The organism is Klebsiella sp. CN_Kp106, assembly GCF_040064575.1.
Classification (GTDB): Bacteria; Pseudomonadota; Gammaproteobacteria; order Enterobacterales; family Enterobacteriaceae; genus Klebsiella; species Klebsiella michiganensis.
The window spans coordinates 173,015-225,407 of the sequence record NZ_JBEAIG010000002.1; the positions used below are offsets into that span (position 1 = coordinate 173,015).

Sequence of the window (52,393 nt, forward strand, 5' to 3'; positions counted from 1 at the left end):
CGCCGTAGCCCCGCAGGCGAACGCCGGCAAGCTGGATATGGCCATCTTTACCCTGTACGGCTATATCGGTATGGCGACTTTTTATCTGGTCAGCCAGTGGTTAGCGCAGTACGGCGAGTTCGTTGCCGGCATCCCGCACGAGTCGGCCATTAAACTCCTGAGCGTCTATACTGCCGGTTCCCTGACGTGCGTGTTCGTCACCGCGGCCTTTGTCAAAGAGGTATTTAGCTCGGCCGTCGCCATGATCGTTTACACTTTCCTGTCGATGATGTCACTGCTGATCGTTTGCCTGTTCCCTACGCCAATGATAGTGACCGGCTTCGCCTTTATCATCGGCTTTGCCGCCGCCGGCGGCGTGCTGCAGATAGGCGCGACCATTATGGCCATGAGCTTCCCGAACGGAAAAGGCAAAGCCACCGGGATCTTTTATACCGCAGGAAGTCTGGCCAGCTTTACGATCCCGCTGATCACGGCAAAACTGTCGAAGATGGGTATCGCCAGCATTATGTGGTTCGATCTTCTGATCGCGATCGTCGGCTTTGTGATCGCCCTGTACATCGGTTATCGTCAGCTTCAGGTTCGCGCCGCTGCAAAAACATCCCGGGTTGCAGCAACCGCCTGATGGTCAATGACAAAAAGAATAATGGATACCAACATGACTCAAGCAGTAACAGTAAAAAACATCACCTTCCAGGAAGGGGAAACCTTAATCTGCGTACCGCTGATCGGCAAAACGCTCGCCGAGCTGCAGACTAACGCGCGCGCGCTGGCTACCGCCGGAGCCGATATTATCGAGTGGCGCGTCGATCACTTCACCCAGGTCAGAGAAACGGAGCAGGTACTACTGGCGCTGGGCGAGATTCGCCAGCTGCTGAAAGAGATCCCGCTGCTGTTCACCTTCCGCAGTAAAAAAGAGGGTGGCGAAACGGAAATCAGCGACGAAGCCTATTTTGAGCTGAATCGCCAGGCGGCCGTTAGCGGTCTGACCGACGTGATTGATATCGAGCTGTTCAACGACGAAGCGCAAATTCGCTCGCTGGTGAGCGATGCCCACGCTGCGGGCGTCAAAGTTATCATGAGCAATCATGATTTCCATAAAACGCCGGCTCAGGAAGATATCATCTACCGCCTGCGCCGCATGCAGGATCTTGGCGCTGACCTGCCGAAGATCGCGGTTATGCCGCAGTCGCCGCAGGATGTCCTGACCCTGCTCTCGGCAACCCTGACGATGAAAGAGAAGTACGCGACTCGGCCGTTAATCACCATGTCGATGGGTAAATCCGGCGGCGTGAGCCGGGTAACCGGCCGTTTGTTCGGTTCAGCAATGACCTTCGGTACCGTCGGCCAGGCTTCTGCGCCAGGGCAAATCGCCATTACCCAACTGCGTGAACTGATGGATATTCTTTCCTGATAAAACTTCGCCCGGGGGTCACCCTCCGGGCGATGTTGCTAGCGGATTTTTTGGCTGTCATTAATAATGACATCTTTAAATGACTGAATCGCGGGAGAAAGTACCCGCTCTTTCATCGTTGCCAGATAGATATAACGCGGAGGAATCGCATTTTTAATCGTCAGGATATGCACGTTGTAATACGAGAGCGCGGAAATTCGCGGCATAATCGCAATACCGTAATCAATACTGACCAGCCCCGCCATCGCCGTATCCTCATCAACGTAGCAGGCAATATCCGGCACCAGCTTTTGCTGCATAAACACGTTATCAATAAAGGGGCGTAACCCGCTATTTTCTGAAAAATAGATATAGGGATAGTGGATAGTCTCCACCAGGTCGACTTCATTTTCATAGAGCCTGGCCAGAGGGTGATCTTTTGCCGTTACCACGACCAGCTCCTGCTGAATAATAGGAATAAAGTCGATATCAGGCTCATCCGCAATATAGGAACAAATCGCCAGATCGCTTTTCCCGGCCTTCAGTTCCTGCAGAAGCGTTAACGACGTTCCCTGAGTAAAAGAAAATGTCACATTGTGACGAGATGGTGAAAGGGAATATTTATTAATTAACTGCGGAACAACATATTCGCCCATGGTGTAAATAAACGCAATGCGAATATTCTCCTTGTTCTCGTCGCTATTTTTTTGCAACGTCATGCGGCCATTCTCTAATGAGGCCAGGGCATCTTCGACGTAGGGCAGAAAGCGCTTACCATTCTGCGTAATTTTGACATTACGCCCTTTCCTGGCAAATAGCGCCACGCCAAGCTCTTTCTCCAGTTCAGATATGGCGTGGCTTAGCGAGGGTTGAGTGATAAAAAGACTGGAGGCGGCTTCAGTGTAGTGCTCGGTTTCTGCCAGCCGCTTAAAATAATAAAGTTGCTTTAGGTTCATTATTTTTGCTCGTATAATATAAGAATAAAACTCATGCCCCTAATATACCATACAGGCTATCGATGATGAGCCGAAAAGGAGAAATATCGGGGTCATATCAAATATTATTATGCCATGTCACAGAAGCCGTAACAAAGCGTGACTTATCATCGATAGTGTCAACGTCAAATAGAATATTTTTGCCTGCATAAATTCATGCAAAAATATTTTAAACTTTAAAGGAAATCACTATGAGGACGATCGATGCTCAGGAACGGCCGATTTTGCCGTCGGCCACGCAAAAGCGAACTAAAACGCGAATTGTAATTTTAATGTTACTATCGATAGGGACGATGATAAATTATCTCGATCGGACTATTTTAGGTGTTGTTGCGCCCAAGTTAACGAGCGAAATAGATATTGACCCGGCCATGATGGGGATCGTTTTTTCCGCTTTCGCCTGGACCTACGCTCTGGCGCAAATTCCCGGCGGGATGTTTCTCGATCGCTTCGGCAATAAGCTGACCTACGCGCTTTCTATTTTTTTCTGGTCAACCTTTACCTTACTGCAAAGCTTTTCTGTCGGCCTAAAATCGCTGCTGCTGCTGCGTTTAGGCTTAGGCATCAGCGAAGCCCCCTGTTTCCCGGTTAATAGCCGTGTCGTCAGTAAATGGTTTCCGCAGCATGAACGCGCCCGGGCAACGGCGACTTACACCGTCGGTGAATATATTGGTCTGGCCGCATTCTCTCCGCTCCTTTTTTTAATTCTGGAGCATCATGGCTGGAGAACGCTATTTTTCCTGACCGGTGGATTGGGTATTGCATTTACTTTTGTATGGTGGAAATTTTATCACGAGCCACATGAATCAAAAACGGCAAATAAAGAAGAGCTGGAGTATATCGGCGTAGAAAATACGACATCCGTCAATGAAAACATCCCTTTCAACTGGCATGATGCGAAACGTCTGCTGTGCTGCCGGCAAATCATCGGCGCCAGCCTTGGTCAATTTGCCGGTAACACCACGCTGGTTTTCTTCCTGACATGGTTCCCGACTTATCTGGCTAACGAACGCCACCTCCCCTGGCTTCACGTGGGTTTCTTCGCCTCCTGGCCGTTCCTGGCCGCGGCTATTGGTATCTTTTTCGGCGGTTGGGTATCCGATAAAATAATAAAGAAAACCAACTCAGTAAATATTAGCAGAAAGCTGCCAATTATTTCCGGACTGCTACTGTCGAGCTGCATCATCATTGCTAACTGGGTCGATAGCAACACCGCAGTCATTATTATTATGTCGATTGCATTTTTTGGCCAGGGTATGGTTGGCCTCGGCTGGACGCTTATTTCTGACATTGCCCCGAAGAATATGGGCGGATTGACCGGCGGCATCTTCAACTTCTGTGCTAATATGGCATCAATTATTACCCCATTAATTATTGGGGTTATCATATCCATGACCGGTAATTTTTTCTACGCGCTGATTTATATCGGTTTAACCGCGCTGGTTGGCGTTATCGCGTATGTTTTTATTATCGGCGATATTAAAAGGATCGTGTTGAAATAACCTGTCCAGCCCCTGTCCTGGCATCCTGCCGGGACAGGGGGAGCGATTCAGATATCTTTCACCCTGCTGGTCATAAACAGCGTCACCAGCGAAATTGCGGCAATCGTCCAGTAGACGCTGGCGTGACCATAGCTTTGCGACAGCGCGCCCTGAATCACCCCCGCCAGAATCACCCCGGTGGAAATACTGTTGGTAAACAGCGTCGTCGCGGCGCCCGCCCGTCCGGGCATCAGATCCTGAAACCACAGCATGCCAATCCCGGCAACAATCCCGATAAATACGGCATTAAACAGCTGTAGCACCAGCAGCGCCACGCGGTCGTGGAACAGAATCAGACCGATATAAAACAGCACGCCCGCCGCAACCGCTGTCACCATCATCTTGCGTTTGCCCCAGCGCTTAACGTAGTAGCCCGCCAGGATCATCGCCGGGATCTCCAGCCCGGCAGCGGTGCCCATCAAAATCCCCGCGAGGCTGTCCGGCAGGCCAAGATCGCTGCTGATCCACAGAGGCATATCAATGATATACATGGTATTGCAGGTCCACATCAGCGTGGAGGCGATGAACAGCATCCGCACGTTTTTATCGTGCCATCCTCCGGCCTGCACCAGCACGTCAGCGCCTTCCGAAGGCTGCTCAACGCGGGCGACCGAGGGCAGTTTGACGGCGATCAGCGCCAGGCTTATCACAAAGATCCCGGCGGCAATCGAAAACATGGTGGTGAAGCCATAATTCAGCGCCAGCATAAAAGCCAGCGGTGGACCAATAACCCACGCCAGCGAAAGCTGCGCACGCATTATCGAACTGAACATCACCACTTCGCGCGCCGAGCTATCGGCATATTCCCGCGCCAGGGCAAAAAGCTGCGGCATCGCGGCATTCGCCACCGAGGCCAGCATAACCCCGCAGGTAATCAGCGTCAGATAGTGGCGATTAAAAGCGAACAGCAGCGCGTTTCCCACCGCCATCAGGCAGCAAAACATAATCAGCCGCCGGCGATCGCCCCGGCTGTCGGAGCGTTTAGCCAGCGCCAGGCTGACCAGAATGCCGGCAATGGCGTTAACCGTATAGAACAGTCCTACCCAGAACGGCTGCGCGCCCACTTCGCGGCTGAGGAATAAGCTGAGCGTCGGCGCCTGCAGCGCGCCGGCGATCCCCATCATGAAAGCGACAAGCATAAAAGCGGCGTAAACGCCGTTTAGACGACGCCCCATCGTCATTAACCACAGCATGAAATATCCTTAAGCACGCGAAGAAAACGAAAAAAGCCAGCAGAAGTATTCTGCTGGCGGGTGATTCTATACTCTATGGATTTCGAGTTGCGGGCAGGCGGCCAGAACGTAAGTCCCTGGGAACATAGATAACTATGTGGCCTGGGCGAGCGGGCGCAGCCAACGCACCTGCAGCTTGAAAGACGACGAGTATAACACCAATACTCAGTCACACATGATGTCTGCAAGTCAATGATCAGAGGTCTGCGACGTAACTCCCCACTGCATCAGTTCGCCGAGCATTTTCTGCTGTCTTCCTGCCATCAGGCGGGCCAGCCAGGACGCATCCTGCGTCGCAGAAAAGTAGCGTTGGTAGAACTGTTTCATGGTTGACCCCATCATATTCACCTCCTCGCTTCATCGACGTTGATTATTGACTTAATATAGGAAGTAATAAATTGCTGAGTTTTTATCAGGAGTTCCCCTTTTATGTCTTCCGGTCGTTTACAACAGCAGTTCATCCGCCTGTGGCAGTGCTGCGATGGCAAGTCGCAGGAGACCACGCTGAATGCGCTGGCAGAGATGCTAAGCTGCTCGCGCCGCCATATGCGTACCCTACTCAACATGATGGAAGCGCGCGGCTGGCTAACCTGGGAGGCGGAGGCCGGGCGCGGCAAGCGCTCCCGCCTCTCTTTTCTCTATACCGGTCTCGCCCTGCAGCAGCAGAGGGCGGAAGATCTGCTGGATCAGGACAGAATCGATCAGCTGGTGCAGCTGGTTGGCGATAAAGCCGCCGTCCGGCAAATGCTGGTTTCCCATTTAGGCCGCAGCTTTCGTCAGGGCCGGCATATCCTGCGCGTGCTCTACTATCGGCCGATGAAAAATCTGCTGCCCGGCAGCGCGCTGCGCCGCTCGGAAACGCATATTGCCCGGCAGATTTTTAGCGCCCTGACGCGGGTAAATGAGGAAAATGGGGAACTGGAGGCCGATATTGCTCACCATTGGCAGCAGATCGCCCCCACCCACTGGCGCTTTTTTCTGCGTCCGGGGATTCATTTTCATCATGGACGAGAGCTGGAGATGGAAGATGTCATCACCTCTCTGCAGCGCAGCAACGCCCTGCCGCTGTTCTCTCATATTGAGCGCATCGACTCTCCCACCGCATGGACCCTCGACATTCATCTCCGCCAGCCCGACCGCTGGCTGCCGTGGTTGTTAAGCCAGGTCCCGGCCATGATCCTTCCGCATGAGTGGCGAACGATGGAGAATTTCTCCAGTATCCCCGTGGGGACCGGGCCCTACTCGGTTGTGCGTAATAACCAGAATCAGCTCAAAATTCACGCCTTCGATGACTATTTCGGCTACCGGGCGCTGATCGATGAAGTGAACGTCTGGGTCCTGCCGGAAATCAGCGAAGAACCCAACGGCGGGTTGACGTTACAGGGCACCACGCAAAGCGAAAAAGCGGTGGAAAGCCGCCTGGAAGAGGGGTGTTATTACCTGCTGTTCGACGCCCGCAGCCCGCTGGGCGGTAACAGCGCGGTACGCCAGTGGCTAAGCTATGTGTTCCAGCCCGCTAACCTGCTCTATCACGCCGGCGAGCACTATCAGGGCAACTGGTTCCCGGCTTATGGCCTGCTGCCCCGCTGGCATCATGCGCGCAGCCACGCCTGCGAGAAACCTGCCGGCCTTGAGACGGTCAGGCTGACCTACTACCAGGATCACGTCGAGCATCGCGTGATGGGCGGGATCATGGCAACGCTGCTGGCCGAGCATCAGGTTAAGCTGGAGATCCAGGAGCTGGAGTATCAGGAGTGGCACCGCGGGGAGGTGGTCAGCGACGTTTGGCTCAACAGCGCCAACTTTACGCTGCCGATCGATTTCTCCCTGTTTGCCTGGCTGTATGAAGTTCCGCTGATTCGCAACTGTATCCCCATCGACTGGGAACAGGACGCCGCTCGCTGGCGCGCGGGCGAGCTGAACCCGGCCACCTGGAGTCAGCAGCTGTTGGCCAATCAAACCGTGGTGCCGCTGATCCACCACTGGCTGATGATCCAGGGGCAGCGCAGCATGCGCGGCGTACGCATGAACACGCTCGGCTGGTTTGACTTTAAGTCCGCGTGGTTCGCGCCGCCGGAGCCGTAATGCTTTCCGTTGGCAAACAAAATCATTACACTAACTGCCGTTCTCAACGGGGTGCTAATAAACATACGCAATCTCATTCAAGTTGCCTCAACGCGCGGTTAGCGCAGAAGCAACCCGAAGATAAAGCGTATGGGCTGAGAAAATACCCGTCGAACCTGATCCGGATAACGCCGGCGAAGGGATTTGAGGCCCTCTCAAAATCCTTTGCCACCCCTTTTTCTGAGGTGCAAAGTGTTGAAAAAATTACTCCCCCTGCTGGCACTGGTCGCCGCGCCCGTTTTTGCCAAACCGCTGCTCACCGTTTATACCTACGACTCGTTCTCCGCCGACTGGGGCCCGGGCCCAGCGGTTAAAAAAGCCTTTGAAGCCGACTGCGGCTGCGAGCTGAAGTTCGTGGCGCTGGAAGATGGCGTCTCGCTGCTCAACCGCCTGCGAATGGAAGGCAAAAACAGCAAAGCCGACGTGGTGCTGGGACTGGATAACAACCTGCTGGAAGCCGCTTCGCAAAGCAAGCTGTTCGCCAAAAGCGGCGTCCCGGCCAGCGCGGTCAGCGTGCCCGGCGGCTGGGACAACGACACCTTCGTGCCGTTCGATTACGGCTACTTCGCCTTTGTTTACGATAAAAACAAGCTGAAAAATCCGCCGAAAAGCCTGAAAGAGCTGGTTGAGGGCGAGCAAAAATGGCGGGTGATTTATGAAGATCCGCGCACCAGTACGCCGGGCCTGGGCCTGCTGCTGTGGATGCAAAAAGTCTACGGCGATAAAGCGCCGGAAGCCTGGCAGAAGCTGGCGGCGAAAACCGTTACCGTTACCAAGGGCTGGAGCGAAGCCTACGGCCTGTTCCTGAAAGGCGAAAGCGATCTGGTGCTGAGCTACACCACCTCCCCGGCTTACCACATTATCGAAGAGAAAAAAGATAACTACGCCGCGGCAAACTTCGCGGAAGGCCACTACCTGCAGGTTGAGGTAGCCGCCCGCACCGCGGCCAGCAAACAGCCGGAGCTGGCGGAAAAGTTCCTTAAATTTATGGTATCACCGGGCTTCCAGAACGCGATCCCCACCGGCAACTGGATGTATCCGGTGACGACGGTTGCGCTTCCGGCAGGCTTTGACGCGCTGATGAAACCGCAAACGACCCTCGAATTCACACCGCAACAGGTGGCCGCCGAACGTCAGAACTGGATTAGCGCATGGCAACGCGCCGTCAGCCGCTAGCTTTCGGCTGGCTCCTGCCGGGACTCACGGCGGCCATCGTGCTGGTCGTCGTGGCGCTGGCCGCCTTTCTGGCGCTATGGTTCAGCGCCCCGGAGACCTCCTGGAACGCGCTTATCCGCGACAGCTATCTCTGGCACGTGGTGCGTTTCTCCTTCTGGCAGGCCTTCCTTTCCGCGCTTTTTTCGGTGCTACCGGCGATATTCCTCGCCCGCGCCCTGTACCGGCGGCGCTTCCCCGGGCGCACGCTGCTGCTGCGCCTTTGCGCGATGACCTTAATTCTGCCGGTACTGGTGGCGGTCTTCGGCATTCTTAGCGTCTACGGTCGTCAGGGCTGGCTGGCCCAGCTATGCCACGTTTTTGGCTGGCAGTGGGAATTCTCGCCCTACGGGCTACAGGGGATCCTGCTGGCGCACGTATTCTTTAATATGCCGATGGCCACGCGCCTGCTGCTGCAGACGCTGGAAAATATCCCCGGCGAACAGCGGCAAATCGCCGCCCAGCTCGGCATGCGCGGCTACGTCTTCTTCCGGCTGGTCGAGTGGCCGTGGCTGCGCCGGCAAATTCCACCGGTCGCGGCTCTGATCTTTATGCTCTGTTTCGCCAGCTTTGCGACCGTGCTGTCGCTGGGCGGCGGCCCGCGGGCGACCACCATCGAACTGGCGATTTACCAGGCCCTTAATTTCGACTACGACCCGGCGCGCGCGGCAATGCTGGCGCTTATCCAGATGGTCTGCTGCCTCGGGCTGGTGCTGCTTAGCCAGCGCCTGAGTAAAGCCCTCGCCATCGGGGCCAGCCATATTCGCGGCTGGCGCGATCCCGACGACCGGCTGTACAGCCGGCTGTGCGACGCGGCGCTGATTGGCGCGGCGCTTTTACTGCTGCTGCCGCCGCTGCTGGCGGTGATAGGCGACGGGCTGAACAGCAATCTGCTGAGCGTGCTGCATCAGCCGGCGCTATGGCAGGCGCTGTGGACGTCTCTGCGTATCGCCCTTGCCGCCGGGCTCTTAAGCGTCATCCTGACCATGATGCTGCTCTGGAGCAGCCGCGAGCTTCGCGCCCGCCGTCACCCTCTGGCCGGTCAGGCGCTTGAGCTGAGCGGGATGCTGATCCTCGCCATGCCGGGCATCGTGCTGGCCACCGGTTTCTTCCTGTTGCTCAATAACAGCGTGGGCCTGCCCGAGTCCGCCGACGGTATCGTGATTTTCACCAATGCGCTGATGGCAATCCCCTATGCGCTCAAGGTACTGGAAAACCCGATGCGCGATATCGCCGCCCGCTACGGCACCCTCTGCCAGTCGCTGGGGATGCGCGGCTTCACCCGCCTTCGGGTGGTCGAGCTTCGCGCTTTAAAGCGGCCGCTGGCCCAGGCGCTGGCCTTCGCCTGCGTGCTGTCGATTGGCGATTTCGGCGTCGTGGCGCTGTTCGGCAACGAAGATTTCCGTACGCTGCCCTTTTATCTGTATCAGCAAATTGGTTCTTACCGTAGCCAGGACGGCGCCGTGACCGCCCTTCTGCTTCTGCTGCTGTGCTTTTTACTCTTTAGCGTGATTGAAAAACTTCCGGGACGCGATGCTAAAACTGAATGATGTGACCTGGCTTTACCAGCATCTGCCGATGCGTTTTACGCTTTCCGTCGAACGCGGTGAGCGCATCGCGGTTCTTGGCCCGAGCGGGGCCGGAAAAAGCACGCTGCTGAACCTGATTGCCGGTTTTTTAACGCCCGCCAGCGGCAGTATCGCGCTCGACGGCCAGCCCCATACCCACACGCCGCCCGCGCGTCGTCCGGTATCGATGCTGTTTCAGGAAAATAATCTGTTCAACCATCTCACCATCCGCCAGAACATTGCGCTGGGAATGCACCCGGGGCTCAAGCTGAACGCGGATCAATCCGCCCATCTGCAGGCGATTGCCGGGCAGATGGGGATTGACGCGATGTTAGAGCGGCTGCCGGGCGAGCTTTCCGGCGGCCAGCGCCAGCGTGCGGCGCTGGCGCGCTGTCTGGTGCGCCAGCAGCCGGTACTGCTGCTGGATGAGCCCTTCTCGGCGCTCGATCCCGCGCTGAGGCTGGAGATGCTGACGCTGGTTGCCGACGTCTGCCAGCAGCGGCAACTGACGCTGCTGATGGTCTCGCACAGCGTGGAAGATGCGGCGCGCATCGCGCCGCGGTCGGTGGTCGTGGCTGAGGGACGCATTGCCTGGGATGGCGCGACCGCCGCGCTGCTCAGCGGCAACAGCAGCGCCTCGGCGCTGCTGGGAATTAGCGCAAAATAACCTTATGCAGAATGTCGAGATAGACCGGCATCAGCGGATGACGGAAGGCAAACACCAGCGCCGCGCCGGCGGCGCACACCATGAGCGGAGCGAGCCACAGCAGGCGCGAACGCGGCAGAAAACGGGTGAGACGATCGCCAGCGCTTTTGGCGCTGCGCCACAGCCGCCAGCATAGCCACGCCGCCAGCCACGCCAGCAGCGCCGCCCCCAGCAGCAGCCACTTAAAGCTGGCGCTATTCTCATCGGCCGGGATATCAATGGCCGCCCCGGCAAGGATTCCCGGTAAGAAGTAGAGCGGCGGCCACAGCAGGCAGCCGATGATATTCGGCGGGATGAACTTCGCGACCGGCAGATCGAGCATCCCGGCGACCATCGGCACCAGCGGGCGCGTCGGCCCGACGAAGCGGCCAATCAGAATCGTAAACATGCTGTGCTGATGCAGCGCATGTTCGGTTTTATCCAGCAGTGCTTTGTTTTTCTTCAAAAAAGACCAGCGATGCAGCGGCTTTTTAAACCGCCAGCCAAGCCAGAATGAAATCCAGTCGCCGAGCAAACAGCCGATAATCCCCGCCAGCCACGCCTGCCAGAAGTTAACCTCGCCGCTGCCGATCAGCGCCCCCAATCCGGCCATCATCACCGTTCCCGGTAAGATAAGCCCTACCAGCGCCAGCGACTCGAGGAAGGCGACCAGCAGAACGGCTATCAGAGAATAGACCGTGGATTGAGTAATAAAGTGTTCCAGCAATGCTTGCATAATGTACCCGGTTTAAAAACGAAGCACGGATTCTCCGGAGCCGTTCATACTTCGTCAAGCCATCATTTGTTTGTATAGTTTACTGGCTGTGTTAAAAATCCGGGCCATCATTTCACTTTCTTTACTTTTTATTCACACCCTGCGCGAAACTCGCTCGGGCTGGCGCCGGTGCATTTCTTAAACACGCGCGAAAAGTAGAGCTGGTCCTCAAAACCGACGTTACGGCCAACGGTCGCGATCGGCATCCGCGTCGTGCTCAGCAGCAGCTTGGCCTGGCTAATGCGCTGATCCTCCCGCCACCCCAGTACGCTGATCCCCAGCTGCTGGCGGAACAGATGCGACAGGCGCGACGGCGACAGGCACACGTGCTGGGCGACGCTGGCAATATCGAAATGGCTGTCCGCCAGATGATCGCTGATGTACTGGCAGGCATCGCGCACCCGGTTATCCAGCGGCGGATGCAGCGATTCGTTGATAGCTTCCATGCGCCTGAGCAGCAGTTGCTCCATAAGATTGATCGCCAGCAGCTCGGAGTAACGCCCGGCGCCCTGCCCGGCCTCCACAATCTGCCCGAACAGTTCGCCAAAGCGCGCCTGCCACTGCTCATCCGGGCGGAAAAAGCCGGTCTGGGCAAAAATCGTTGGCCAGTTAAGCCATTCATGCCAGTAGGCGCGCGGCCGGAAATAGACCCACTGGTGATACCACTCGCGGGCATCGGGATGGCGGCCATAATGGTGAATCTCTCCCGGCGGGAACAGCAGCATATCGCCAGGCCGGCAGATAAACTGCTCTCCGTGGTTATTGATCACCCCTTCGCCGCGAATCGTCAGATTAAGGATATAGCCCTTCATGCCCAGCGGACGGTCAATAAAGAAATCAAGATAGCCATCGGCTTCAATTGGCGTCAGGCCCGTCACCAGATGGGCGTTAAAAGAGTAACCCGGCAACAAAGGATCGTTTTGCGTTTCGGCCATAAACTCTGCTCTCCAGGAGACATTAAGGACACCAATTGTCCATACCTTGTATTTTATCCTCTGGCTGGTCGCTCATGCTGCGACGCGGGTTAGAAAATGAATTAAAACCCGCCTCTTCTCGATAAAAACTGAGCACGGCGCACAGTTCAGGCGCTTTCAGCGCATAACTGAAGTGTCTATAAAGACGGCAGGAAAGTCCACATTGAATATTTGCACGGCGTCACACTTTGCGACGTCACAGCAATATAGTCCATAAGATTAGCGAATACGGCCTGACGGTTTTCAGCCCAGATATCTACTGTTTCACCATGAATGATTTTTAGCATGGAGTAACAGTATGGCAATTGCGATTGGCCTCGATTTTGGCAGTGATTCAGTACGCGCCCTGGCGGTAGAGTGCGCGACCGGCGAAGAGCTCGCCGCAAGCGTCGAGTGGTATCCGCGCTGGCAGGAGGGGCTATTTTGCGATGGTCCGAACAACCAATTCCGCCATCATCCACGCGACTATATCGAATCAATGGAAGCCGCGCTGAAAAGCGTCCTCGCATCCCTTAGCGCCGAACAGCGCGCTGCCGTGGTGGGTATCGGCGTTGACAGCACCGGCTCCACCCCCGCGCCCATCGACGCCGACGGCAACGTGCTGGCGCTGCGCGACGAATTCGCCAGCAACCCCAACGCCATGTTCGTGCTGTGGAAGGACCATACCGCGGTGGAGGAGGCGGAGGCGATTACCCGCCTGTGCCACCAGCCGGGCAAAGAGGATTACTCCCGCTATATCGGCGGTATCTACTCCAGCGAATGGTTCTGGGCCAAGATCCTCCACGTGACCCGCCAGGACAGCGCCGTCGCCGAGGCCGCCGCGTCGTGGATTGAGCTGTGCGACTGGGTGCCGGCCCTGCTTTCCGGGACCACCCGCCCGCAGGATATTCGTCGCGGCCGCTGCAGCGCCGGGCACAAATCCCTGTGGCATGAAAGCTGGGGCGGACTGCCGCCTGCCGGTTTCTTCGATGAACTCGACCCGATAATCAACCAGAGCCTGGCCTACCCGATGTTCAGCGATACCTGGACTGCGGATATCCCGGTCGGCACGCTCACCGCCGAATGGGCCGCGCGCCTGGGCCTGCCGCAAACCGTCGCCATCTCCGGCGGCGCATTCGACTGCCATATGGGCGCCGTCGGCGCCGGTGCGCAGCCAAACGCGCTGGTCAAAGTTATCGGCACCTCCACCTGCGACATTCTGATCGCCGATAAACAGAGCGTTGGCGAGCGCACGGTGAAAGGGATTTGCGGCCAGGTCGACGGCAGCGTCGTGCCTGACTTTATCGGTATGGAAGCGGGGCAATCCGCTTTTGGCGACATCTACGCCTGGTTTGGCCGCATTCTCGGCTGGCCGCTGGAGCAGCTGGCGCAGTCCCACCCGGAACTCAAAGAGCAGATCAAAGCCAGCCAGAAACAGCTGCTGCCCGCGCTGACCGACGCATGGGCAAAAAATCCGTCTCTTGACCACCTGCCGGTGGTGCTGGACTGGTTTAACGGCCGCCGTACGCCGAATGCCAACCAGCGTCTGAAAGGGGTCATTACCGATCTGAACCTCGCCACCGACGCCCCGGCGCTGTTCGGCGGACTGATTGCCGCCACCGCTTTTGGCGCCCGCGCCATTATGGAGTGCTTCACCGAACAGGGGATCCCGGTCAATAACGTGATGGCGCTCGGCGGCATCGCGCGCAAAAACCCGGTGATCATGCAGGCCTGCTGCGATGTGCTGAATCGCCCGCTGCAAATCGTCGCGTCCGATCAGTGCTGCGCCCTGGGCGCGGCTATCTTCGCCGCCGTTGCCGCCGGCGTATACCGCGATATCCCTGCCGCACAGGAAAACATGGCCAGCCAGGTGGAAAGTACCCTGCAGCCTCGTCCGGCGCAGGCGCAACGCTTCGAACAACTCTATCAGCGCTACCAGCAGTGGTCGCTCAGCGCGGAACAACGTTATCTCCCTTCGACTGCAAAAGCGGAATCCGCGCCGCAATCTCAGGCAGCCCTCACCCATTAAGGACATGAAAATGACGATTTTTAATAACTATGAAGTGTGGTTCGTTATCGGTAGCCAGCATCTGTACGGCCCTGAAGCGCTACGTCAGGTGACAAAGCACGCAGAACATGTGGTGAACAGCCTGAATGCGGAAGCCAAACTGCCGTGCAAACTGGTGCTTAAGCCGCTGGGTACCACGCCGGATGAGATCACCCATATCTGCCGCGACGCAAACTACGATGATAAGTGCGCCGGGATGGTGGTGTGGCTGCATACCTTCTCGCCGGCGAAAATGTGGATCAATGGCCTCACGATCCTGAATAAACCGCTGATGCAGTTCCATACCCAGTTCAACGCGGCCCTGCCGTGGGACAGCATCGATATGGACTTTATGAACCTGAACCAGACCGCCCACGGCGGCCGCGAATTTGGCTTCATCGGCGCCCGCATGCGTCAGCAGCACAGCGTGGTGACCGGCCACTGGCAGGATAAAGAAGCCCATCAGCGCATCGGCGCGTGGATGCGCCAGGCGGTCTCTAAACAGGATACCCGCCACCTGAAAGTGTGCCGTTTCGGCGATAACATGCGCGAAGTGGCGGTCACCGACGGGGATAAAGTCGCCGCGCAGATTAAGTTTGGCTTCTCGGTTAACACCTGGGCGGTGGGCGATCTGGTGCAGGTCGTCAATGCGGTCACCGACGGTGAAATCAGCGCCCTGGTGGATGAGTACGAAAGCAGCTATCGCCTGACCCCCGCGGTGCAAATCCACGGCGATAAGCGGCAGAACCTTCTCGATGCCGCGCGCATTGAGCTGGGGATGAAGCGCTTCCTGGAACAGGGCGGCTTCCACGCGTTCACCACCACCTTTGAAGATTTACACGGCCTGAAACAGCTTCCGGGTCTCGCCGTGCAGCGTCTGATGCAGCAGGGCTACGGCTTTGCGGGCGAAGGCGACTGGAAAACCGCCGCTCTGCTTCGCATCATGAAGGTGATGGCAACTGGTCTGCAGGGCGGCACCTCCTTTATGGAGGATTACACCTACCACTTCGAGAAAGGCAACGATCTGGCGCTGGGCTCGCATATGCTGGAAGTCTGCCCGACCATCGCCACCGCTGAAAAACCGATTCTCGACGTGCAGCCGCTGGGCATCGGCGGGAAAGCCGATCCGGCGCGCATCATCTTTAACACCCAGACCGGCCCGGCGATCGTCGCCAGCCTGATCGATCTCGGCGATCGCTATCGTCTGCTGGTGAACACCATTGAAACGGTGAAAACGCCGCACGAACTGCCGAAGCTGCCGGTGGCCAACGCCTTGTGGAAAGCGCATCCGGATCTGCGCACCGCGTCCGAAGCCTGGATCATCGCTGGCGGCGCGCACCACACCGTCTTCAGCCATGCGCTCACCCTCGACGATATGCGCCAGTTTGCTGAGCTGCAGGATATCGAGCTGACCGTAATTGATAACGAAACCCGTCTGCCCTCCTTCAAGGACGCGCTGCGCTGGAACGAAGTGTATTACGGTTCAAAACGCTAAGGGGCCGCCCCCTCACCCTCTCCCTGAGGGTGCGGGTGAGGGGAACTGACTCGCCAGCAATTCGGAGCACAGTATGTTAGAAGATCTCAAACGCCAGGTTCTCGAAGCCAACCTGGCCCTGCCAAAGCACAATCTGGTTACCCTCACCTGGGGCAACGTCAGCGCCGTCGACCGTGAACGGGGCGTGCTGGTGATTAAACCCTCCGGCGTCGACTACAGCGTCATGACCGCCGAGGATATGGTGGTGGTCAGCCTGGAAACCGGCGACGTGGTGGAAGGCAAGAAAAAGCCCTCGTCGGATACGCCAACCCACCGTCTGCTGTATCAGGCATTCCCGACGCTGGGCGGCATTGTTCATACCCATTCGCGTCACGCCACCATCTGGGCGCAGGCCGGACAGTCGATTCCCGCTACCGGCACCACCCACGCCGACTATTTCTACGGCGCGGTCCCCTGTACCCGGCTGATGACCGACGATGAGATCAACGGCGAGTACGAGTGGCAAACCGGCGAAGTGATCGTTGAAGCCTTCCGTGAAAAAGGTATCGATCCGGCGCAAATGCCCGGCGTGCTGGTGCACTCGCACGGCCCGTTTGCCTGGGGGAAAAACGCCGAAGACGCGGTGCATAACGCTATCGTGCTGGAAGAGATCGCCTATATGGGCATCTTCTGCCGCCAGCTGGCGCCGCAGCTGCCGGAGATGCAGCAAACGCTGCTGGATAAACACTATCTGCGCAAGCACGGCGCGAAAGCCTATTACGGGCAGTAACGCCGCAGCATTCCCGGCTCGCGCTGCGCTTAGCCGGGCTACAGGCTGGTAGCCCGGCTAAGTCCGGGAAACAGCGCGCCACACCTGTATAAAACCCCAGCATCATTCGGTGAACCAGGCTATAATCAGGCCTGGTTTTTACTGATGAGAGCACGGCGTGACGCAGCCACGAGCAGGTTTTTTACTCACCCGTCACTGGCGGGATACCCCGCAGGGCACCGAACTGACATTCTGGCTGGCGACCGATGACGGCCCGCTTGAGGTCACCCTGCCGCCGCAGGAATCCGTCGCGTTCATTCCCGAATCGCAGCGCCCGCAGGCTGAACGCCTGCTGCAGGGCGAAAACGGCCATCGCCTTGCTGCGCTCACTCTGCAAGATTTTCATCGCCAGCGGGTGTTTGGTCTCTACTGCCGCGCTCACCGCCAGCTGATGCGGCTGGAAAAAAAGCTGCGCGAAAACGGCGTCACGGTATATGAAGGCGACGTTCGCCCGCCGGAGCGCTATCTGATGGAGCGCTTTATCACCGCCCCGGTGTGGGTTGAAGGCGAGGCGCGAGGCCAGCGGCTGGTCAACGCGCGGATGAAGCCCAATCCCCACTACCGGCCGCCCCTAAAGTGGGTGTCGCTGGACATCGAAACCAGCCGCCACGGCGAGCTCTACTGCATCGGCCTTGAAGGCTGCGGCCAGCGGGTCGTCTATATGTTAGGGCCGGAACCGGCCACCCCGCCTGCCGTCGATTTCGAACTGGAGTACGTCGCCAGCCGCCCGCTGCTGCTGGAAAAGCTTAACGCCTGGTTTGCCGCCCACGACCCGGACGTGCTGATCGGCTGGAACGTGGTGCAGTTTGATTTACGCGTCCTGCAAAAGCACGCCGAGCGCTATCGCATCCCGCTGCTGCTCGGCCGCGGCAACAGCGAACTGGAGTGGCGCGAACACGGTTTTAAGAATGGCGTCTTCTTTGCTCAGGCCAACGGCCGCCTGATTATCGATGGCATAGAGGCGCTGAAATCCGCGTTCTGGAACTTCTCCTCTTTTGCGCTGGAGTCGGTCGCCCGCGAGCTGCTCGGCGAGGGCAAAGCCATTGATAATCCCTGGGATCGGATGGATGAAATCGATCGCCGCTTTCACCAGGATAAACCGGCGCTGGCCACCTATAACCTACAGGACTGCGAGCTGGTCACGCGCATCTTCCACAAAACCGAGATCATGCCGTTTTTGCTGGAGCGCGCGACGGTCAACGGCCTGCCTGCGGATCGCCACGGCGGTTCGGTCGCCGCCTTCAGCCATCTCTATTTCCCGCGCATGCACCGGCTCGGCTACGTCGCGCCGAACCTCGGTGAAGTGCCGCCGCAGGCCAGCCCCGGCGGCTACGTGATGGACTCCCGCCCCGGCCTCTACGACTCGGTGCTGGTGCTGGACTACAAAAGCCTGTACCCGTCGATTATCCGCACCTTTCTGATCGACCCGGTGGGACTTGTGGAAGGTCTGGCGCAGCCCGATGACGCTCACAGCACCGAAGGCTTTCTCGGCGCGCGCTTCTCGCGAGAAAAACACTGCCTGCCGGGGATCGTCGGGCAAATCTGGCACGGGCGCGACGAGGCCAAGCAGCATAAAAACAAACCGCTGTCGCAGGCGCTGAAGATCATTATGAACGCCTTCTACGGCGTGCTCGGTACCAGCGCCTGCCGCTTTTTCGATCCGCGTCTGGCCTCATCCATCACCATGCGCGGCCACGCGATTATGCGCCAGACCAAAGCGCTGATTGAATCCCAGGGCTATGACGTTATCTACGGCGATACCGACTCCACCTTCGTGTGGCTCAAGCGGTCCCACAGCGAAGAGGAAGCCAGCAGCATCGGCCGCTCGCTGGTGGCCTTTGTCAACGAATGGTGGGCGGCGGAGCTGAGCAAAGAGGGGCTTGTCAGCACCCTCGAGCTGGAGTTCGAAACCCACTTCTGCCGCTTTCTCATGCCCACCATTCGCGGCGCGGATACCGGCAGTAAAAAGCGCTACGCCGGGATGATTCAGGAAGGCAGCGAGCAGCGCATGGTGTTTAAAGGGCTGGAGACGGTACGCACCGACTGGACGCCGCTGGCCCAGCAGTTTCAGCAGGAGCTTTATCTGCGCATTTTCCGCCATCAGCCCTATCGCGATTACGTGCGCGAAACCATTGATAAGCTGATGAACGGCGAGCTTGACGATCGGCTGGTCTACCGCAAGCGCCTGCGCCGTCCGCTGGCGGAGTATCAGCGCAACGTGCCGCCGCACGTGCGCGCGGCCAGGCTCGCTGATGAGCAAAACGTCAGGCTGGGCAGGCCGCAGCAGTATCAGCAGCGCGGCAGCATTAAATACGTCTGGACCACCGGCGGGCCGGAGCCGGTGGATTATCAGCAATCACCGCTGGATTATGAACACTATCTTTCTAAGCAATTAGAGCCTGTCGCCGAAGGAATACTTCCCTTTGTCGACGACGATTTTGCTACAATAGTGACGGGGCAGCTGGGGCTATTTTGATTTTTTCTCACTCATTCCGCTGGCGCAAAAGCCGCAAAATGAAGGGTGAGGAGGACGTGACGAACGTTCCGCCATCCAGTAATATAGCGCCCTTTCCATTCCTGGACCCAATTTTGACGTATCTCCGATTCTCCATGGAGATGCTCAACTATTGCCTGCAATCAAAGAACTAAAGAGCCGAACATATATGCCTTTTACACTTGGTCAACGCTGGATTAGCGACACAGAGAGCGAACTGGGATTAGGGACGGTCGTTGCGCTGGACGCGCGCATGGTGACCCTGCTTTTCCCCGCCATCGGCGAAAACCGTCTGTACGCACGCAACGACTCCCCAATCACCCGCGTGATGTTTAACCCGGGCGATACCATCACCAGCCACGAAGGCTGGCAACTCCAGGTTGACGAAGTTAATGAAGAGAACGGTCTGCTGGCCTACACCGGCACCCGCCTCGATACCCAGGAAGCCAACGTTACCCTGCGTGAAGTGCTCCTCGACAGCAAGCTGGTCTTCAGCAAACCGCAGGACCGTCTGTTCGCCGGACAGATCGACCGTATGGATCGTTTCGCCCTGCGCTATCGCGCGCGTAAATTCCAGAGCGAACAGTACCGCATGCCGTGGAGCGGCCTGCGCGGCCAGCGCACCAGCCTGATCCCGCATCAGCTGAATATCGCCCACGACGTTGGCCGCCGCCACGCGCCGCGCGTCCTGCTGGCGGATGAAGTAGGTTTAGGTAAAACCATTGAAGCCGGGATGATCCTGCATCAGCAGCTGCTCTCCGGCGCCGCGGAACGCGTCCTGATCGTCGTCCCGGAAACCCTGCAGCACCAGTGGCTGGTGGAAATGCTGCGCCGCTTTAACCTGCGCTTCTCGCTGTTTGACGATGAGCGTTATGCCGAAGCGCAGCACGACGCGATTAACCCGTTCGAAACCGAACAGCTGGTGATCTGTTCGCTGGATTTCGTGCGCCGCAGCAAGCAGCGCCTGGAACACCTGTGCGAAGCCGAATGGGATCTGATGGTCGTTGATGAAGCGCACCACCTGGTCTGGAGCGAAGACGCCCCGAGCCGGGAATATCAGGCGATTGAACAGCTGGCCGAATGCGTGCCGGGCATTCTGCTGCTCACCGCGACGCCGGAGCAGCTGGGAATGGAGAGCCACTTCGCCCGCCTGCGCCTGCTCGACCCCAACCGTTTCCACGACTTCGCCCAGTTTGTTGAAGAGCAGCAGAACTACCGTCCGGTTGCCGACGCGGTCGCCCTGCTGCTGGCCGGTAATAAGCTGAGCGACGCCGATCTGAACGCGCTGAGCGATCTGATCGGCGAACAGGATATTGAACCATTATTGCAGGCGGCCAACAGCGATCGCGATGATGCCCAGGCCGCTCGTCAGGAGCTGGTGTCGATGCTGATGGACCGCCACGGCACCAGCCGCGTGCTGTTCCGCAACACCCGTAACGGCGTCAAAGGTTTCCCGAAACGCGAGCTGCATACGATTCGTCTGCCGCTGCCGACCCAGTACCAGACGGCCATTAAGGTTTCCGGCATTATGGGCGCCCGCAAAACCGCCGAAGAGCGCGCCCGCGACATGCTCTATCCGGAGCAGATTTATCAGGAATTTGAAGGCGATACCGGCACCTGGTGGAACTTCGATCCGCGCGTTGAATGGCTGATGGGCCATCTCACCAGCCACCGCTCGCAGAAAGTACTGGTCATCTGCGCCAAAGCGGCCACCGCGCTGCAGCTGGAGCAGGTCCTGCGCGAGCGCGAAGGCATTCGCGCCGCGGTGTTCCACGAAGGGATGTCGATTATCGAACGCGACCGCGCCGCCGCCTGGTTCGCCGAGGAAGATACCGGCGCTCAGGTGCTGCTGTGTTCTGAGATCGGCTCTGAAGGCCGCAACTTCCAGTTCGCCAGCAATCTGGTGATGTTCGACCTGCCGTTCAACCCGGATCTGCTGGAGCAGCGTATCGGCCGTCTTGACCGTATCGGCCAGGCTCACGATATTCAGATCCACGTTCCCTATCTGGAAAGAACCGCTCAGTCGGTGCTGGTGCGCTGGTATCACGAAGGCCTGGACGCGTTCGAGCACACCTGCCCGACCGGCCGTACCGTCTACGACAGCGTGCATAACGAACTGATCAACTATCTTGCCACCCCGGAAAATACCGACGGCTTTGACGACCTGATCAAAGCCTGCCGCCAGCAGCATGAAGCGCTGAAAGCGCAGCTGGAACAGGGCCGCGACCGTCTGCTGGAGATCCACTCCAACGGCGGAGAAAAAGCCCAGCAGCTTGCGGAAAGCATTGAAGAACAGGATGACGACACCAGCCTGATCGCCTTCTCCATGAACCTGTTTGATATCGTCGGCATCAACCAGGACGATCGCGGTGAGAATCTGATTGTCCTGACCCCCTCCGACCATATGCTGGTCCCGGATTTCCCGGGCCTGCCGGAAGATGGCTGCACCATTACCTTTGAGCGTGACGTCGCCCTGTCCCGCGAAGACGCGCAGTTCATCACCTGGGAGCATCCGTTGATTATCAACGGTCTGGATCTGATCCTCTCCGGCGATACCGGCAGCAGCACCATTTCGCTGCTGAAGAATAAAGCGCTGCCGGTAGGTACTCTGCTGCTGGAGCTGATTTACGTCGTTGAAGCGCAGGCGCCGAAGCATCTGCAGCTCAACCGCTTCCTGCCGCCGACGCCGGTGCGCATGCTGCTCGACAAAAACGGCAACAACCTCGCCGGTCAGGTGGAGTTCGAAAGCTTCAACCGTCAGCTGAGCGCGGTTAACCGCCACACCGGCAGCAAGCTGGTCAACGCCGTCCAGCAGGACGTCCACGCGATTTTACAGCAGGGCGAAGGCCAGGTAGCCAAAGCGGCCCAGGCGCTGATCGACGCCGCGCGTAAAGAAGCCGACGATAAACTGACGGCCGAGCTGTCGCGCCTTGAAGCGCTGCGCGCCGTGAACCCGAACATCCGCGATGATGAACTGGCGGCTATCGAGAGCAACCGTCAGCAGGTTATGGACGCGCTGGCGCAGGCGGGCTGGCGCCTGGATGCGCTGCGCTTAATCGTGGTCACCCACCAGTAACGGAACGCGAATATGGCGATGGAAAACTACAATCCGCCGCAGGATCCCTGGCTGGTTATTCTCTACCAGGATGAGCACATTATGGTGGTCAACAAGCCAAGCGGCCTGTTGTCCGTGCCGGGCCGACTTGCCGAGCACAAAGACAGCGTGATGGCGCGCGTTCAGCGCGACTTCCCGCAGGCCGAGTCGGTGCACCGGCTGGATATGGCGACCAGCGGCGTGATTGTGGTGGCCCTGACCAAAGCGGCAGAGCGCGAGCTGAAGCGGCAGTTCCGCGAACGGGAGCCGAAAAAGCAGTACGTCGCCCGCGTCTGGGGGCATCCGGAGAAAACCGAGGGTCTGGTGGATTTACCGCTGATTTGCGACTGGCCGAACCGGCCAAAGCAGAAGGTGTGTTACGAAACCGGCAAAGCGGCACAAACCGAGTATGAAGTGCTGGAGTTGGCGGTGGACAACACCGCCCGCGTGCGCCTGAAGCCGATTACCGGGCGTTCGCATCAGCTGCGCGTGCATATGCTGGCGCTGGGCCATCCGATTCTTGGCGACCGCTTTTATGCGTCGCCGGAAGCGCTGGCCATGGCGCCTCGTCTGCTGCTGCACGCCGAAACGCTGACCATCACCCACCCCGCTTTCGGTAATACGATGACGTTTCGCGCGCCGATCGACTTCTGACCGTACCTCTCTGTCCCGGGTCGTGCCGCCAGCGGCTCACCCGGGCTACTCCTCGCTCATCAATGCCGCGGAAAACGGGCGTCAGTCGCGGGCAAACCACGCATCAATCATCTGCTCAACGCGGGCCACAACCTGCCCGGTGTCATGACGGCGGCTGCGCGCGCAGGCGTGCGCGGGCTCGTCGCACAGCAGGCAGCGGCGCTGGTTCTCCCCCATTGACTGACGGCCAACCAGGCCATTTTTCGGGCAAATGACGTCAATATCCCACAGGCGGCCCAGCGGATGGGTATGCTCAAGATCGGTACAGAAGGCTTTGATTTCACTGGCGGCGTGATCGACGCACCACAGCGCTTCCGGCCCGGTCGGCAGCCACAGCACCTGGCGATCCAGCGTCTGCCAGCGGTGTTTCCACAGCATCTGATCGCAGGCCTGCAGCGCCACCCCCATCATATTACGGTAGCGAATGCTGTCTTTCACCGCGCCCGGCGTCACCAGGGTCAGCGAAATCACCGGCCGCTGATAATGGGCTAACCAGTCGGCCTGGCGCGCGGCGCGCTGCTCTTTCGCCGCCAGCAGCGCTTCCATGCTTACGCCCTCACGGGCGAGAGTATCCACTGACATTTGTTTCTCTCCTCACTTAATAAAAGGCAGCGGACAGGCTGCCGTCGCAGTCGCGAATAATGGCGCTGATTGTATCGCTAAACGATCCCTGTTTTGGAGACGGGGCGCAGATATTTTCTGCGCCATTTAGCACGAAAAAGCAGACTTAGCGGTTATAAAAAAGTTAAATCAGGCCAGAAAGTGACTGAGGAACAGCAGACCCAGCGAAACATTAATCGCGCCGCCGATCCGGGTTGCGATCTGCGCGAACGGCATCAGGTTCATGCGATTGCCGGAGGTCAGAATCGCCACGTCGCCGGTACCGCCCTGACCGCTCTGGCAGCAGGAGACAATCGCCACGTCAATCGGGTACATGCCAATCTTTTTGCCGACCAGGAAACCGGTCGCCACCAGCGCCGTTACGGTGCTGATAATCACCAGCAAATTGGTCACGGTAAAGGCGTTGACCAGCTCCTGCCACGGAGTGATCGCCACGCCGACGGCAAACAGGATCGGATAGGTGACCGCCGTGCGGAAGAACTTATACACCATCTGCGACCCCTCCTGCAGGCGCGGGGAGACGCCGTTCACCAGCTTCAGCAGCACCGCGAGGAACAGCATGCCCACCGGCGCGGGCAGGCCGATGGTCTTCTGCCCCAGCATACCCAGCATATAGAGCAGCACCGCCAGCAGCGCGCCGGAGGCCAGCGTTGTCACGTCCATTTTGCCCTCGACGAGCGTTTCGCGATGCGTCTCGTTGCGGCGGTTCGGCATCAGCTGCCCCTCACCGGTCAAATGCGGGAAACGCTTGCCCAGCTGGTTCAAACAGCCGGAGATAACGATCGCCGTCAGGCTGCCCAGCATCACCATCGGCAGCACGCGCCCAAGCGCCACGCCCTGATCCATATGCATCAGCGCGGCGTAACCAATCGACAGCGGGATCGCCCCCTCGCCGACGCCACCGGCCATGATCGGCAGGACGATAAAGAAGAACACCTGAAACGGCTCCAGCCCCAGCGCAGTACCGACGCCGACGCCGACCACCATGCCGACGATTTCGCCGCACAGCATCGGGAAGAAAATCCGCAGAAAGCCCTGAATCAGCGTGGTGCGGTTCATGCTCATAATGCTGCCGACGATAATGCAGCAGATATAAAGATAAAGAATGTTGGTCGACTTATAGAATTTAGTGGTCGATTCCACCACCACCTCCGGCAGCAGGCCGTAATGCACCAGCGCTGAAGGGATAAAGGTCGCGCAGATGGCCGCCGCGCCGAGCTTGCCGAGTACCGGCAGCCGTTTACCGAATTCGCCGCAGGCAAAGCCGAAAAAGGCCAGCGTCGCTACCATCACGACGATATCGCTCGGCAGCTTGCCGCCCAGGCAGTCCAGCGCGATCAGGCCACCGGCCAGCAAAAAGAGCGGCAGCGGGATAATACCGACTTTCCAGTTATCGAGGATATGCCACCAGCGCTGCTTAAGCGCGGCTTTCGGCGTATTAATAGGGTCGATGGTTGCAGAGAATGCATTGTCTGTGGTGCTCATAATTAAGCCCTCTGGTTATTATTACTTTTCAGGTTAGAGGGCCACGCGCGGAGTTAATGTGAGGATCGGCAGATTAAAAAAGAAGTTTTAATGGTCACTATGGTTTTTATGGTTTCTATTATTATTGTGAAACCGCTCTGATTTATTGCCGTGGTTTTTAAGGTTTTTAAATCCAGCGCCTGATTAACCTTGATAAATTCCCCGCCAGCGGATAATTCTGGTTCCCGGACGCTCTTGTGACGTTCACCGGTTTCCCTCAGCCACGATGCCGGCAGCGAAAAAATGATACGCTGCCGTATCCCTGATACTGTGCATTATACTTATGAAGGTTTCATTTCAGTTTAAGCTGTTCATTTCGCTGGTCGCTTTTTTCTCAGTGCTGTTTGCGCTGCTGGGCGTGTATTACTATTTCGACGCCAGCCATCAGCTTTATCAGGAAATGAGCGCCCGCGCGAAAATACAGGCAGAAGAAATCGCGCTGATGCCGGATTTACGTCAGCAGGTGGCGCGTGAAGACGCGCTGGCGATAAAGCCCTTTATGCAAAATATCGCCGCCCACAGCGACGCCAGTTTTATCGTCATTGGCGATAAGCGGGGCGTGCATCTGTTTCACTCTGTCCATCCGGAGTGGGTCGGCACGCGGCTGGTTGGCGGCGATAACCAGCCGGTACTTGAGGGGAAAAGCACGACCACCATCCGCAAAGGGGGACTCGGTATTTCCCTGCGCAGCAAAGCGCCCATTTTCGATGACGCGGGTCGGGTCGTTGGCATTGTCTCCGTCGGCTACCTCACCAGCTATCTCGACAGCATCACGCTGGCAAAAGTCATCAATATCTTCATCGCCGCGGTGCTGCTGCTTATCGCGCTGTTTATCTTCTCCTGGTACTTCACCCGCAGCATTAAGAAACAAATTTTCTCGCTGGAGCCGCGGGAAATCGGCCTGCTGGTGCGTCAGCAAAAAGCGATGATGGAGTCGATATACGAAGGGGTGATTGTGATTGACCATCACCGGCGTATTGAAGTGATAAACCACGCCGCCCGCAGCCTGCTCGGACTGAGCCAGCCCGCGCACCAGCTGCGCGGTAAGTCTATCGATAGCGTCATTACGCCGCAGCCGTTTTTCGCCGGCGGAGAGATGTTCGAAAGCGATACCCACGACGAGCTGTGCCGTTTTAATCAGCTGACGGTACTCGCCAGCCGGGTGCGAATCATGCTGGAGAATGCGCTACAGGGCTGGGTGATCACCTTCCGCGACCGCGATGAGATCAACTCCCTGAGCGCCCAGCTCAGCCAGGTAAAACGCTACGTTGATAATCTGCGCATCATGCGCCATGAACAGCTCAACCGGATGACGACCCTCTCCGGCCTGCTGCATATGGGCCACTATGATGAGGCGATTCGCTATATTCAGGCGCAGTCGGAGCATGCCCAGGAGCTGCTGGACTTTATTTCATCGCACTTTAATTCGCCGACGCTGTGCGGCCTGCTGCTGGGTAAAGCCGCCCGCGCGCGGGAAAAAGGGGTTGAGCTGAGCTTTGACCCGGCCTGCCGCATCGACCGCCCGCTGCCGTCGTTGATGGAGTCCGAGCTTATCTCTATCATCGGTAATCTGCTGGATAACGCCATTGAAGCCACCCAGCGCGCTGAACTACCACACGAACCGGTCGAGATCCTGATTCAGCTCAACGCCCGGGAATTAATGATTGAAGTCGCCGATCGCGGCGTTGGTATTCGCCCGGAGATCCGCGAGCATATATTTGAGCGCGGCGTCACCACCAAAACCCGCGGCGATCACGGTATTGGACTGTATCTTATTGAGCGCTATGTCACCCAGGCTGGCGGCACGATTGAAGTGGCCGACAACGCGCCGCGCGGGGCGATTTTCACGCTGTTTATTCCCGCCAGCGGGCCAGCCCATCCGCAAGAAGAGACGCACTATGCATCATGACCTGGTCGATGTCCTGATCGTTGAAGATGAAAGCGAACTGGCGCGGCTGCACGCCGAGCTTATCCAGAAACACCCGCGCATGCGGCTGACCGGCACGGCGGCCTCTCTCGCCCAGGCGCGGCAGATACTCAACGCCAGACCGCCGCAGCTGGTGCTGCTGGATAACTACCTGCCGGACGGCAAAGGGGTCACCCTGATGAACGACCCTATTATGGCCCATGCTAACTGCTCGGTGATCTTTATCACCGCCGCCAGCGATATGGAAACCTGTAGCCAGGCAATCCGCAACGGCGCCTTCGACTACATTCTTAAGCCGGTATCATGGAAGCGCCTGAGCCAGTCCCTTGAACGGTTCGTGCAGTTCTACGATCAGCAGCGCGAATGGAAGATCGTCGACCAGCAGAACGTGGATTCGCTGTATCAGCTGCAGGCTAAAAACTACCGAGCCGATAGCGGCAGTAAAGGCATTGAAGAAAAAACGCTGGCGCTGGTGCAGAGCCTGTTTACCGGCGAAGAAGAGCGCTGCTTTTCGGTTGATGACGTGGTGAGCGAGGCTGGCTTGAGCAAAACCACGGCCCGTCGCTATCTGGAGCACTGCGTGGAAATCGGCTTTCTGGAGGTGGAAATGCTGTACGGCAAGATTGGCCATCCGCGGCGTATGTACCGCCGCGCCGCCGGCGCATCGTGACGCCTCTCCCGCCCGGGAGAGGCCGGTCGTTTAGAAGCCGCGCTGCTCTTTAATCAGCTCCCAGGCTTTCTGGATCTCCTGCGCTTTCTGCTTAGCCATCTCCATCATTTCCGGCGGTAGCCCTTTCGCCACCAGCTTATCCGGATGGTGCTCGCTCATCAGCTTACGATAGGCGCGCTTGACGGTGGCGGCATCGTCGGTCGGTTTGACGCCCAGCACATTGCAGGCATCTTCAAGGGTTGGCCCGCGCTGCGCCTGCTGCCAGCCGGCGTTGCCGCCGCGCTGGCCGTAAGATTGCTGCTGCGAACCGCCGCCAAACTGCGCCCCGCCCTGCATCATGCGCAGGAACTGTTCGAACTGAGCGCGGGAGATGCCCAGCTCGTCGGCAATCACAAACAGCACGTCACGTTCGTTGGGATGCAGTTCGCCGTCGGCGAAAGCCGCCTGCAGCTGAATTTCCAGAAACATCCGAATTAAATCAAAACGCCCAAAGCAGACGCTGCGCAGCTGGCGCATTTTCTCCCGCAGCGGGTAATCATCTGATTTCCCTACGCGAAACGCGTGCTGGGCCGCGGTACGCGCTTCGCCGTGCAGGTTCATGCGATCCATCAGCAAATTGGCGACCTGAATATCGGCTTCAGTAACGCGCCCTTTCGATTTGGTCAGATGCCCCATCACTTCAAACGTCGTCGAGAAGAACAGCGACTGGCGCTCCTGCTGATTGGCAAAGACGTTCAGCCGGCGGCTGCGCGCGCGGTCAAACATATGCCCGATTAAGAAGCCCAGCACCACGCCCCAAAAGCCGCCGCCCATCATCAACGCAACCGCAACGCCAATTATTTTACCCAAATACTGCATAGACTCCCCAATCTCTCTGCCGCCAGTTAAGCTATATCTGACCGCACGTTACAAAGCGTTTACGCCTCGGTCAATTGTGGGACATAGCCTATAATTTGCTTTATCATACTCGTCATTCTACACGGTGCCTAACGCTCGGGCTCGAAACGGGCAGGATTAACACTAGCGCGATTTAGACGAGTACGTTAGGCTCTGACCGTTTGCAAGCCGCTGCCACACGATGACGGAACAACAAATACAACGTATGAAAAAACGTATTCCCAGCCTCCTGGCCACCATGATTGCCAGCGCCTTGTATAGCCAACAGGGCCTCGCTGCCGATCTCGCCACGCAGTGTATGCTTGGCGTACCAAGCTACAATCGTCCTTTGGTTGAAGGGAAACCCAACGACCTGCCGGTGACGATCGATGCCGATCATGCGAAAGGCAACTATCCTGATAACGCCGTATTTACCGGCAACGTTGATATCAATCAGGGGAACAGCCGACTGCAGGCCGATGAAGTGCAGCTTCATCAGCAGCAGGCCGCGGGCCAGCCGCAGCCGGTGCGCACGGTCGACGCCCTCGGCAACGTTCACTATGATGACAATCAGGTGATCCTCAAAGGGCCGAAAGCCTGGTCGAATCTGAACACCAAAGATACCAACGTCTGGCAGGGCGATTACCAAATGGTTGGCCGTCAGGGGCGCGGTACCGCTGACCTGATGAAACAGCGCGGTGAAAACCGCTATACCATCTTAGAAAACGGCAGCTTCACCTCCTGTTTGCCGGGCTCTGACACCTGGAGCGTGGTCGGCAGTGAAGTCATCCACGACCGCGAAGAACAGGTCGCTGAGATCTGGAACGCCCGCTTCAAGCTCGGTTCCGTACCGATTTTTTATAGTCCCTACCTGCAGCTGCCGGTGGGCGACAAGCGTCGTTCGGGCTTCCTGATCCCCAACGCCAAATACAGCACCAAAAACGGCGTCGAGTTCTATCTTCCTTACTACTGGAACATCGCCCCGAACTTCGACGCCACGCTGACGCCGCACTATATGAGCAAGCGCGGCGGCGTCATGTGGGAGAACGAATTCCGCTATCTGACTAAAGCAGGAACCGGCCTAATCGAGTTCGACTACCTGCCTTCGGATAAAATTTACCAGGACGATCACTCTGGCGACAGCAATAGCCGCCGCTGGCTGTTCTACTGGAACCATTCTGGCGTCGTAGACCAGGTGTGGCGCTTCAACGCCGACTACACCAAAGTCAGCGACCCGGACTACTTTAACGACTTCAGCTCTAAATACGGTTCCAGTACCGATGGCTACGCGACGCAGAAGCTCAGCGCCGGCTACGCGAATCAGAACTTTGACGCCACCGTATCGACCAAGCAGTTCCAGGTCTTTAACCGCGACTCAAGCAACGCCTATTCCGCCGAGCCGCAGCTGGACGTGAACTACTACCAGAACGATGTCGGCCCGTTTGATACCCATCTTTATGGCCAGGCGGTACATTTTGTTAACTCGAACAGCAGAATGCCGGAAGCAACGCGCGTTCACTTCGAGCCAACCATCAATCTGCCGCTGTCGAACGGCTGGGGAAGCATCAATACTGAGGCAAAACTGCTGGCAACCCATTACCAGCAAAGCAACCTTGATGACTACAACGCGGCCAACGGTACCGATTACAAAGACTCCGTTAACCGCGTCATGCCGCAGTTTAAAGTCGATGGAAAAATGGTTTTCGAGCGCGATATGCAGGAGAACTATACCCAGACGCTTGAGCCGCGGATGCAGTATCTGTATATCCCCTATCGTGACCAGAGCAAGATCGGCAGCTACGACTCAACCCTGCTGCAGTCGGACTACAGCGGCCTGTTCCGCGACCGTACCTATAGCGGCCTCGACCGTATCGCTTCCGCCAACCAGGTCTCCACCGGCGTCACATCTCGCGTTTATGATGCCGCCGCCGTTGAACGTTTTAATATTTCCGTTGGTCAAATCTACTATTTCACCGAGGCACGTACCGGTGACGACAACATCAACTGGGAGAACAACGACACGCGAGGTTCACTGGTATGGGCTGGCGATACCTACTGGCGCATCGCCGATGACTGGGGTTTACGCGGGGGAATTCAGTACGATACGCGTCTGGATAACGTCGCAACCGGCAGCGGAACCGTGGAATACCGTCGCGACGAAAACCGTTTAGTACAACTTAACTATCGTTATGCGAGCCCGGAATACATTCAGGCGACCCTGCCGTCTTATTCCACCGCTAAGCAGTACAAAGATGGTATCTCGCAGGTGGGGATGACCGCCAGCTGGCCAATCGTCGATCGTTGGGCAGTCGTTGGCGCGTATTACTACGACACGAATACCAGAAAGTCAGCGAACCAGATGTTAGGGGTTCAGTATAGCTCCTGCTGCTACGCTATCCGCGTCGGCTATGAACGTAAGATCAACGGCTGGGATAACAGCAGCAGCGAAAGCAAATACGACAACACCTTCGGCTTTAACATTGAGCTGCGCGGCCTGAGCTCCAACTACGGTCTCGGCACCCAGCAGATGCTGCGTTCGAACATTTTACCGTACCAGAGCTCCCTGTGATGTGGCTGGTTTACACGTAATCCGCAATTGCGGTTAATTGAAATGGAAAAAGTATGAAGAACTGGAAAACGCTGCTTCTCGGTATCGCCATGATCGCGAATACCAGTTTCGCTGCCCCACAGGTTGTCGATAAAGTAGCGGCTGTCGTCAATAATGGCGTTGTTCTTGAAAGCGACGTCGATGGCTTGATGCAATCGGTAAAACTGAACGCCGGCCAGGCCGGGCAGCAGCTGCCGGATGACGCCACCCTGCGTCATCAGATCCTTGAGCGTCTGATCATGGACCAGATTGTCCTGCAGATGGGCCAGAAAATGGGCGTGAAGATCTCTGACGATCAGCTCGACCAGGCCATCGCCAACATCGCCAAACAAAACAACATGACCATGGATCAGATGCGCAGCCGTCTGGCCTATGACGGTATCAACTACAGCACCTACCGTAATCAGATTCGTAAAGAGATGCTGATTTCGGAAGTACGTAACAACGAAGTCCGTCGTCGTATCACCGTTCTGCCGCAGGAAGTTGAAACCCTGGCCAAACAGATTGGCGATCAGAACGACGCCAGCACCGAACTGAATCTCAGCCACATTCTGATCCCGCTGCCGGAAAACCCAACGTCCGAGCAGGTGGCAGAGGCTCAGGATCAGGCCAATTCAGTGGTTCAGCAGGCGCGCAGCGGCGCGGACTTTGGCAAACTGGCTATCACCTACTCTGCCGACCAGCAGGCGCTGAAAGGCGGCCAGATGGGCTGGGGCCGGATTCAGGAACTGCCGGGCATCTTCGCCCAGGCGCTGAGCACCGCGAAAAAAGGCGATATCGTCGGCCCGATACGTTCCGGCGTGGGCTTCCATATCCTGAAAATTAACGATATGCGCGGCGGCAGCCAGAACATCTCCGTGACCGAAGTTCACGCTCGCCATATCCTGCTGAAACCGTCGCCGATCATGAACGACGATCAGGCTCGGGCGAAGCTGGAGCAGATCGCAGCTGATATTAAGAGTGGAAAAACCACCTTTGCCAAAGCGGCAAAAGAGTTCTCTGAAGATCCGGGCTCTGCCAACCAGGGCGGTGATTTAGGTTGGGCGACGCCGGATATCTTCGATCCGGCCTTCCGCGACGCCATTCTGCGCCTCAATAAAGGCCAGACCAGCGCTCCGGTTCACTCCTCCTTCGGCTGGCACCTGATTGAGCTGCTGGATACCCGCAACGTCGACAGAACCGACGCCGCGCAAAAAGATCGTGCTTACCGCATGCTGATGAACCGTAAGTTCTCTGAGGAAGCGGCGACCTGGATGCAGGAACAGCGCGCCAGCGCCTACGTGAAGGTTCTGAGCAACTAATTGCATTAGCCTCATACACAACATCGCTCAGGGTGTATCGAGGCGGCTGAGCAAATCGCCCCGGTCTCTGACGGGGGCGACGAAGCGCAGCCAGTAAGAGACCGCCTGAAGGATGACGTGTATGAATCGAGTTGTTATCACTCCCGGTGAACCCGCCGGGATTGGCCCCGACCTCGTTGTGCAGCTTGCGCAGCGCGACTGGCCGGTAGAGCTGGTGATCTGCGCCGATGGCGCTCTGCTGTCTGACCGGGCGAACCTGCTCGGTCTTCCTTTATCGCTTCTGCCATACAACCCCACCGCTCCCGCTACGCCGCAGCGTGCAGGCACCCTGACCCTTCTCCCCGTCGCGCTCAACGCGCCGGTTGAACCGGGCGTGCTCAACGTCAGCAACGGCAGCTACGTGGTGGAAACGCTGGCCCGCGCCTGCGATGGCTGCCTGAACGGCGAATTCGCCGCGCTGATTACCGGGCCGGTGCACAAGGGCATTATTAACGATGCGGGGATCGCCTTTACCGGTCATACCGAGTTCTTTGAAGAGCGCTCGCAGGCCAGTAAAGTGGTGATGATGCTGGCGACCGAAGCGCTGCGCGTGGCGCTGGTGACCACTCACCTGCCGCTAAAAGCGATAAGCGATGCGATTACCCCTGAGCTGCTGCGGGAAATCATCACTATCCTGGATCACGATCTGCGCACCAAATTTGGTATCAGCAACCCGCACGTGCTGGTTTGCGGCCTGAACCCGCACGCGGGCGAAGGCGGCCATATGGGGACGGAAGAGATCGATACCATCATTCCGGTGCTCGAAGAGATGCGCGCGAAGGGGATGAATCTCAGCGGCCCGCTGCCGGCGGATACCCTGTTTCAGCCGAAATACCTCGACCATGCCGATGCGGTACTCGCGATGTATCACGATCAGGGCCTGCCCGTGCTAAAATACCAGGGCTTTGGCCGCGGCGTGAACATTACGCTCGGTTTACCATTTATTCGCACTTCCGTTGACCACGGCACCGCGCTTGAACTTGCGGGCCAGGGGAAAGCGGAAGTCGGCAGTTTTATCACGGCGCTTAATCTCGCCATTAAAATGATTGTTAATACTCAATGAATAATCGAGTCCATCAGGGCCACTTAGCCCGTAAACGCTTCGGGCAAAACTTTCTCAACGATCAGTTTGTGATCGACAGCATTGTCTCGGCCATCAATCCACAAAAAGGCCAGGCGATTGTTGAAATCGGCCCCGGCCTCGCCGCGCTGACCGAACCGGTCGGTGAACGCCTCGACCAGCTCACCGTTATCGAGCTGGACCGCGACCTGGCCGCTCGTCTGCAGACGCATCCGTTCCTCGGACCTAAGCTGACGATTTATCAGCAGGACGCGATGACCATGAACTTCGGCGAGCTGTCGCAGAGCATGGGCCAGCCGCTGCGCGTATTCGGCAACCTGCCGTACAACATCTCGACCCCGCTGATGTTCCATCTGTTCAGCTATACTGATGCCATTGCCGATATGCACTTTATGCTGCAAAAAGAGGTCGTCAATCGCCTGGTTGCCGGGCCGAACAGTAAGGCGTATGGTCGGTTAAGCGTAATGGCGCAGTACTACTGCCAGATCATTCCGGTGCTTGAAGTTCCGCCGAGCGCCTTTACGCCGCCGCCTAAAGTCGATTCCGCCGTGGTGCGTCTGGTGCCTTACCGCACGCTGCCGCATCCGGTGAAAGAAGTGCGCGTACTGAGCCGTATCACGACGGAAGCCTTTAACCAGCGTCGGAAAACGATCCGCAACAGTCTCGGCAACCTGTTCAGCGTTGAGGTTCTGACCGAACTGGGCATCGATCCGGCGAAGCGCGCAGAGAATATTTCCGTAGCGCAGTACTGTCAGCTAGCTAACTGGTTATCTGAGAACGCGCCCACCAAGGAGAGCTAACCATGATTAATTCGCCCCGAGTTTGTGTACAGGTGCAAAGCGTCTACATCGAATCGCAATCTTCTCCGCAAGAAGAGCGCTACGTCTTCGCTTATACCGTGACCATTCGCAATCTGGGGCGGACGCAGGTTCAGCTTCTTGGCCGCTACTGGCTTATCACCAACGGCCACGGTCGTGAGACCGAAGTCCAGGGTGAAGGCGTGGTCGGCGAGCAGCCGCATATTCCGGCCGGCGGCGAATATCAATATACCAGCGGCGCGGTCATTGAAACGCCGCTGGGCACCATGCAGGGACATTATGCGATGATCGATGTGAACGGCGCGCCGTTCACCATCGAAATCCCTGTTTTCCGTCTCGCAGTACCCACTCTCATCCATTAAAACATGTCTACATACCTTATTGGCGACGTTCACGGTTGCTACGATGAACTGATCGCATTATTAGAGCAGGTGGAGTTTAACCCTGAGACTGATACGCTGTGGCTCACGGGCGACCTGGTCGCGCGCGGCCCCGGTTCGCTCGAAGTACTGCGTTTCGTGAAACAGCTTGGCGATAGCGTACGCCTCGTTCTGGGCAATCATGACCTGCACCTGCTGGCGGTCTTTGCGGGCATTAGCCGCAATAAACCCAAGGATCGGCTGAAATCGCTGCTTGAGGCGCCGGACGCCGACGATCTGCTCAACTGGCTGCGTCGTCAGCCGATGATGCAAATCGATGAAGAGAAAAAGCTGGTCATGGCCCATGCCGGGATCACCCCGCAGTGGGATCTGGAAACCGCCAAACAGTGCGCCCGCGATGTGGAAGCCGTACTTGCCAGCGACTCCTATCCGTTCTTCCTCGATGCGATGTACGGCGATATGCCGAACAACTGGAGCAACGAACTCAGCGGCCTGGCGCGCCTGCGCTTTATCTCCAACGCCTTTACCCGCATGCGCTACTGCTTCCCGAACGGGCAACTGGATATGTACGCCAAGGAGGCGCCGGAAAACGCGCCCGCGCCGCTCAAGCCGTGGTTTGCTATTCCCGGGCCGGTGGCCAGCGAGTACAGTATTGCCTTCGGTCATTGGGCTTCGCTGGAAGGGAAAGGCACGCCGGAAGGGATTTACGCGCTGGATACCGGCTGCTGCTGGGGCGGCGATCTGACCTGCCTGCGCTGGGAAGATAAAACGTACTTCACGCAGCGATCGAACCGGCAGACCAATCTTGATGAAGGCGAGGCGATCGCCTCCTGAAGAGAGTCACCCCGGTGAGCGAACGTCACCGGGGAAAACCTTAGCGGCGCTCCAGAATCTCGAAGCAGTAGCTATGGGAATTCTGCGCATCGGCATCGTGGAACTCGCTGAATACCGACTCCCACTCATCCGGATCGTAATCCGGGAAGTGGGTATCCCCTTCCACTTCCGCATCAATATGGGTCAGATAGAGCTTGTGCGCTTTCGGCAGGAACTGCTCGTACACGCGTCCGCCGCCGATCACCATCATCTCTTCCACGTCGCCGCAGGCGGCAATGGCTTCATCGACCGATTTGACCCACTGCACGCGATCGTCGGTGCCGGGCTGGCTGCTAATCACGATATTTTTACGCCCCGGTAACGGACGACCGATGGATTCCCAGGTAAGACGTCCCATCACTACCGGTTTGTTTAAGGTATTGCGCTTAAACCAGGCGAGATCGGCAGGCAGATTCCATGGCATGGCGTTTTCCATACCAATGACGCGATCTACCGCTAACGCCGCAATCAGACTGATCATTGAATAATTCCCGAATGCAAAAAATTGTCGCCACTATACGGAAAGCGTAATACTTCGTCGACTGGGCGAAGAGTAAAGAATCAGAAAATTTTAAGATTTGCTGGCGAGCCCACGTAAGCCCCGTGAGCCGCCAGGCAGGATTTAAATTGAAAACAAAATGTTACTTGTAAAGCTAACGTAACACCCTGAATTCTCCCTTATGCCGAGGGCTTATTTTGCGGCTCATCGGCGATGTCACCGGTATGCCGTCCCTCTTCCGTTCCTTGCCAGCCGTGACGCTGAACCAGCGATAAATGATTGCGGTCTTCGTTGATAATGCCGGTCAGCATATCGCTGGTGCGCTTGAATACCGCCACCCGGGAAGCCGCGTCGTTTTCCGCCATCGCCACCATCTCTTCCACCATTTGCAGATTGAAACGGCGGAACAGATCGGCCCGTTCGCGGGCCTCGTAGGCGCCCAGGCCCAGCGCCTCCAGCGTCATGCGTCCGGACTTCAGCGCCGCTTCGAAGGTTTCACGCTCCGGCGCTTCGACCCCGGCCTGGCGCAGCTTGATGTAATGATCGACATCGCGGGCGCGGGAGATGATCTGCAGATGCGGGAAATGCTCTTTTGCCAGCTCCGCCAGCTGCAGGTTCGTCTGCGGATCGTCGATGGCGTTAATCAGCACTTCCGCCTTTTCCGCCCCCGCCGACTCCAGCAGGTCCACCCGCGTCGCATCGCCGTAGAACACCTTCATATCAAATTTACGCAGGGTGTCGACGTGGTCAGGATCGTGATCGAGAATCACCATCTTCACCCCGCTGGAGAGCAGCACGCGGCCGGCGATCTGCCCGTAACGACCAAAGCCGGCGATGATCACCCGCGGCTGCTCTTCGTCAATTTCATCGGCTTCGCGCTCCTGGCCGCTGGCGGATTTCTCCAGGCGGGTCAGCAGCACCAGCAGGATTGGCGTGGCCGCCATTGATAGCGCCACCGCGAGGGTCAGCGCCTTCGCCCATTCGCCGTCCAGGACATCGGCCATCTGCGCCGCGCCGAAGACCACAAAGGCGAATTCGCTCCCCTGCCCCAGCAGCACCGCAAACCAGCGGCGCTGGGCGCGCGGAACGCCTAACGGCCGGGCGATCAGCCACAGCATCAGGGATTTAATCACCAGGAATCCCACCAGCAGAATCAGGATCCGCAGCGGATGCGTCACCAGGGTACCGAAGTCGATAGACATCCCGACGCCGATAAAAAACAGCCCCAGCAGCAGGCCCTTAAACGGTTCAATATCGCTCTCCAGGGCGTGGCGGTACTCCGAGCTCGCCAGCAGCACGCCGGCGAGGAAGGCCCCCATCGCCATCGACAGCCCGACCTCTTCCAGCAGCAGCCCGAAGCCAAACACCAGGAACAGCGCCACGGCGCTGAAGACTTCACGCAGGCCGGAGCGCGCGACAAAACGCAGCATCGGCCGGGTCAGATAGCGTCCGAGCGCCACCACCAGCGCCAGCGCGCCCGCCACTTTCAGGGCCGAGAGCGCAAACGCGCCCAGCGTCGTCGAGCCGCCGCTCGCCGCCAGCAGCGGGATCATCGCCACCAGAGGAATGGCCGCGATATCCTGGAACAGCAGCACCGCAAAGGCGCTGCGGCCCAGCTGGGTAACCGTCAGGTTACGTTCGTTCATCGCCTGCATAGCGATCGCCGTTGAGGAGAGCGCCAGGGTCATACCAATCAGCTCGGCAACCTGCCAGCGCAGACCCAGCGACATGCAGAACAGGCCAATCAGCACGCCGCAGACGACCATCTGCAGCGCCCCGCCGCCGAACACCGAGGCGCGCAGTTTCCACAGCCGCTGGGGATCGAGCTCAAGACCGATAACGAAAAGCATCAGCACCACGCCGATTTCCGCAAAGTGCAGAATCGACTCGGCGTCGGTGACCAGCCGCAGCCCCCACGGGCCAATAATACAGCCGGCAATTAAGTAGCCGAGCACCGACCCCAGCCCAAGGCGTACGGCAATCGGCACGATCAGCGCGGCGGATCCTAAATAGATGAGCGCCTGTATCAGCGTATGGCTATCCATTATTGTGCGCCTCCTGCCATTCGATTAAACGTTGACGGTAGTGGCGCGCCTGCGCCTGAAGGGTTTCGTCATCGCAGATAAAAGTGCAATGCATCGCGAACGGCGGCAGCCATTTCATGCCGCAATACAGCGCGGTCGCCTGCAGCGGCTGCGCCAGGACGTCGAAACCGGGGAAGGAACCAATATCAAAATGGCTTTCGCCGCCGCCGGTGGTCACCGCCCACATCAGCGATTTACCGCGCAGCGCGATACCGTTGTGCCCGTATGCCCAGCCGTGCGCCAGCACTTTGTCCATCCACAGCTTGAGCAGCGGCGGCACGCTGTACCACTGCATCGGATGCTGCCAGATGACCAGATCGGCACGGGCCAGCGCCGCCTGCTCGGCAGCGATATCGATATTGAAATCGGGGTAAAGTTGATAGAGAGAGCGTATCTCGACGCCGTCAAGCGTCCCTGCCTGCTCAAGCATCCGCTTATTCGCATGCGAGTGCTGCGGATAAGGGTGCGCATAAATTATGAGGATCATTGATTAGCCTGCGTTAGCTCTTGTTGTAATCAGCAAGAGTGTAGACAGTTAATCGAACCGCTTACAGTGATAAGTGTGATTTATCTCTCGTTCAGGGCGAGGATCGGTCAGGCAGGCGTGACCCCGCGGTACGGGGCCGTGGATAATGCTTAGTTATCCAGTTCGTCCATGGACTTAACCTGATCGCGATTGATCTGCTCGGTGCGGCCGGTTTCCGCGTTTTTGTAGGACACCAGGCCGGTGTCGTCATCCACCTGCGGTTTGCCATCGGTGACAATGGTTTTTCCGTCGGTCGTTTTTAGCGACTGATTAGATGAACAGCCAGCCACGGTGAACAGTGCGGCAGCGGCGAAGATAGCAGCGGTGAGGGGCTTGTTGTGCATGGTGTTTCTCTCCCGTTATTAAGAGCCTATCCCATTAGGACTATTTCACTTGCCATTTTGGACCTGGGCAGTGCTCGAAATCCTCACGTACTACGTGTACGCTCCGGTTTCTCCGCGCTGTCCGTATCCAAACTGGCTGCGCCAATAACGCCTACTGGGATAGGCTCTAAGTCATATTCATTATCACCCTAACCACTTTAGGCTAGCTGACTGTCCGGCGAGAGAAAACCAGAACTCTCCGAAGTGGCCTGTTAACGCCGATCCCCCTGTTTTTGTTCGACGTTCAGCGCCGCGGGGAGCGTCACTTTATTCCGCCCAGGCTTATCGTCACGCAAAAAAAAGCGCCTCCGGCGTGGCCACCGGAGGCGCTTTTACTGGCAGATAATATTACTTTTTAATCTGCGCGTGCATTTCCTGCACCGAGGTCACTTTTTCCATCGCATTGGCATTCAGCGCCATTGCGGTCGCGAAACCGCCGTTCAGCGTGGTGTCGTAGTGCACTTTGTATTGCAGGGCGCTGCGGCGAATCAGCTTGGAGTCTTCAATCGCCTGGCGGCCCGCGGTGGTGTTGATGATGTAGGTGTATTCGCCATTCTTGATGCGGTCCTGAATGTGCGGACGGCCTTCATGCACCTTGTTCACCAGACGCGGGTTGATGCCGGCTTCGCCCAGCACAATCGCGGTACCGTGGGTCGCATCCAGCTCGAAACCAAACTTCAGCAGTTTTGCCGCCAGATCCACCACGCGCTCTTTGTCGCCTTCGCGAACGGAGAGCAGCGCGCGTCCCTGTTTCTTCATCGTCGAGTTGCTGCCCAGCTGCGCCTTGGCGAACGCTTCCGCGAAGGTGCGGCCTACGCCCATGACTTCACCGGTAGAGCGCATTTCTGGCCCTAACAGCGGGTCGACGCCCGGGAATTTGTTAAACGGCAGCACCACCTCTTTCACCGAATAGTACGGTGGGATGATCTCTTTCGTGACGCCCTGCTGAGCCAGCGTTTTGCCCGCCATCACGCGCGCCGCGACTTTCGCCAGCGGTACGCCGGTGGCTTTCGAGACGAACGGGACGGTACGCGCCGCGCGCGGGTTGACTTCAATCAGGTAGACTTCGTTGTTTTTGACCGCAAACTGCACGTTCATCAGGCCGCGCACCTGCAGCTCAAAGGCCAGCTTCTGCACCTGCTCGCGCATCACGTTCTGAATTTCCTGGCTCAGGGTGTAGGCCGGCAGCGAACACGCGGAGTCGCCGGAGTGCACGCCCGCCTGCTCGATATGCTCCATGATGCCGCCAATCAGCACCATTTCGCCGTCGCAGATCGCATCGACGTCGACTTCAACCGCATCGTCAAGGAAGCGGTCCAGCAGCACCGGCGCATCGTTAGAGACGCTGACGGCGGTCTGGAAGTAGCGACGCAGGTCGATTTCATCGTAAACGATTTCCATCGCGCGGCCGCCGAGAACGTAGGACGGACGCACCACCAGCGGGTAGCCAATCTCTTTCGCCTTTTCGACCGCCATTTCGATCGCGGTCACGGTGGCGTTCGCCGGCTGCTTCAGCTTCAGGCGGTCAACCGCGTGCTGGAAGCGCTCGCGGTCTTCCGCACGGTCGATGGCATCCGGGCTGGTGCCGATAACCGGCACGCCTGCCGCTTCCAGCGCGCGCGCCAGCTTCAGCGGCGTCTGGCCGCCGTACTGCACGATAACGCCTTTCGGCTTCTCAATGCGCACGATTTCCAGCACGTCTTCCAGCGTCACCGGCTCAAAGTAGAGGCGGTCGGAGGTGTCGTAGTCGGTAGAGACGGTTTCCGGGTTACAGTTGACCATAATGGTCTCGTAGCCGTCTTCGCGCAGCGCCAGGGAGGCATGGACGCAGCAGTAGTCGAACTCGATGCCCTGGCCGATACGGTTCGGGCCACCGCCGAGCACCATGATTTTGTCGCGGTCAACGGACGGGTTGGCTTCGCACTCGTCTTCATAAGTGGAGTACATGTAGGCGGTGTCGGTAGCGAATTCCGCCGCGCAGGTATCCACGCGCTTGTAGACCGGGTGCAGGTCATACTGGTCGCGCAGCTTGCGGATTTCCGCTTCGCGCACGCCAGCCAGCTTCGCCAGACGCGCATCGGCAAAGCCTTTACGCTTGAGCTGACGCAGGAAGTCGGCGTCGAGGCCGGTAATACCGACTTCAGCCACTTTCTCTTCCAGACGCACCAGCTCTTCAATCTGCACCAGGAACCAGCGGTCGATATTGGTCAGGTTGAACACGCCATCAACGGAGAGGCCCGCGCGGAAAGCGTCAGCGATGTACCAGATACGCTCAGCGCCCGCGTCTTTCAGCTCGCGGCGAATCTTGGTCAACGCTTCCGGGTCATCGAGGCTCACTTTCGGGTCGAAACCGGTAGCGCCCACTTCCAGGCCGCGCAGCGCTTTCTGCAGGGACTCCTGCTGGGTACGGCCAATCGCCATCACTTCGCCCACCGACTTCATCTGGGTGGTCAGACGGTCGTTCGCGCCGACGAATTTTTCAAAGTTGAAGCGTGGGATTTTGGTCACGACGTAGTCGATGGACGGCTCAAACGACGCCGGGGTGCGGCCGCCGGTGATATCGTTCATCAGCTCATCAAGGGTGTAACCAACCGCCAGCTTCGCCGCCACTTTAGCGATCGGGAAGCCGGTGGCTTTCGAGGCCAGCGCCGAGGAGCGGGAGACGCGCGGGTTCATTTCGATAACGATCAGGCGACCATCTTTCGGGTTCACCGAGAACTGAACGTTGGAACCGCCGGTCTCTACGCCGATTTCACGCAGTACCGCCATCGAGGCGTTACGCATGATTTGGTACTCTTTGTCGGTCAGGGTCTGCGCCGGCGCCACGGTGATGGAGTCGCCGGTGTGGATGCCCATCGCGTCGAAGTTTTCGATGGAGCAGACGATGATGCAGTTGTCGTTTTTATCACGCACCACTTCCATCTCGTACTCTTTCCAGCCGATCAGCGATTCATCAATCAGCAGCTCGTTGGTCGGCGAGAGATCCAGACCGCGTTCGCAGATCTCTTCGAACTCTTCGCGGTTGTAGGCGATACCGCCGCCGGTGCCGCCCATCGTAAAGGACGGACGGATGATGCACGGGAAGCCAACTTCAGCGGCAACCGCCAGCGCTTCTTCCATGGTATGCGCGATACCGGAACGCGCGGTATCGAGACCGATTTTCTTCATCGCCACGTCGAAACGGCGGCGGTCTTCGGCTTTATCAATCGCGTCGGCGGTCGCGCCAATCATGGTCACGCCGAACTCGGCCAGCACGCCCTGACGCTCCAGCTCCAGCGCGCAGTTCAGCGCCGTCTGGCCGCCCATGGTCGGCAGAACCGCATCCGGACGCTCTTTCTCAATGATCTTGCGCACCACTTCCCAGTGAATCGGCTCGATGTAGGTGGCATCGGCCATTTCCGGGTCGGTCATGATAGTGGCCGGGTTAGAGTTCACCAGAATAACGCGGTAGCCCTCTTCGCGCAGCGCTTTACACGCCTGGGCGCCGGAGTAGTCAAACTCGCACGCCTGACCGATAACAATCGGGCCCGCGCCCAGAATCAGGATGCTTTTTATATCTGTACGTTTTGGCATGGCTCTCTTAACTCCTGATTATTTCGCGGACTGACGGTACTGCTCAATTAATTCGATAAAATGGTCGAACAGCGGTGCGGCATCGTGCGGGCCGGGGCTCGCCTCCGGATGTCCCTGGAAGCTGAACGCCGGTTTATCGGTACGGTGAATCCCCTGCAGGGTGCCGTCGAACAGCGACTTGTGGGTCACGCGCAGGTGGGCGGGCATAGACGCCTCATCCACCGCAAAGCCGTGGTTCTGCGCGGTGATCATCACCACGTTATTATCAATATCTTTTACCGGATGGTTGCCGCCGTGGTGGCCGAACTTCATCTTCACGGTCTTCGCGCCGCTCGCCAGGGCCAGCAGCTGGTGGCCGAGGCAGATACCGAATACCGGAATATCGGTCTCCAGGAACTTCTCAATCGCTGCGATAGCGTAGTCGCAGGGCGCCGGGTCGCCGGGACCGTTGGACAGGAAGATACCGTCCGGATTCATCTTCAGCACCTCTTCAGCGGAGGTCTTTGCCGGCACCACCGTCAGACGGCAGCCGCGATCGACCAGCATGCGCAGGATGTTGCGCTTGGCGCCGAAATCGTAGGCCACCACGTGGAACGGCAGCTCGCTTTCCGCTTTAGCTTCCGGCAGGTCGCCCGCCAGCGTCCAGCTCCCCTGCGTCCAGCTGTAGGTTTCTGCGGTGGTCACTTCCTTCGCCAGATCCATGCCGTTGAGGCCCGGGAACGCTTTCGCTTTTTCCAGCGCCAGCTGCGCATCCGGGCTATCGCCGGCGATGATGCAGCCGTTCTGCGCGCCTTTTTCGCGCAGCAGGCGGGTCAGCTTACGGGTATCGATATCGGCAATCGCCACGATATTGTGGCGCTTCAGATAAGAAGAGAGGTCTTCGGTATTGCGGAAGTTGCTGGCAATCAGCGGCAGATCGCGAATGACCAGACCCTGCGCATGTACCTGAGAAGATTCTTCATCGGCGGCATTGGTGCCGACGTTGCCGATATGGGGATAAGTTAGAGTGACGATTTGGCGGGAATAGGAAGGATCAGTGAGGATTTCTTGATAACCGGTCATTGAAGTATTGAAAACGACTTCCCCAACCGCCGTGCCGGTAGCCCCAATGGCCCGACCGTGAAACTGGGTTCCGTCTTCCAGAACCAATAGCGCTGACTTAATCAAAACACCCTCCAGAGAATATCCACTCACTTTATTTGCATATTAATTCATAACGTAGATCTGAATCAATGCAAATCTGTTGCCCGCAGAATTTTGGCAAACGGCGGCATTCTGGAGAGATGGCGGGTAAAAGTCAACTTAAAGCGGATATTTTTAATCTTTTTTCAGGCAACTATTCAGCAATACCTGTCTTAACGGGCAAAAAGATCACCTAACTTGCCCGGGAAAACGCTTGCGGAGGAGGATGTTTGTAAAATCGCCGGGCAGGGATTGAAAAAGTAGACCATATGGTCAAAATTTACAATAAAACAACAAAAACAAGGCGGATAAGATAGTATTTTTCAGGCTTGGCGATAAAAAATCGGTTAAACACCAAAAATAAAAAAGGGCAATAAAACATTGCCCCTTGCAATCAATTACTTATTGAAAGCAATAACCACATCACGATGGGTAATAATCGTTATAAAGAGTTCAACTCAAGCACATCACGCATATCAAAAAGACCGTTTTTCTTGCCTTTTAGCCATAATGCAGAACGAACGGCACCATTTGCAAAAGTCATCCGGCTGGAAGCCTTATGGCTGATCTCAATACGTTCGCCGATATCCGCAAACATTGCCGTATGTTCGCCGACGATATCCCCGGCGCGCACGGTCGCAAAGCCGATGGTGCCGGGAACGCGTTCGCCGGTATAGCCTTCGCGACTGTAGACCGCACACGCTTTCAGATCTTTATCCAGCGCTCCGGCAATCGCCTCGCCCATCGCCAGCGCCGTACCCGATGGCGCATCCACTTTGTGACGATGATGCGCTTCGATAATCTCAATATCGGTATAGTCGCCCATCACCTTCGCCGCTTTTTCCAGCAGCTTAAGCATCACGTTGACGCCGACGCTGAAGTTGGCGGCAAACACGATGGCGATCTCCTGCGAAGCGTCGCGAATCGCCTGCTTCCCGGCGTCGTCAAACCCGGTGGTGCCGATAACCATGCCTTTGCCGTGTTGACGGCAAAACGCAAGATGGGCCAGCGTGCCTTCCGGGCGGGTAAAATCGATGAAAACGTCAAAATCGTCTTTTACCGCCTCGAGGCTGCTTTGCACCACCACCCCTGACCTGCCCGCGCCCGCCAGCTCGCCCGCATCGCTGCCGAGCAGCGAGGAACCTTCGCGCTCCAGCGCCGCGCCAAGCGCCGCGCCGTCCATCTGTTGTACCGCCTGAATTAACTGGCGTCCCATCCGGCCGCCCGCGCCCGCGATGGCCACGCGGATTTGTGCATCATGCATAGCTATTCTCTTTTGTTAACACTACGTAAATTGTTTTCAGAGTAACCAGCTCATTGATGGGCCGCTACTCAAAAACACCGATAATTAGAAATTTATGACAAACTGCCGCCGATATCAGTAAAAACTATAAGATTGTGTCGGGAATTTGCCGTGGAGTAGTGAGGAGCGAGGAGCGCGCAGTCCGCAACCCCGGCCCGGCCCTGTATGGCCAATCCGGGGAATACGGCGACAGAAAAGCAGCGACTAGTGCAGGAACAGCTCGCCGGCCGGGAAACCGGACAGGAACCAGGTGACCGCCAGCAGGTCGGCGCTGCCGCCCGGGCTAAGGTGGCGAATAATCAGCTCATCATCCAGCCGGCGCAGCGCCTCCAGCCCGCCGTCGGTCAGCACTCCGCCTTCCCACAGCAGCTTTTGCGCCTGCTGCTGCACAAAATTGAGCCCTTCCAGCCCGCCGCGCGACACCAGATTGGTATCGTCATTCCAGGCCATCAGGTGCAGTAGAGTCTGCAGTAACGCCAGATTGGTATCGCCGGTGTCCGCCATAACGCGATTGAAGACCGGCATCGCCTGGGTGCGCACGGTGCGAAAGCCGCTCTCCGCTTCGCCTCTGGCGCCGGAGAGCCCGTAGCGCAGGAAATGCCCTTCGCCTTTACTGACCTTCATTCCTTCAGGAGAGGAGAGCTCGCGCCCGACCAGGCCGCGGCAGAAGCGGGCCACCCGATCGCAAACCCGGTGCTGTTCAACCGGCTCCCCTCTGGCCACCAGCCTTCCCGCCGCCGCGCTGAGCAGGCCAAAAGCGAAGATCGCGCCGCGATGGGTATTCACCCCGCCGGTAGCCTCCAGCATATCCGTCTCGCACGCCATGCCCACCGGACGCAGCATCGTCAATACCTGCTCCGGCGTGATATTGGCCGTGTCGTGGCCCATAATGAAAAACTTCTCCATCCATGGCGCGACAGCCGCCGTGCTGGCCTCAAAGGAGGCCAGATCCATATCCCGATGCGCGCCGGCGTTACGAATATCCACCAGGCCCGGTTTCGGCGTCAGGCGGACTTCGGTCAGCAGCGCTCGTTCCACGCGAGAAACCATCTCCTCCGCCGTCACCGTTTGACGGCTCAACGGGCGACGCTGGCTTATCATCACTTCGCTCATGCCTTTCTCCTCAGCGCGTTTAACCGGCGCTTTTGACCTGATGAATGACATCAATCACTGAACCGTCGCGATAGCGCACCACGGCCACCACCCGATCGGTGAATTCGATCGGGTCAGGCGTGCCGGTCAACAGTTCGGCGCGCTGCTGCAGCTCTTCAATGGTTATCAGCGGGATACCCGCGTTACGCAGGTTATCAATCAGGTCCTGACGCGCCGGGTTGACGGCGATACCGTGATCGGTGACCAGCACATCCACGCTGGCGCCCGGCGTCACGCGAGTCAGCACCTTCTCCACCACGCACGGAATACGCCCACGCACCAGCGGCGCGGTGATAATGGTTAAATCCGCGCCTGCCGCCGTATCGCTGTGGCCGCCGGATGCCCCGCGCAGCACGCCGTTGGAGCCGGTCATCACGTTAACGTTGAATCCGGTATCGATCTCCAGCGCGCTCAGCATCACCACGTTCAGGCGTTCGCAGGAGACGCCTTTCGAACCGGGATTGGCGTACTGATTAGCGGAAATTTCAATATGGTTAGGGTTATTGGCCAGCGAACGCGCGGCATCGCCGTCAAAAGACTGGGTATCCAGCAGCGCTTTGATCAGACCCTTTTCGTGCAGATCGACCATCGTGCCGGTGATCCCGCCCAGACCAAAGCTGGCGGTAATATTGTTACGACGCATCTTATCTTCGAGGAAGCGGGTCACCGCCAGCGATGCGCCGCCGGTCCCCGTCTGCAATGAGAAACCGTCTTTGAAATAGCCAGAGTGTTCGATCACCTTCGCCGCCTGGCGGGCGATCAGCAGTTCGCGCGGGTTGCTGGTCAAACGGATCGCCCCGGCGGTGATTTTCGCCGGATCGCCGACCTCGTCGACCTGCACGATCAGATCGACCCGATCCTGGGCGATGCTGGCCGGATAGTTTGGATAATCCACCCACTCTTCGGTGAGCAGCACCACGCATCCGGCGGCCTCGGCATCCACTCTGGCGTAGCCCAGCGATCCGCAGCGGGATTTACCGCTAAAGCCGTTGGCGTTGCCATACTCATCGCAGCACGGCACGCCGAGGAACGCCACATCAATGCGTAGCTCACCGGTTTGTACTAAATGCGCCCGGCCGCCGTGAGAGTGGATTTGTACCGGGTTTTCCATCAGCCCGGCGGAGATCGCTTCCCCCAGCTTCCCGCGCAGACCGGAGGTGTAAATCTGGCGGATCACGCCATTCTTAATATGTTCAATCAGCGGCCAGTGGGCGTCGATCAGCGAGCTTGAGGCCAGCGTCAGATCGCGAAAACCCATTTCAGCCAGCTTCGCCACCACCATATTGACCACCTTGTCGCCGCCGCGAAACGCGTGATGGAAGGAGATGGTCATACCGTTTTGCAGCCCGGAACGGCGAATCGCCTCCTCCAGCGAGGCGCAGATTTTACGCTGCCGCTTTTCGCTTTCGCTGGCCAGCCACGGGCTCTGCGCCGTCACGCCCGCATAGGGCGCTAATCCTTCCGGCATCACGTACTGCTGATTAAGCATTGCTACGGTCTCTTTCATTATTTACTCCTTAATCACGAATGCCGGAAGCCGACAGCGCCACGACTTTGCGCGCATGATCGATAATCGGTCCATCTATCATCTTGCCGTTCAGCGATACCACGCCCAGACCGCGCGCTTCCGCCTCTTCCGCCGCCGCGATCACCTCCCGCGCATGTTCAACGTCTTTCAGCGTGGGGGCATAAACCTGGTGCAGCAGCTCAATCTGGCGCGGGTTGACCAGCGATTTACCGTTAAAGCCGAGATTCTTCGCCAGATTCGCTTCCGCGAGGAACCCCTCTTCATTGTTAATATCCGACCACACCACGTCGTACGCCGCGATCCCGGCGACTCGCGCCGCGTGCAGCACCGCGCAGCGGGCGTAAAACAGCTCGGTGCCGTCGCCACGGCTGGTGCCCATATCCATAACGTAATCGAAGGCCGCCAGCGCGATGGCCGACAGGCGCGGGCTGGCGCGAGCGATCTCAACCGCGTTCACTACGCCCAGCGCCGACTCTATCGCCGCCATTAATTTCGTGCTGCCCACTTCCCGGCCGCATTCGCGCTCAATCCGCTCGACCTGCGCTTCCAGCTCATGGATATCTTCTTTGCTATCGGTTTTCGGCAGGCGCACCATATCGACGCCCGCGCGCACCACCGCCTCAAGGTCGGCGAGACCAAACGGCGTGCTGAGCGGGTTAATGCGCACCACGGTTTCCACATCCCGGTAGAGCGGATGCTGTAGCGCATGATGCACCAGCAGGCGGGCGGTATCTTTTTCACGGAGCGAGACGGCATCTTCGAGGTCGAACATCACCGCGTCAGCGCCGTAAACAAATGAGGTGCTTAACATCGCGGCGTTGGCGCCGGGGATAAACAGCATACTGCGACGAGGTTTCATAGCTGACTCCAGTGCGGTTGAGATTGTTGCGCCGCGCGCAGCGCCGCGGCCTGAACCCGAGCCTTCAGTACGCATTCGAGCGCGCCTTTATCATCGACGACGACGTTCGCCCGGCTCACCCCAAGCTGCGTCAGCGTCTCTCTGACCACCCGCTCAATCGCCGCGCCAAACTGCTGCTTCACAATGCTGTCGATTTCAAGCTGAATACCTGGCTCATTCGCAGGCCCGATCCTGACCATCACATCGCTGGATTCCAGCGTGCCGGCCAGGGCGTCAATCATCATTTCCATAGAGGCTGATCCTTAGTTATGGAGGTAAATCAGGCGGTTTGGTGTTCGCTTTCCGCCAGATGTATCAGAAAAGAGAGGGTTACCGGCGGCACCAGCGGCGCAATCGACGACCACTGGCGCTGCTGATACAGCCTGCGCACCCGGGAAGCGGAAATGGGCGCGCCCTCTTTCTCAACCCGCGCCAGCTCAACCACCTGAATCGCCGGCGCGTCGCCGGGCGCTTCCAGCAGCTGGCGCATGCGCTGGTTGTAGCGACGGGTTAATTCACACAGCGGTTCGCTGCCGACAAAGCGGTGGGTCACGCCCAGCGCCGGGGCTAAACGTTCGCGAAAGAGCTGCAGATCGATCTGGCTGTGGCAATCGTCAACCACGCCTTTGTCTTTCAGGAAGTAGCCGGGAAAAGTGGCGCGCGAGATCAGATAGGCCGACCCCGGATGCAGGGTCACGTTGGCGATCCCGGCGATCCCCTGTTCAATCAGCGCCACGCGATCGCGGTAGCGGAAAAACGAAGCATCTTCCTTCACCACGAACAGATGCAGCCAGTCGCAGCGTTGAGCCGCCTGCTCCACCAGCCAACGATGCCCCAGGGTAAAGGGATTGGCGTTCATCACGATGGCGCCGATTTTTTCGCCGGGCTGACGATACATCGTAAGCTGGCGGCAATAGCGGGCCAGACGTTCGCGGCTATTTTCCATTAACACGGCCTGCTCCCCCGCGCGGGCGATAGGCCAGAACCCGGCGCAGGAGAAGAGCTCCGCGTTATAGGGTTTAGTGAACAGAAACAGCTCGCTGCGGCCCAGCTCATACGCCAGGGTCATCAGTTCAGTCAGCAGCTTCAGGCTGAGCCCTTCCCCCTGCAGCGACGGGTCGACGGCAATACACTTCAGAACGCATCCGGCAATGGCGCCGCAGCCGACAATGCGCCGCTGGTACTCGACGATAATCGCCCATTCGCAGTCCGCCTCCAGCGAGAGCTGGTGCTGATGAAGAAAGAGGTCAACGGCCTCTCGCCGCCGGGGGTCGAGCTGTACCGCGACGCGTTTTACTATCAGATTCATTTTTTTCGCGCTTCATTGACCAAAACGAGCTGTATTTCGCCATCGTTCCCGCAGCGGTTCTTTTATTTCAATCACATTTTTCCGCGTACCTTAATTGGCTTTATGGTTTTTATGTTGTTAATTAATTCAGAAGAATAAAAACAATTAAATTAATTAAAAACACGACTAATCAGTGAAGATAATCACATATCGCCGGGGAACATATTTATTATTATGCCGCCGTCCTATTATTGTTTTTTCTAACGGCATTAATACACAAAATCATTCAAGTTGCATCGAGGCGGTAACTGAATGAATCCCCAGGAGCTTACGCATAGTAAGTGACTGGGGTGAGTGAAGGCTGCCAACAAAGAGGCAGCTTGAAGGATGATGTGTATATTCCTTTTTTTAACAGGGTGACGTCATATGACTAATATGAGCCAGGCTCCATCTGCGGAGAAAAAAGGGGTTAGCGATATTCTGGGGTTTAAAATCTTCGGCATGCCGCTACCGCTTTACGCCTTTGCGTTAATCACTTTACTACTTTCACACTTTTATAATGCCCTGCCGACCGACATTGTTGGTGGCTTCGCGATCATGTTTATTATTGGCGCCGTTTTTGGCGAAATTGGCAAACGCCTGCCAATCTTCAATAAATATATTGGCGGCGCGCCGGTGATGATCTTCCTCGTGGCCGCCTATTTCGTTTACGCCGGCATATTCACCCAGAAAGAAATTGATGCAATCACTAATGTGATGGATAAAAGTAACTTCCTGAACTTATTCATCGCAGTATTGATTACCGGCGCAATCCTCTCGGTTAACCGTAAGCTGTTGCTGAAATCTCTGCTGGGTTATATTCCGACCATTTTAATGGGGATCCTCGGCGCATCCATCTTCGGGATTATCATTGGCCTGTGCTTCGGTATCTCCATCGACCGCATCATGATGCTGTACGTCCTGCCGATTATGGGCGGCGGCAACGGCGCGGGCGCAGTGCCGCTGTCTGAAATTTATCACTCCGTCACCGGCCGTTCGCGTGAAGAGTACTACTCCACCGCGATTGCCATTCTGACCATCGCCAATATCTTCGCCATCGTCTTTGCCGCGCTGCTCGATATTATCGGTAAAAAACACACCTGGCTGAGCGGTGAAGGCGAACTGGTGCGTAAAGCCTCCTTTAAAGTCGAAGACGATGAAAAAGCGGGCCAGATTACCCATCGCGAAACCGCCGTCGGCCTGGTGCTCGCCACCACCTGTTTCCTGCTGGCCTACGTTATTGCCAAGAAAATTTTGCCAAGCATTGGCGGCGTCTCTATCCACTATTTCGCCTGGATGGTGCTGATCGTCGCGGCGCTGAACGCTTCCGGCCTCTGCTCGCCGGAGATTAAAGCTGGCGCCAAACGCCTGTCTGACTTCTTCTCTAAGCAGCTGCTGTGGGTACTGATGGTCGGCGTCGGCGTGTGCTACACCGACCTGCAGGAAATTATCGACGCGATTACCTTTGCGAACGTCATCATCGCGGCGGTAATCGTGGTGGGTGCGGTCATCGGCGCGGCCATCGGCGGCTGGATGATTGGCTTCTTCCCGATTGAGTCCGCGATCACCGCCGGTCTGTGCATGGCCAACCGCGGCGGCTCGGGCGACCTGGAAGTGCTCTCGGCCTGTAACCGTATGAATCTTATCTCTTATGCGCAAATCTCCTCCCGTCTGGGCGGCGGTATTGTGCTGGTCATCGCCAGCATTGTGTTCGGCATGATGATGTAACCAACACGCACGATGGCGATGTTTGAGCGTCAACCACAGCGGTGCTCTTTAGGGTCCAGAGCCGGGGGCGGCTTCGGGAAATCCACCCTACTCCTTAGCCGGAAGTATCGTTTGGTTAGCCTTCAAACACGCCGTCGTGCCCTTACTTTAGGGTCTTTCAATGACTGAAGCTGTACTGCTGGGTGAAGGCTTCACCCTGATGTTCCTCGGCATGGGGTTCGTGCTGGCGTTTCTGTTTCTGCTGATTTTCGCCATCCGCGGCATGTCCGCCGCCGTCAACCGCTTCTTCCCCGAACCGGCTCCCGCGCCGAAGGCCGCACCCGCCGCCGTAGCGCCCGCTGACGACTTCGCCCGCCTGGCGCCGGTGATTGCCGCCGCTATTCACC

43 protein-coding genes and 1 riboswitch (1 of these 44 only partly in view) are annotated in these 52,393 nt (G+C 57.8%); of the genes, 23 read left to right on the forward strand and 20 right to left on the reverse strand.

Going from position 1 to position 52,393, the window contains the following annotated elements:
• On the forward strand, positions 1–622 hold the 3' portion of the coding sequence (locus tag ABLU96_RS02685; RefSeq protein ID WP_064380143.1) for an MFS transporter. The gene continues 593 nt to the left of window position 1, outside the view; only the last 622 of its 1,215 coding nucleotides appear in the window; its start codon lies off the left edge, out of view; it ends in the stop codon at positions 620–622.
• A 33-nt stretch (positions 623–655) separates the two neighbouring features.
• Positions 656–1,411: a type I 3-dehydroquinate dehydratase gene (gene aroD / locus ABLU96_RS02690; RefSeq protein WP_014837399.1), complete on the forward strand. Its 756-nt coding sequence runs from the start codon at positions 656–658 to the stop codon at positions 1,409–1,411.
• A gap of 38 nt (positions 1,412–1,449) precedes the next feature.
• Here the strand turns inward: aroD and ABLU96_RS02695 are convergent, their stop codons facing one another.
• A complete protein-coding gene (locus ABLU96_RS02695; protein ID WP_014227908.1) occupies positions 1,450–2,346 on the reverse strand; it encodes a LysR family transcriptional regulator in 897 nt (298 codons plus the stop codon).
• 230 nt (positions 2,347–2,576) lie between these two features.
• Between ABLU96_RS02695 and ABLU96_RS02700 the strand changes: the two genes are divergently transcribed.
• Complete coding sequence (locus ABLU96_RS02700) at positions 2,577–3,887, forward strand: MFS transporter (protein WP_025106482.1); 1,311 nt, start codon at positions 2,577–2,579, stop codon at positions 3,885–3,887.
• A gap of 47 nt (positions 3,888–3,934) precedes the next feature.
• On the opposite strand, the gene ABLU96_RS02705 is transcribed toward ABLU96_RS02700, so the two are convergent.
• Together ABLU96_RS02705 and sgrT are read right to left on the reverse strand one after the other, a co-directional pair.
• Entirely contained in the window at positions 3,935–5,119 is a 1,185-nt protein-coding gene (locus ABLU96_RS02705; RefSeq protein ID WP_009654594.1) for a sugar efflux transporter, read from the reverse strand.
• A 228-nt stretch (positions 5,120–5,347) separates the two neighbouring features.
• Positions 5,348–5,500 carry a glucose uptake inhibitor SgrT gene (gene sgrT, locus ABLU96_RS02710; protein WP_004098552.1) on the reverse strand — a complete coding sequence of 51 codons (153 nt, stop codon included), beginning with the start codon at positions 5,498–5,500 and terminating at the stop codon, positions 5,348–5,350.
• 87 nt (positions 5,501–5,587) lie between these two features.
• On the opposite strand from sgrT, the gene sgrR reads away from it, so the two are divergent.
• The 4 genes from sgrR (at position 5,588) to thiQ (ending at position 10,729) form a co-directional block, all read left to right on the forward strand.
• A complete protein-coding gene (sgrR, locus tag ABLU96_RS02715; RefSeq protein ID WP_014227906.1) occupies positions 5,588–7,243 on the forward strand; it encodes an HTH-type transcriptional regulator SgrR in 1,656 nt (551 codons plus the stop codon).
• A 37-nt stretch (positions 7,244–7,280) separates the two neighbouring features.
• A riboswitch (TPP riboswitch) is annotated at positions 7,281–7,443 on the forward strand.
• 31 nt (positions 7,444–7,474) lie between these two features.
• The gene (gene thiB / locus ABLU96_RS02720; protein ID WP_009654640.1) at positions 7,475–8,458 is read left to right on the forward strand and encodes a thiamine ABC transporter substrate binding subunit; all 984 of its coding nucleotides are present in this window, start codon (positions 7,475–7,477) and stop codon (positions 8,456–8,458) included.
• A complete protein-coding gene (gene thiP / locus ABLU96_RS02725) occupies positions 8,434–10,044 on the forward strand; it encodes a thiamine/thiamine pyrophosphate ABC transporter permease ThiP (RefSeq protein WP_025106479.1) in 1,611 nt (536 codons plus the stop codon). Before thiB ends, thiP begins: the two co-directional genes overlap by 25 nt.
• Complete coding sequence (gene thiQ / locus ABLU96_RS02730) at positions 10,028–10,729, forward strand: thiamine ABC transporter ATP-binding protein ThiQ (RefSeq protein WP_014227903.1); 702 nt, start codon at positions 10,028–10,030, stop codon at positions 10,727–10,729. Before thiP ends, thiQ begins: the two co-directional genes overlap by 17 nt.
• On the opposite strand, the gene ABLU96_RS02735 is transcribed toward thiQ, so the two are convergent.
• Entirely contained in the window at positions 10,716–11,483 is a 768-nt protein-coding gene (locus tag ABLU96_RS02735) for a DedA family protein (RefSeq protein ID WP_014227902.1), read from the reverse strand. The two genes, thiQ and ABLU96_RS02735, sit on opposite strands and share 14 nt — an antisense overlap.
• 128 nt (positions 11,484–11,611) lie before the next feature.
• The gene (gene araC / locus ABLU96_RS02740) at positions 11,612–12,457 is read right to left on the reverse strand and encodes an arabinose operon transcriptional regulator AraC (RefSeq protein WP_004098545.1); all 846 of its coding nucleotides are present in this window, start codon (positions 12,455–12,457) and stop codon (positions 11,612–11,614) included.
• A gap of 337 nt (positions 12,458–12,794) precedes the next feature.
• Here araC and araB point away from each other — a divergent pair, with 337 nt between their 5' ends.
• From araB to rluA, 6 genes are all read left to right on the forward strand, one after another.
• Entirely contained in the window at positions 12,795–14,504 is a 1,710-nt protein-coding gene (gene araB / locus ABLU96_RS02745) for a ribulokinase (protein WP_064377742.1), read from the forward strand.
• A gap of 10 nt (positions 14,505–14,514) precedes the next feature.
• On the forward strand, positions 14,515–16,017 hold the full coding sequence (araA, locus tag ABLU96_RS02750; protein ID WP_014837391.1) for an L-arabinose isomerase: 1,503 nt from the start codon (positions 14,515–14,517) through the stop codon (positions 16,015–16,017).
• A 73-nt stretch (positions 16,018–16,090) separates the two neighbouring features.
• On the forward strand, positions 16,091–16,786 hold the full coding sequence (gene araD, locus ABLU96_RS02755; RefSeq protein ID WP_064377741.1) for an L-ribulose-5-phosphate 4-epimerase: 696 nt from the start codon (positions 16,091–16,093) through the stop codon (positions 16,784–16,786).
• 157 nt (positions 16,787–16,943) lie between these two features.
• Positions 16,944–19,301 carry a DNA polymerase II gene (polB, locus tag ABLU96_RS02760; protein ID WP_032747938.1) on the forward strand — a complete coding sequence of 786 codons (2,358 nt, stop codon included), beginning with the start codon at positions 16,944–16,946 and terminating at the stop codon, positions 19,299–19,301.
• A gap of 187 nt (positions 19,302–19,488) precedes the next feature.
• Positions 19,489–22,395: an RNA polymerase-associated protein RapA gene (rapA, locus tag ABLU96_RS02765; RefSeq protein ID WP_025106476.1), complete on the forward strand. Its 2,907-nt coding sequence runs from the start codon at positions 19,489–19,491 to the stop codon at positions 22,393–22,395.
• Between the two features lie 12 nt (positions 22,396–22,407).
• Complete coding sequence (gene rluA, locus ABLU96_RS02770; protein WP_014837390.1) at positions 22,408–23,067, forward strand: bifunctional tRNA pseudouridine(32) synthase/23S rRNA pseudouridine(746) synthase RluA; 660 nt, start codon at positions 22,408–22,410, stop codon at positions 23,065–23,067.
• A gap of 81 nt (positions 23,068–23,148) precedes the next feature.
• Here rluA and citX read toward each other — a convergent pair whose 3' ends face one another.
• Together citX and ABLU96_RS02780 are read right to left on the reverse strand one after the other, a co-directional pair.
• A complete protein-coding gene (gene citX / locus ABLU96_RS02775; RefSeq protein ID WP_004098536.1) occupies positions 23,149–23,688 on the reverse strand; it encodes a citrate lyase holo-[acyl-carrier protein] synthase in 540 nt (179 codons plus the stop codon).
• Positions 23,689–23,856: 168 nt separating this feature from the next.
• Positions 23,857–25,212, reverse strand: coding sequence for a 2-hydroxycarboxylate transporter family protein (locus tag ABLU96_RS02780; RefSeq protein ID WP_064358602.1), 1,356 nt, complete (start codon positions 25,210–25,212; stop codon positions 23,857–23,859).
• Positions 25,213–25,534: 322 nt separating this feature from the next.
• On the opposite strand from ABLU96_RS02780, the gene ABLU96_RS02785 reads away from it, so the two are divergent.
• Both ABLU96_RS02785 and ABLU96_RS02790 read left to right on the forward strand, forming a co-directional pair.
• Positions 25,535–27,160 (forward strand): sensor histidine kinase, encoded by a 1,626-nt coding sequence (locus ABLU96_RS02785; RefSeq protein ID WP_014837388.1) that lies wholly within the window; start codon positions 25,535–25,537, stop codon positions 27,158–27,160.
• The gene (locus tag ABLU96_RS02790; RefSeq protein WP_025106473.1) at positions 27,150–27,848 is read left to right on the forward strand and encodes a response regulator; all 699 of its coding nucleotides are present in this window, start codon (positions 27,150–27,152) and stop codon (positions 27,846–27,848) included. The genes ABLU96_RS02785 and ABLU96_RS02790 overlap by 11 nt, the downstream gene beginning before the upstream one ends.
• Before the next feature lie 30 nt (positions 27,849–27,878).
• On the opposite strand, the gene djlA is transcribed toward ABLU96_RS02790, so the two are convergent.
• The gene (djlA, locus tag ABLU96_RS02795; protein ID WP_014227894.1) at positions 27,879–28,706 is read right to left on the reverse strand and encodes a co-chaperone DjlA; all 828 of its coding nucleotides are present in this window, start codon (positions 28,704–28,706) and stop codon (positions 27,879–27,881) included.
• Between the two features lie 244 nt (positions 28,707–28,950).
• Between djlA and lptD the strand changes: the two genes are divergently transcribed.
• From lptD to apaH, 6 genes are all read left to right on the forward strand, one after another.
• Positions 28,951–31,293, forward strand: coding sequence for an LPS assembly protein LptD (gene lptD / locus ABLU96_RS02800; protein WP_014227893.1), 2,343 nt, complete (start codon positions 28,951–28,953; stop codon positions 31,291–31,293).
• Positions 31,294–31,346: 53 nt separating this feature from the next.
• A complete protein-coding gene (gene surA / locus ABLU96_RS02805; protein WP_004098530.1) occupies positions 31,347–32,633 on the forward strand; it encodes a peptidylprolyl isomerase SurA in 1,287 nt (428 codons plus the stop codon).
• Positions 32,634–32,745: 112 nt separating this feature from the next.
• Positions 32,746–33,735, forward strand: coding sequence for a 4-hydroxythreonine-4-phosphate dehydrogenase PdxA (gene pdxA / locus ABLU96_RS02810; RefSeq protein ID WP_025106472.1), 990 nt, complete (start codon positions 32,746–32,748; stop codon positions 33,733–33,735).
• Positions 33,732–34,553, forward strand: coding sequence for a 16S rRNA (adenine(1518)-N(6)/adenine(1519)-N(6))-dimethyltransferase RsmA (rsmA, locus tag ABLU96_RS02815; RefSeq protein ID WP_004098527.1), 822 nt, complete (start codon positions 33,732–33,734; stop codon positions 34,551–34,553). The genes pdxA and rsmA overlap by 4 nt, the downstream gene beginning before the upstream one ends.
• Positions 34,554–34,555: 2 nt before the next feature.
• Entirely contained in the window at positions 34,556–34,933 is a 378-nt protein-coding gene (gene apaG, locus ABLU96_RS02820; protein WP_004098526.1) for a Co2+/Mg2+ efflux protein ApaG, read from the forward strand.
• Between the two features lie 3 nt (positions 34,934–34,936).
• On the forward strand, positions 34,937–35,785 hold the full coding sequence (gene apaH, locus ABLU96_RS02825) for a bis(5'-nucleosyl)-tetraphosphatase (symmetrical) ApaH (protein WP_025106471.1): 849 nt from the start codon (positions 34,937–34,939) through the stop codon (positions 35,783–35,785).
• A gap of 40 nt (positions 35,786–35,825) precedes the next feature.
• Here the strand turns inward: apaH and folA are convergent, their stop codons facing one another.
• The 12 genes from folA to citC form a co-directional block, all read right to left on the reverse strand.
• Positions 35,826–36,305, reverse strand: a complete 480-nt coding sequence (gene folA, locus ABLU96_RS02830) for a type 3 dihydrofolate reductase (RefSeq protein ID WP_004098524.1) — start codon at positions 36,303–36,305, stop codon at positions 35,826–35,828.
• 197 nt (positions 36,306–36,502) lie between these two features.
• Positions 36,503–38,368 (reverse strand): glutathione-regulated potassium-efflux system protein KefC, encoded by a 1,866-nt coding sequence (kefC, locus tag ABLU96_RS02835; protein WP_014227889.1) that lies wholly within the window; start codon positions 38,366–38,368, stop codon positions 36,503–36,505.
• Complete coding sequence (gene kefF / locus ABLU96_RS02840) at positions 38,361–38,894, reverse strand: glutathione-regulated potassium-efflux system oxidoreductase KefF (protein WP_004098522.1); 534 nt, start codon at positions 38,892–38,894, stop codon at positions 38,361–38,363. Before kefF ends, kefC begins: the two co-directional genes overlap by 8 nt.
• Before the next feature lie 149 nt (positions 38,895–39,043).
• Entirely contained in the window at positions 39,044–39,277 is a 234-nt protein-coding gene (locus ABLU96_RS02845) for a YgdI/YgdR family lipoprotein (RefSeq protein ID WP_014227888.1), read from the reverse strand.
• Positions 39,278–39,664: 387 nt separating this feature from the next.
• Positions 39,665–42,889: a carbamoyl-phosphate synthase large subunit gene (gene carB, locus ABLU96_RS02850; RefSeq protein WP_047724525.1), complete on the reverse strand. Its 3,225-nt coding sequence runs from the start codon at positions 42,887–42,889 to the stop codon at positions 39,665–39,667.
• An 18-nt stretch (positions 42,890–42,907) separates the two neighbouring features.
• Complete coding sequence (gene carA / locus ABLU96_RS02855; RefSeq protein ID WP_014837384.1) at positions 42,908–44,056, reverse strand: glutamine-hydrolyzing carbamoyl-phosphate synthase small subunit; 1,149 nt, start codon at positions 44,054–44,056, stop codon at positions 42,908–42,910.
• A 457-nt stretch (positions 44,057–44,513) separates the two neighbouring features.
• Positions 44,514–45,335, reverse strand: coding sequence for a 4-hydroxy-tetrahydrodipicolinate reductase (dapB, locus tag ABLU96_RS02860; RefSeq protein ID WP_004098517.1), 822 nt, complete (start codon positions 45,333–45,335; stop codon positions 44,514–44,516).
• 243 nt (positions 45,336–45,578) lie between these two features.
• A complete protein-coding gene (gene citG, locus ABLU96_RS02865; protein WP_049080582.1) occupies positions 45,579–46,487 on the reverse strand; it encodes a triphosphoribosyl-dephospho-CoA synthase CitG in 909 nt (302 codons plus the stop codon).
• 19 nt (positions 46,488–46,506) lie between these two features.
• Positions 46,507–48,033, reverse strand: a complete 1,527-nt coding sequence (citF, locus tag ABLU96_RS02870) for a citrate lyase subunit alpha (RefSeq protein WP_064405771.1) — start codon at positions 48,031–48,033, stop codon at positions 46,507–46,509.
• Between the two features lie 10 nt (positions 48,034–48,043).
• Positions 48,044–48,913, reverse strand: a complete 870-nt coding sequence (citE, locus tag ABLU96_RS02875; protein ID WP_025106468.1) for a citrate (pro-3S)-lyase subunit beta — start codon at positions 48,911–48,913, stop codon at positions 48,044–48,046.
• Complete coding sequence (gene citD, locus ABLU96_RS02880) at positions 48,910–49,203, reverse strand: citrate lyase acyl carrier protein (protein ID WP_004098513.1); 294 nt, start codon at positions 49,201–49,203, stop codon at positions 48,910–48,912. Before citD ends, citE begins: the two co-directional genes overlap by 4 nt.
• Positions 49,204–49,232: 29 nt before the next feature.
• Entirely contained in the window at positions 49,233–50,261 is a 1,029-nt protein-coding gene (citC, locus tag ABLU96_RS02885) for a [citrate (pro-3S)-lyase] ligase (RefSeq protein ID WP_064405773.1), read from the reverse strand.
• A 405-nt stretch (positions 50,262–50,666) separates the two neighbouring features.
• Between citC and citS the strand changes: the two genes are divergently transcribed.
• Entirely contained in the window at positions 50,667–52,007 is a 1,341-nt protein-coding gene (citS, locus tag ABLU96_RS02890) for a citrate/sodium symporter CitS (protein WP_047724529.1), read from the forward strand.
• Between the two features lie 160 nt (positions 52,008–52,167).
• Positions 52,168–52,393 (forward strand): oxaloacetate decarboxylase subunit gamma (locus ABLU96_RS02895; RefSeq protein WP_348862319.1); only part of this gene is annotated, 226 nt, incomplete at its 3' end.

What these genes read in the sequence shown, in the direction of transcription:
- rsmA (WP_004098527.1), top strand. Translation starts at nt 33,732, where the DNA reads ATGAATAATCGAGTCCATCAGGGCCACTTAGCCCGTAAACGCTTCGGG.
- ABLU96_RS02785 (WP_014837388.1), top strand. Translation starts at nt 25,535, where the DNA reads ATGAAGGTTTCATTTCAGTTTAAGCTGTTCATTTCGCTGGTCGCTTTT.
- ABLU96_RS02695 (WP_014227908.1), bottom strand. Translation starts at nt 2,346, where the DNA reads ATGAACCTAAAGCAACTTTATTATTTTAAGCGGCTGGCAGAAACCGAG.
- citE (WP_025106468.1), bottom strand. Translation starts at nt 48,913, where the DNA reads ATGAAACCTCGTCGCAGTATGCTGTTTATCCCCGGCGCCAACGCCGCG.
- lptD (WP_014227893.1), top strand. Translation starts at nt 28,951, where the DNA reads ATGAAAAAACGTATTCCCAGCCTCCTGGCCACCATGATTGCCAGCGCC.
- rapA (WP_025106476.1), top strand. Translation starts at nt 19,489, where the DNA reads ATGCCTTTTACACTTGGTCAACGCTGGATTAGCGACACAGAGAGCGAA.
- djlA (WP_014227894.1), bottom strand. Translation starts at nt 28,706, where the DNA reads ATGCAGTATTTGGGTAAAATAATTGGCGTTGCGGTTGCGTTGATGATG.
- citF (WP_064405771.1), bottom strand. Translation starts at nt 48,033, where the DNA reads ATGAAAGAGACCGTAGCAATGCTTAATCAGCAGTACGTGATGCCGGAA.
- citS (WP_047724529.1), top strand. Translation starts at nt 50,667, where the DNA reads ATGACTAATATGAGCCAGGCTCCATCTGCGGAGAAAAAAGGGGTTAGC.
- ABLU96_RS02790 (WP_025106473.1), top strand. Translation starts at nt 27,150, where the DNA reads ATGCATCATGACCTGGTCGATGTCCTGATCGTTGAAGATGAAAGCGAA.
- citG (WP_049080582.1), bottom strand. Translation starts at nt 46,487, where the DNA reads ATGAGCGAAGTGATGATAAGCCAGCGTCGCCCGTTGAGCCGTCAAACG.
- thiQ (WP_014227903.1), top strand. Translation starts at nt 10,028, where the DNA reads ATGCTAAAACTGAATGATGTGACCTGGCTTTACCAGCATCTGCCGATG.
- araC (WP_004098545.1), bottom strand. Translation starts at nt 12,457, where the DNA reads ATGGCCGAAACGCAAAACGATCCTTTGTTGCCGGGTTACTCTTTTAAC.
- kefF (WP_004098522.1), bottom strand. Translation starts at nt 38,894, where the DNA reads ATGATCCTCATAATTTATGCGCACCCTTATCCGCAGCACTCGCATGCG.
- sgrT (WP_004098552.1), bottom strand. Translation starts at nt 5,500, where the DNA reads ATGATGGGGTCAACCATGAAACAGTTCTACCAACGCTACTTTTCTGCG.
- citD (WP_004098513.1), bottom strand. Translation starts at nt 49,203, where the DNA reads ATGGAAATGATGATTGACGCCCTGGCCGGCACGCTGGAATCCAGCGAT.
- ABLU96_RS02705 (WP_009654594.1), bottom strand. Translation starts at nt 5,119, where the DNA reads ATGCTGTGGTTAATGACGATGGGGCGTCGTCTAAACGGCGTTTACGCC.
- rluA (WP_014837390.1), top strand. Translation starts at nt 22,408, where the DNA reads ATGGCGATGGAAAACTACAATCCGCCGCAGGATCCCTGGCTGGTTATT.
- ABLU96_RS02780 (WP_064358602.1), bottom strand. Translation starts at nt 25,212, where the DNA reads ATGAGCACCACAGACAATGCATTCTCTGCAACCATCGACCCTATTAAT.
- dapB (WP_004098517.1), bottom strand. Translation starts at nt 45,335, where the DNA reads ATGCATGATGCACAAATCCGCGTGGCCATCGCGGGCGCGGGCGGCCGG.
- sgrR (WP_014227906.1), top strand. Translation starts at nt 5,588, where the DNA reads ATGTCTTCCGGTCGTTTACAACAGCAGTTCATCCGCCTGTGGCAGTGC.
- apaH (WP_025106471.1), top strand. Translation starts at nt 34,937, where the DNA reads ATGTCTACATACCTTATTGGCGACGTTCACGGTTGCTACGATGAACTG.
- araD (WP_064377741.1), top strand. Translation starts at nt 16,091, where the DNA reads ATGTTAGAAGATCTCAAACGCCAGGTTCTCGAAGCCAACCTGGCCCTG.
- ABLU96_RS02735 (WP_014227902.1), bottom strand. Translation starts at nt 11,483, where the DNA reads ATGCAAGCATTGCTGGAACACTTTATTACTCAATCCACGGTCTATTCT.
- ABLU96_RS02700 (WP_025106482.1), top strand. Translation starts at nt 2,577, where the DNA reads ATGAGGACGATCGATGCTCAGGAACGGCCGATTTTGCCGTCGGCCACG.
- kefC (WP_014227889.1), bottom strand. Translation starts at nt 38,368, where the DNA reads ATGGATAGCCATACGCTGATACAGGCGCTCATCTATTTAGGATCCGCC.
- citX (WP_004098536.1), bottom strand. Translation starts at nt 23,688, where the DNA reads ATGTCAGTGGATACTCTCGCCCGTGAGGGCGTAAGCATGGAAGCGCTG.
- aroD (WP_014837399.1), top strand. Translation starts at nt 656, where the DNA reads ATGACTCAAGCAGTAACAGTAAAAAACATCACCTTCCAGGAAGGGGAA.
- araB (WP_064377742.1), top strand. Translation starts at nt 12,795, where the DNA reads ATGGCAATTGCGATTGGCCTCGATTTTGGCAGTGATTCAGTACGCGCC.
- citC (WP_064405773.1), bottom strand. Translation starts at nt 50,261, where the DNA reads ATGAATCTGATAGTAAAACGCGTCGCGGTACAGCTCGACCCCCGGCGG.
- thiP (WP_025106479.1), top strand. Translation starts at nt 8,434, where the DNA reads ATGGCAACGCGCCGTCAGCCGCTAGCTTTCGGCTGGCTCCTGCCGGGA.
- surA (WP_004098530.1), top strand. Translation starts at nt 31,347, where the DNA reads ATGAAGAACTGGAAAACGCTGCTTCTCGGTATCGCCATGATCGCGAAT.
- araA (WP_014837391.1), top strand. Translation starts at nt 14,515, where the DNA reads ATGACGATTTTTAATAACTATGAAGTGTGGTTCGTTATCGGTAGCCAG.
- ABLU96_RS02845 (WP_014227888.1), bottom strand. Translation starts at nt 39,277, where the DNA reads ATGCACAACAAGCCCCTCACCGCTGCTATCTTCGCCGCTGCCGCACTG.
- folA (WP_004098524.1), bottom strand. Translation starts at nt 36,305, where the DNA reads ATGATCAGTCTGATTGCGGCGTTAGCGGTAGATCGCGTCATTGGTATG.
- apaG (WP_004098526.1), top strand. Translation starts at nt 34,556, where the DNA reads ATGATTAATTCGCCCCGAGTTTGTGTACAGGTGCAAAGCGTCTACATC.
- carB (WP_047724525.1), bottom strand. Translation starts at nt 42,889, where the DNA reads ATGCCAAAACGTACAGATATAAAAAGCATCCTGATTCTGGGCGCGGGC.
- pdxA (WP_025106472.1), top strand. Translation starts at nt 32,746, where the DNA reads ATGACGTGTATGAATCGAGTTGTTATCACTCCCGGTGAACCCGCCGGG.